The organism is Paenibacillus sp. FSL R10-2199 (assembly GCF_038000235.1).
Classification (GTDB): Bacteria; Bacillota; Bacilli; order Paenibacillales; family Paenibacillaceae; genus Paenibacillus_AQ; species Paenibacillus_AQ phytohabitans.
This window is the reverse complement of sequence record NZ_JBBOBO010000001.1, coordinates 2,996,641-3,054,311: the sequence shown is the minus strand read 5'-3', so window position 1 is coordinate 3,054,311 and position 57,671 is coordinate 2,996,641. Positions and strand designations below refer to the sequence as shown.

Here is a 57,671-nt window from a genome sequence, read left to right as displayed (position 1 = left end):
TTAAAAAAGTACATGCTCTCAGCCACCTCTCGCTTAAACAACTTCAGCGGACAGGTTGCGTCATGGAATTTATCCCCGGATATCCAGGTTCGAATGCGATTTCCGGTTTGATAAGCTGTTTTGTTGACCCATGATTCCTTGCTATCTTTCCACCTTCCGTTCACAAAATCAATTTTATCAATGAAAGGCATTAAACTGAAGATGTCCCTCGGATCTGCCTGCAGACCGGCGTCCATCAAAGCAATAAGTTCACCTTCAGAATGCTGAATTCCCGCCCATATTGCAGCAGTCATTCCATACCTTTGTTCCAAATGAATTACCTTTACTAACGAGTTACCCTGTGCAATTTCATTCAGCAACCGAGCACTTTGATCGCGACTACCGTCATCTACAAAAACTATTTCATAATCGTTGAGCTTATCCTTCATAGCTCCAATAATATTAAAGTATAAGTCTATTATATTGTCTTCTTCGTTAAAAATTGGCACAACCACAGAAAGATGAGTCATTAGATGTTACCTCCTAGTTTCAATAATTATTATTTTTATTAATCAGATCACCACTTAAATCGTTGAATGGATGTCATTAAGTCATTCGATAATTCCGATTGTCTTGCCATAGAGTCATTAGTATTATTCATGACCGTACTAATATTTGATAAACTAGAGCTAATCTCATTTGTATAATTCAATGTTTTAGATGAGATGTCAGTAACAGTAACCAAAACCTGATTGATTTCTATAATGGCTCCAGTTACCGCATTAGTAGCTGTACTAACTTCCTCTGACAGGGTATTGATGAGCATTGCATCCTCTTGGTATTGTCTCCCCGTCTGAACTAACAATTCGTAGTCTTCCCTAATATTTTTATCAATATAATTAAGGATATCTTGAGAGCTACTGGCCAAATTATTAAATACAGACTTGATTTGAACTACTAGATAATCTACATCGAGGATAGCCTCCGTCGATTTCCCTGCCAGCTTCCTTACCTCCTCTGCCACAACCTCAAATCCCTTTCCATGTACACCCGCTCTTGCAGCCTCTATAGAAGCATTTAACGCAAGTAAGTTAGTCTGTGACGAAATCTCTTTTATACTCTCAGAAATAACTATAATTTCATCTACAATTTTTCCTGCCTCAAGGGCTCTCATTAAATTATCCTGTTTTTCGATATACGTTAAGTTGGCATACTCAAGTGATTTTGTTGCTTTGTGCTCCATTTGAGCAGCTCTAGCTTTCATATCATTTGAATTTTCAAGAGATAATTCAACTTTGTTTTTCAGAAATTCACTAGTGCTATTGATTTCTTTTACAGAAACATTCGCTTTCTTTGTCGCATCAAACATTTGAGAAGCATCAACTGATAGAGTAGAGGATTTTTTGTGTATACTGTTAATGCTTCCTACAGAATTATCAGTGGCCTCTACAAGACCATCGCTGGCACAATTTAGATTTGTAGAAATATTAGAAATATTTTCAATTAGTTTCTTTATCTTTTCGGTACTTTTGTCTAGTGATTTGCCTAACCTGCTAATATCATCGTTTCCCTTAAAATTCAGCTCACTCGTTAAATCCCCTTCACCCAGTCTCTCTGAGTAGATAAGGACTTTTTTAAGTCGTTTAAAAATTAATTTTTGATACAGAAAAATAAGGATAAGTACCGAAATTAAAATGCTTAAACCAGATGAAACACGAAATCCAATATTGTCCATGTACTCCGTGTTTACTCCTACTGTTTCTATTACTTGTTTTCCTTTCTCCATAAAGAAATTTACAACTTGACCGATATTTGTACTAAGAATCTGTACAATTATTAATGGAAATATCAGTTTAAATCTTAAGGAATACACCGTATGCTTCTTTAAAACATTAATTAATTTATCCATCGTTTTCTCCCTTTGGAACTCTCCTGTTGTCTTCACAATATATTTCTGGGAAGCAACATCATTATGAATATTAAATATTGTACAGTTGTTAGTCTCCTGTTAAAGAATTATTAAGCTCAGTTGTAAGATTGGGGAGATTAACAAAAGTTAAATATAAATATGTTACGATCAAAAATATGCTTGATAAGGGGGTATAACTTTGACCAATATTCTAGTTGTTGAAGACGATTTGGAATTTAACCGTCTGGTTTGTACACATTTGAATGATAATGGTTTTATGGCAACAGGTTGCAAGAATCCTCAATTGGCTTACGATCTGATGTACACAATGTCTTTTGATCTAATCATTTCTGATATTATGATGCCTGGAATTGACGGTTTTGAATTTGCAAAGACTATAAGAGGAACTGACCAAGATATACCTATTCTCTTTATGACCTCACGTGACGACATGTCCTCTAAACAAAAGGGATTTCGACTGGGTATAGATGACTACATGGTTAAACCCATTGAGTTAGATGAAATGATTCTTCGAATTAATGCTTTGATGCGCCGCTCATCTATTGCCAATGAAAAAAAGATCGTAGTTGGCAGCCTTACTTTGAACCTGGAGGAACGTGCTGCTTATTTAAATAGTCATGAGGTATCCCTCACATATCGGGAATTTAGCATTCTTTTTAAATTATTATCCTACCCAAAGAAAACTTTTACACGTGCACAGCTTATGTCTGAATTTTGGGGGATCGATACAGAGACAGGCCCTCGTGTAGTCGATGTGCATATTACAAAACTCCGGGAGAAATTATCTGAATGTAACGACTTTGAGATTGTTACAGTACGGGGCCTCGGCTATAAAGCGGTGATTAAATGAGAGAAGCCAAAGAAAAAAATAATACAGCATCCTTTATTTCGTTTAAAAATTATGTTCAACTGTTTCTTATAATGCTAGCTGTAACGAGCAGTTACAGCTATGTTTTCTTGCAATATACTAAAAGTGGAAGAGATGATTCCTTTATCTTACCCTTAGCACTGTTTGGAAACCTTATGGTTACAAACCTTGTGGTTCTCATAGTGCTTACTTTTTCAAAAAAAATGAGTTATGGCCGTCCGATCCAAAAAATTGCAGAAGCCGCCCGACGCATAACAGAGGGTGACTTTACTGCTCGAGTTGAACACAGCGGGAAAAATAGTCCTATGGAGCCTCTTATCAATGACTTTAATAAAATGGCTCAGGAGCTAGCTGGTATAGAAACAATGAAAAGTGATTTTGTCGCCAATGTCTCCCATGAAATTAAAACACCGCTAAATACAATTCAAAGCTACGCAACAGCACTTAAAAATAGAAAACTCACATCAGAGACTCAAGAAGAATATGTAGATGTTATTATCTCTGCCTCACAAAGATTATCCTTATTGGTTACAAACATTTTGAAGTTAAACAAATTAGAAAATCAGGAAATCTTACCACTCCCTGAGACATATGACTTATGTGAACAGTTACGTTACTGTGCCTTAGCTTTTGAAGAATTGTGGGAAAAGAAAGAGATTGAATTCATCTTTGAAAGCGATTCGGAAGAAGTTATCATTTCTAGCGACCCCTCTTTACTTGAAATCGTCTGGAACAATTTATTCTCTAATGCGCTTAAATTTACGGATCATGGTGGGACAATAAAAGTGACATTAAAGCAGCTTGAAAAGAATGTCTCAATCTCTGTTGAGGACACCGGATGTGGAATGGATGAGGAAACTACCCGGCACATATTTGACAAGTTTTATCAAGGGGATACTTCACATTCTGGTGAGGGTAACGGTTTGGGGCTTGCCATGGTTAAGCGAGTGCTTGATAAAATGAATGGTAAGATATCCGTAGTTACTAAACGCAGAGCTGGCACTACTTTTACCGTGATTCTTCCGTTAGTCAGAACACATTAACGAACAGATCGGCTTATCGCCGGTCTTTTTTTATATTAATAAATCTTTAACAAAAGCCAACCAAACTTAAAACAAATTCCGGATATTATGGTTTTGCTTCAATTAAAAAGTATTAGGAGGAACCCACCATGCCTGCAAAAACGACAAACATTATTGCCCACTTTTTGTTACCTGGATTGGCTATTGCATATTTGACAGGAGATCGCCAGGAAAGCAAAGGTTACTTAATAAGAACTTTATGGTTGAATTTATTATTGATTTTCCTCAACGCCATGAAACTTCTTCCAATCCCCTCAGACAATATGGTCTTTGTCCTAAGCACATTTGCATTATCTATGTTCTGGGGATATAGCTTACTCGGTGCTATCGCCGGTTTACCCAACCCTGCTAGGATTGCAGATGGTGAACATTTAATCCGAGGGATAAATAATATTCATAGATTACATGAACAGCGTGCTATCAGAATCAATCAAAGAAGTAATACTAATCATGACTCATTTTATGAGCCTAATTTTGAACAGCAGGATGAGACTGATTATTTTGAAGGCAGTCTAACCAAGGTTATTATCTACATGATTAAATTGTTCATCTCACTATTTCTTGTCGGGATGGCATTTGCTTGCACCATTTTAGCTATTGTATCCGTGCTTGTGGTTATTCGCGGCACAGTAACTGCAGTAACTCTTAATACATGGTCAATTCCATTTGTTTCGGCTTTATTTGGAGGAATATTAACTGCTACTGCCATTGCAATCCTCTTTGTTACTCTAGCAGTCACAATAATAAGCTTCGTCCGCAATTTACTGTATAATGCAAAAAAATCGTTTAGAAGAACTATTAAGGTTAGTTTTCTCATAGGAACTTTTTGTATGATCGTAGGTTGTGCAGGTTTGATGGTTGCTCTCTTACTTAATGACTTCTCATTTAACGATCTATTCTCGATATTTTGGATAAAATGATGCTTATGAATTACATTAAAGAATTTCTATCTAAAGCTAAGCAAAATGAAAAATACTTATTCCTCTGGGATATTACTTACATTGGCATCATTGGTATGAATAGCTTTATCATTCTCTTTCATCATAATTGGAATAAAGATATGGATTTGGGATATACAGATCCTTTGACCAAAGTAATTGGTGCAGCCACCCTAAGTTATCTGCTCACATTTATTTTTCAAGTCATGATACTAAGGAAAAAAAACATCTATGCTGCCCGCAGAACGATGCTGTATACAACCCGAAAAGTATTTCGTCTTATTTATATGACCGTTTGTCTGGTGATTATTATGATTAAGCAAATTAACATGGGTATATTTGACTCAGTGCCTGTGCCGCAATCAGCTGTATTCCAGAGCGCAACGATGTTCATGGGAACACTAATTATTGGAACTAGCTGCTTATGGTCAGGAAAGCTTTGGAGACTAATAAAATATTCTTCCGTTCTGCTAAGTCAACTTTATCAAAAAATTGAAGGCTTTCGAATTGAATATAAAACAAAACAAAAATAAACAAGGGCTCCAACTCAAAAGTTGGAACCCTTAGTGTATTTAATTATAAATTAGCCTTTCTTTTTTAGGCATAATTTAACAGCAAGCCATTCCACCATCAACTGCAAGGACAGCCCCATTTATTTGCTTAGCATCATCACTACAGAGGAACAGACAAGCCTTTGCAATGTCCTCTGGTTGTCCATAACTATTCACAGGGAAGCTTGCCACAATTTTGGATAATGCTTGTCCAGCAGGATGATATGCTCCTCCCGAATTCTTATGGATATTGGTGTTGGTTCCCCCAGGATTAATGATATTGCAGCGAATGCCTTCTTTTCCATACCCGACTGCTATACTTTTGGTCAATCCAGTGAGTCCGGCCTTTGCCGCTGTATAGCTAGGGCCATGGTTCCCTCTTTCGGAAGCGTAGGAGCCAATATTAACAATACTGCCCCCACCTGATTTAATCATAACAGGCACAGCTTTTCGGCAAATACGAAACGGTGCTTTTAGATCAATATCCATGACTCTGTCCCAACGTTCGTCATCCGTAGCATCCAGAGGATAGCTAAGATCATTGATGCCTGCAATATTACATACACAATCGAGTCTACCAAATTGTTGTTCGGCCTCACCAACCATTCGGTCTATATCTTCCAATTCTGTAACATCCCCAACTAGAGCAATTACATTCTCTGTGTTATCCCACTGTTTAATTGCTTCTTCGGAATAATCCACAGCCACAACCTTAGCCCCTTCTTCTACGAATAACTTAGTCGTGGCATACCCCATCCCGCTGCCGGCTCCTGTAATTAATACTACTTTTCCATTTAATTTACCCTGTACTGTTGACATCAGCTTCTCATCTCCCTGATTATTTTCGGTTTAGGCCTATACAGCATAACTTGCTAAATTAATTATCTAGCTTTACAATTACTCCATCAACCGTCAATAATCAAACATCTGTTGGAATAATGTTCAAGGAGGAAAGATGAACCGAAAAAATAATAAACGTTTTAAAGATACTGAACTATTAATTCAACAATCATTAATTGAATTACTTGAAGGCCGTGAACTCCGCCAAATTTCAGTTAAAGAACTCTGTGAAAAAGCAGGGATTAATCGCTCTACTTTCTATGCTCACTATTTAGATATTTTTGATCTTATGGAAAAAATTGATGTCAATATGAGTCAAAATCTCTTAGAGCAATTCGCAGGAATGGTGGAGCCACACAATTTCCTTTCAATTAGCAATTTAGAAGTTTTTTTTGAATTTATATATAGTAATCAAAAATTCTACCGCGATTTTGTGCACAATCAGCATACATACCCGATTCAAAAGGGGTTTGAGGCTTTGTGGCATGATGTAATGATTCCTCATTATGAATCCTTAGGAATAACCTCTGATGAAGAGATGATGTACCATTTTGTCTACTTTCAGGCAGGATTAACCACAGTCTTGAAACGCTGGCTCGATCAAGGGTGTGAGGAAAGCCCGAAGAAGCTTGCAGAGATTCTAAAACAAAATTTCCTCAAATAAGAAGCGCTGGATATCCAGCGCTTCTTATTTGAGTTATCACTATTTTTTTATAGAGCAGCGGTCCCCCCATCAATGACCAGCTCTGCTCCCGTAACAAATGAAGCCTCATCTGAAGCCAAATATACAACTCCATTAGCAATATCTTCTGGAGTTCCAAACCTAGCCAACGGTGTTTTTTGTTCAAACTCTTGTTTCATCTTGTCATGCTGGAGAATTGCCTCAGTCATAGGCGTAATAATTAGTCCCGGATATATAGAATTAACCCGAATATTATCTTTAGCATAATCAACCGCCGCGGCTCTGGAAACAGCACGGATACCTCCTTTAGCAGCAGCATATCCATTGAACCCGCCCCCTGTGATTCCAGCCAGTGAACAAATGTTGATAATTGAACCGCCGCCGTTTCCCTGCATAACAGGAATGAGATATTTCATTCCCATATAACTTCCACGCAAGTTAATCCTGGTCACCCGGTCCCACTCTTCCATTGAGTCACCTCTACTATTTATACCGGCGCTATTCACAAGTACATTAACAGTACCGAATTTGTCTACCGAATCCTCAATAACAGATAACCATTCACTTTCAGAGGCAACATTATGGCACTTATAAAACACTTCTCCATTAAATGATTGAATTTCTTCAGCAACGGCCTCCAGCTTCTCTAACTGAATGTCTGTCAGTACAACCTTAGCACCTTCTTTAGCCATTAATATGGCACATGCTCTCCCAATCCCGCTCCCAGCTCCTGTAACTAATGCAACCTTGCCTTCCATACGATTCATACTCATTTCTCTCCTTTGTAATTTAATGTGAATTCATGGTATCAATATTTTGTTCATAAATTAATTAGATCACGTTAAAGAAATATTAATTTTAAACAAAAGGGACCTTCTGCACTTATTTTTGCAGTAGGTCCCTTTTAGTACTATCTATGCGCTGCTAAATTCGTTTTATCATATGAATGCATTAGGTTAAATTGCTTAGCTAAATAAGCAGGAGAATATGGCATATCAGCTCTTAACCAAGCAATAATAATCCCGATTAGAGCAGCTGAAATATACCAGATCGCAAAACCCTTTTGAATTGTTGATTTATCAGTAAATGGACTACTTTCAAATCGTGCGCTAATTGTTTCTGTTAAAAACTCTTTTAATTTCTCCATAAACAGAGGTGTTCGCTTAGATGCAAGAATAACCTTATAAAATTTAGAATTAGCACCTATATGAGTAAACAACCCTAACACAAATGGCCAATCTCCATTCTCGTCTTCTTGCGGATGCTTCAATACATCTCGTATATCTTCAATCATTTCATCCGCAAACTTCTCAATCATATCTGGAATACTTTGATAATGTAAATAAAATGTAACGCGATTTATTGTTGCCCGTTCAGCAAGGACGTTTACTGTTATTTTATTTATCTCTCTTTCTTCTAATAGTTCAACAAACGCCTCTTTGATCAAATGACGAGTTCTTATAACTCTGGGATCAGTACGCAGATTTACAGGTTCCAATAAAATCATCCTTTCTAATAAAGTATTACCTCTACAAATGTATAGAATCTGTCTTATATTCTGCCGATTTTAAACAACAAAATTATCATCTGTAGTTTAATTTACAAAACTCAAAAATCGGTCGCTTGTAAATATTTGGTTCATAACTATAATCTAATTTATATACAGTTGATTATGCAACAAGTTGTTAATTAGATGAGATCTTAGAGAGGATGACTGAACGTGAATGATGCCCCAGACACAGTTATTAAGAAAGTCCCAATAATTTTCATTGCAATAATAGGTGCTTTCTTAGCTACTTTAAATCAAACTATAATGAGTGTCGCTGTCCCCGAATTAATCCACGATTTCAACATAACTGCAGCCACCGCTCAGTGGTTAACAACAGGTTATATGCTGGTAAACGGCGTATTGATTCCAATTACAGCATTTCTAATGAATCGCTTTTCCACTCGCCAGCTCTTTCAGGGGTCAATGATGATTTTTCTGGTGGGCACATTAATCTCGGCTCTCGCAGTTAATTTTCCGGCATTATTGATCGGGCGTTTGATTCAAGCTGCCGGTGCTGGAATACTTATGCCGTTTCTAACTAACGTTGTACTCATCCTTTTCCCTCCCGAGAAAAGAGGCTCCGCAATGGGCATTGTTGGATTAGCCGTAGTCTTTGCTCCAGCTATCGGTCCTGCATTTGCGGGGTACATGATTGAGAATTACTCTTGGCAGTCTATGTTTTATTGGATGTTGCCATTTACCGTTGTAGTTATTGTTTGTGCATTTATTTACCTTAAAAACGTATCAGAGCCTAAGGAAACTAAGCTGGATTCATTTAGTTTTATCTTATCAAGTGCTGGTTTTGGATTAGTCCTTTATGGATTCAGTCGTGCAGGAAGTATTGGCTGGTCCAGCATTGAGGTCATCATAACACTAATCTTAGGTTTTGTAGCCCTTACATTGTTTACTACTCGACAATTACATTCTAAAGATGCCTTTCTAGATCTGCGTGTTTTTAAATTCAATATGTTCACCCTCACAACGTTGATTAATGTAGCCGTTACAATGGTTATGTATGCCGATATGATGTTATTGCCATTATATCTTCAAAACGCTCGGGGGTTTACCGCTTTAGAATCCGGACTTCTTTTGCTTCCAGGTGCCTTAATTATGGGTTTACTCATGCCTGTATCTGGACGTTTATTCGATAAATTTGGAGCTAAGTGGCTCTGTATTATCGGAATGTTTATTATTATCCTTACAACCTTCGGATTTGTTAACTTAAAAGAATCTACGAGTTTTATCTACTTAATTCTATTTTCAACCGGTCGCCGGGTTGGTATAGCACTGCTTATGATGCCTGTTCAAACCGCTGGTCTCAATCAGCTTCCAAAACAGTTATACGCACATGGTACAGCTATCTCTAACACCGTCCGGCAAGTAGCTGGGGCAGTTGGCACCTCACTTCTCGTTACCGTCATGTCCAGTCGTTCAAAAAGTCACCTTAACGAATGGATGGCGTCCAGAACAGCGGTGGATGTTGATGGACAAAAACACATTCAACTAATGGCAACCATTGAAGGAATTAATGATGCATATGTTGTTATTGTAGCTATAGGCATATTAGGTCTTATACTTTCATTTTTTCTCAAAAAAGCTGCACAGCCTAAAGAAGAATCAGAAAATCGCAACCATCCTGCTGCAGTAAACTAAATTCCAATATACTCATATAAAGAATGCCACTGATTTAGTCCCTCGGCTGAATTGTGGCATTTCGAATTTTTAGTATGGTTTAAGCCTACCTAAATTTACTGAAATTGAATATGAGCACACACGTAAAAAGACGGCTTCTGTGTAGAAGCCGCAGTAATAGTAGTTGGAAAAAGGTCATCGGGGAAAACTAATTAACTGGAACAAAGACTGAAGTAACTTATCAAAAAATTCTTAACTAGCTCTGCAACGTCCTCTGCAGTGCTGAGCTGCAGTGCCTTGTCGGCCAACTCCTTCATCTCAGCAGCTGACAGTCTTGCAATTTGGTTGCGAGCAGGCAAAATTGAAGTCGCGCTCATGCTAAATTCGTCGAGTCCCAGACCTAGCAACAGTGGAATTGCTGTAGCGTCTCCGGCCATTTCGCCGCACATGCCTACCCATTTGCCTTGGGCATGAGCTGCATCGATGACGATTTTCACTAAACGCAATATTGCCGGGTTGTACGGTTGGTACAGGTACGATACCTGCTCATTCATGCGGTCTGCTGCCATCGTGTATTGGATCAGGTCGTTTGTGCCGATGCTGAAGAAATCTACATCTTTTGCGAACTGATCGGCTAGTATCGCTGTTGACGGAATCTCCACCATGATGCCGAGTTGGATATTACCACTAATTTCGTAGCCTTCCTCACGGAGTTTTGATCTCTCCTCAAACAGCAAGTCGCGTGCAACACGGAATTCTCTAAGTGTAGCGATCATCGGGAACATGATACGCAAATCTCCATGAACACTAGCTCTCAATAGAGCCCGCAACTGTGTACGGAAGATGTCCTGACGTTCCAGACAGAGCCGAATCGCCCGAAATCCGAGAAACGGATTCATTTCCTTTGGCAATTTCAAATAAGGTAGTTCCTTATCGCCGCCGATATCGAGCGTGCGCACAACGACTGGCTTTCCATTCATGTTTTCCAGTACTGTGCGATACGCATTGTACTGTATTTCTTCAGATGGTAGTTTATCACGGCCCATATACAAGAACTCTGTCCGGTACAGTCCGACTCCTTCGCCCCCGTTCTCTAGTACACCGACTACATCATTTGGTGTACCGATATTAGCGGCCAGTTCCACATGCTTGCCATCCTTCGAAATAGTCGGCTCCTCGCGAAGTTTTTTCCACTCCGCGATTTGCTCGTTATACGTTTCCTGTCTCTTCAAAAATTCAGTCACTTCAGCTTCACCAGGATTGATCAGGACTTCGCCACTTAAGCCATCTACAATCACTAAATCTCCCGATTTAACGGACGAAAGAACCGTTTTTGTGCCGACAACTGCCGGTATTTCCAGCGACCGAGCCATAATCGCCGAGTGTGAGGTGCGTCCGCCGATGTTAGTTGTAAAGCCCTTCACGTACTTGCGATTCAATTGAGCCGTATCTGAAGGCGTCAGATCCTCCGCAATGACAATGACTTCCTCATTGATTTCAGCCGGACTCACATAGTCGATGCCCAACAAGTGATTTAACACTCGCTTCGTGACATCGCGCATGTCGGCTGCGCGTTCCTGCAGATAGGCGCTCTTCATGCTCTCAAACATCGTAATGAACTGTGTGGCCACTTCTTGTAAGGCATAATCCGCATTAATGGCCTCTTCGCGAATTTTATCCTTTACGGGGTTAATCAGCTCTGGATCTTCTAAAATAAGCAGATGAGATTCGAAAATCTCTGCCTTTTTTTCACCGAGCTCAGTCAATGTTCTTTGTTTGATATGCTGGAGCTCACTCTTCGATTTTTTGAGAGCGACCTTCAGCTTAGCAATTTCAGCGTTTGCATCACTTACGGATGTTTTTGTGATCGTGTAGTCTGGATGCTCCAGGATAAATGCGCGGGCCACGGCGATGCCGGCGGAAGCCGCGATTCCTGTGAGTCTATTCATGGACTTCGCCCAGCCCTTCTTTAACCATCACTTCTTGAAGGGCGCTGAGTGCTGCCGATGCATTCCCACCTTCAGTATGCAATGTTACTTTGTCTCCGGGTTCAAGCCCAAGCGACAATACGCCGAGAATAGACTTCAGTGTTACCTTTTTATCCTTAACTTCAGCAAATACTTCTGTCTCTTTAAACTTCACAGCAGTATTAACCAAGGCAGTCGCTGGGCGCGCATGAATTCCATCTTCATCGATAATAGTAAATGTTTGTTGCATATGATTTCTCCACCTTTTACTATCTATTTTTCTACTATCTGCAGAAAAATTAGTTATTCTCCAGATCCTCGCCATTTGTAGCAATTACTTTCTTATACCAATAAAACGACTTTTTCGGAGTTCTCTGCAGTGTGCCTGTTCCATCGTTGTTCCGATCAACGTAAATAAATCCATACCGTTTTTTCATTTCACCGGAAGAGCAGCTCACTAAGTCAATACAGCCCCACGCCGTATAACCAATCAGCTCAACGCCATCCTTTATGGCTTCTTTCATAGCTTCAATGTGCTTTTGCAGATATTGAATACGGTGATCATCATTAATAACACCATCTACAACCGTATCAGATGCCCCTAGTCCATTCTCTGCAATAAATAGCGGCTTTTGATAGCGATCATAAAGTTGATTCAAATAGATTCTCAAACCAATCGGGTCAATTTGCCATCCCCATTCACTTGCCTCTAGAAACGGATTGCCTTCACCTTCCGAGAAGTTTCCTGTCAGCTTACGATCTTTAGTTTCTGTACTTATTACATTGGTCAAATAGAAACTAAATGCCATGTAATCACATGGGTATTTTTTGATCGTTTCTAAATCGCCATCTTCCATTTGAATGTGTACGTTGTTTTCTGCGAAATATCTTTGCATATACGAAGGATACTCTCCTCGCATCTGTACATCGGAAAAGAACAACAGTCTCCGGTTATTCTCCATATTTTTGAGAACATCAGCAGGGTTACATGTTTTAGCGTAAGAAGGTACCCCGCCGAGCATCATACCGATCTTTGCATCAGGAATGATTTCGTGACATGCTTTAACAGCCAAGCTGCTTGCTACAAATTGATGGTGTGCTGCTTGATAAACCTTTTGTAGAAACTCCGGATCATCGCGCTTGACTGGCATCCCTACGCCCAAATACGGGAGCATTTTCAGCACATTAATTTCGTTGAAGGTCATCCAGTATTTCACTTTATCTTTGTAGCGATTGAATACAGTCTTGGAATAGTTTTCGAAAAATTGAATTAACTTACGGTTAATCCAGCCTCCATAACTGTGCAACAAATTTAAAGGCATTTCATAGTGAGACAAGGTAATTACCGGCTGAATACCATAACTTAGCAGTTCATCAAACAAATCATCGTAAAATTGCAATCCTTTTTCGTTAGGTGTTTCGTCATCCCCATTAGGAAAAATTCTCGACCATGCGATACTCGTACGAAGTGCCTTAAAGCCCATTTCTGCAAAGAGCTTTACATCCTCTTTATACCGGTGATAGAAATCGATAGCTTCATGGCTTGGGTAGTATACGCCATCTTTGATTTCAGTTTGAATATTAAATAACCGTTCCCGGAAATCTCCACATACAAGTGTATCCGCAGTGCTTGGACCTTTTCCGTCTACGTTATACGCACCTTCGGTTTGATTTGCAGCAATAGCTCCGCCCCATAGAAAATCTTTCGGAAAACCTTGAATCATTACAACTTCCTCCTCAATTCGTATTATATTGGTAAAGCACCTGGTTCCTGAGCCACCAGTTCCTCTTGTTGTTCTTCTTTAAGTGCATCTTTATCAATTCTTCTGAAAAACGGATAGTAACAAGCGATCCATACCAAGACTAAGCAACCTTGAAACACAGCGAGCTTCCAACCCCCTTGTAGAAGTCCTCTTACTACAATTGGTGTTCCACTTGGAACCGAGGCACCCGACATTCTCGGGAGAACCCCCATTACTGTAAGCACATATCCAATTAACAATGAAATTACTGGAGTAAACACTTGAGGAATTAACATTTTAAAGTTCATTACAATTGGTGTACCGAAAATAAGTGGTTCTGTAATTTGAAAGGCACTCGGTAACACTGCCATTCTTCCCAGCGTCTTGTACCTTTTGCTTTTTGCAAATAGCATACAAATCGCAAGACCAAGGCCCCCACCGGCAAAAGTACAAAGCTGATAAAAAGCAACCCCTGTAATATTCGGTAACGGTTGGCCTGCATTTAAAGCAGCCAAATTGGCAAGGTCAGCAGCATGCCAAGTTACACCTACAATAGGAATTACTACCATTCCGCCATGCACACCAAGCATCCATAGTGATTGGGCAATGATTGTAGCGATGATGACAGCCCAAATATTTGTTCCCAATCCTTGCAGAGGAACTTGAAGAATCGAATAAATAGCTTGATGCAATGAGCCATAAGACGTATGTGTGAATATTACACCGATAATAGCAAAGAAAAGTGTGATCAGAAGCCCTGGAATGATTCCGGCAAAACTGTTGGCAACAACCGGAGGAACCGATTCAGGCAATTTAATGGTCCAGCCTCTTTTTTTGATAAACACAAACATTACTGAAGCCAAATACCCCACAATCAAAGCGCAAAACAATCCCTGACCACCTAACCATTGTGTGGGTAAAGCATACGCTGTACCACGTTCTGTAGCAGTTGCAGTAAATGGTGTAATGATCAGAAATGATGTGAATCCGATTATCCCCGCGGCCAAACTATCTTGTTCTTTTTGTTTAGCATAAGAATAAGCCATACCAAAAACAGTGTATAAAGCTACCAGGTTTGTTGTACATAATACGATTAAATTTAGAACATCCTTGATATTTGTTGATACAAGAAAATCCTGATAAGCTGTGATTTGTAAACTCATCAGAATTGAAGCTATTGATCCAATCATGATGACCGGGAAAGATGCCATCATACCGCCCATTAATGATTTCACAAAAATACTGTTTGAAATTTTCCCGATAACTGGATTAATTGTTTCTATAAATTTATCTAACTTGCTCATGCCTTATCCCCCCAACATAGTTCGCTTTATTTGTTAGCTAACAAATCTTTGGCAAACTTCAGTACTTTTTCCCCGTTCATCATTCCGTAATCAACCGTATTAATTACAGCCACCTTGATTCCGCGAGGTTCATATTCGTTCTTCAATTTACCGAGAGAATAACCGATTTGCGGACCAAGTAATAAAACTTCCGTATCATTAGCGTATTTAGAGAAATCAGTCTCAGAAACAGCCCGGATGGTAAGAGGCTCACCCGCTTTTTCAGCTGCTGCTTTAATTTTCTGTACCAGAATACTAGTCGACATTCCTGCTGCGCAAACCAAGGTAACCTTCATTTTGTAATCCCCTTTATGTTTTTTGAGTTAATAAACTACACTAAAGCTCGCCATAAAGATCAACGAATTCTCCAGCTAAATCCAGTATGGTTAGCGCATTCATTAAATGGTCTTGCGCATGAATCAGCAATACATTAATCTCAAGTTTGTTTCCAGCAGCCTCCTCCTGAATGAACATGGTTTGGATCTTGTGGGCTTTCTGAGAAGATGATTTGGCTTCAGCCAACAACTCCTTAGCCTTATCGAAATCCTTTTTTTTGGCCCATTGAATCGCTTCCATTGATTTGCTGCGCGCTTCACCAGAATTAGCGATCAGCATCATGACTTTTTCCAATTCATCCATTTCACTCTACTCCTTTAATTATCTAAATCAGATCTTCTTGCTGCGTCTTCGTTATCATTATATTAATGAGATTAACTTTTTTAAACTTATTGTTTTTCCATTTGCAAACGAAATCATTGCATCAATGAAAAAACCACCATTCTTTCTGGCGGTTTCATCGGAATTCATATATTGCTATGGATGAATTTGTAAAACTCATCATAACTTCCATAATTAATAATCTGCTGCACATAAGAAGAATCATCAGTGAATTTAACGAGTACATTGTACATAGCTGAAAGATCGCTAGTGCTTCCATCTTCTGCTATACAAAGCATAATCACACACTGAACAGGCTTCCCTTCCCAAAGCACTGGTTTCCGGAGAGTACACACCGCCCATACCGTTTGTTCTGTTTGCGGAATTAAAGGATGCGGTATCGCTATTAAATTGCCGTAAGCCGTTGAAGTGAACTTCTCTCTTTGTAGCACAAAATCGTATAGATTGCCTTTAGCTATTCCCTTTTCAATTAACTGATTACAGAGAAATCGAATTACATCTTCACGTGAGTCAAACTCCCTTGATAAAAACACCAAATCCTTGCGTAAAAATTCCAAATCCGACTTTGGAGCACCGCAAATTGCATTCTCAATCTTTTTTAATTCCTCAATCCCCAACAGCGGATTAACTATTACTACCGGCACAGGTATATCTAACTCGATAGGTACTGTACTTATAACAAAATCTATATTTGAAAAATCTGCTTTGTCTAACTTGTAATAGCCCATTGTCTCTGTGACTTCTATGCGCCCTGCAAATTGAGCACGCAGCCTATAATAAAGCAGCTGTGCGCTTCCCATTCCTGACCCGCACACCACTATGCATCTTCTTATAGGCTCTATTTGTTTTCTGCGTTCCATTGCTGCACCGATATGCAGAGCTAAATATCCGATTTCATTATCGCTAACTTCAAATCCGGTTTTTTCTTTCAATACCGTTCTCGCAATAACTCCTGCCTGAAACGGAAGTGGCAATCGTGTCTTTATAGATTCGAGCATTGGATTTCTTAGACTCATTCCATAACGAATACGATTCAATGCCGGCTTAAGATGTAGATACAACCCTTTGACCAGTTCTTCATCTTCGCCAATACCCAACATTAATTTGCTATCTACCGTTTTAATAATATCTAATGTATATTGGTAAACCTCCTGGTTTAAGTGTAACAATGAGTCGTTATCTTTAGCGGCTGATAGCATTTTGGTACCCATAAGATGGAGCATTATATAGTCTGTTTCTGATTGCGGAAAAGTCACTTTCATAATGTCACTTAATTCTTTGGTAATGCCTTGCGCTATTTGATATTCTGCACTCTGTTCATTGATTTCAATATCTCCTGGCATTGAATCAATGTGATGGTTTAGTAAAACTCTGTTGTAGGATATAGCTATATGAATAACAAGATCGTTTATTCCCACATCGGAAAGCTCTATGTTATGGCTACTCGTATGCTTTATCACTATGTTCCTAATAGTTGTAAGTTCGCTATCAGGAATGGGTACAATCCTTTTGTCCATGTATATTGAATTTTTCGAATCATGCGCAAATAAATATTCGGATATGGCAAATCGCAAATTCATTTCGCTTCCAATTACCTTCAATCCATAATAAGGTTTGGCATCAATAATAATATTGTAAGGTTCAAGCAATTTCTTCAATTCTTTAAGGTCATTCTGTAAAGTTGATTTGCTCACAAACATGTACTCCGCAAGCTCATCCGACTTTATATAATGATCCATGGTGAGAAGAAAACGAATCAGTTCCCTTACCCGTTCCTCTGAGTTCTCGTACTTTAAATGCTCCGTATGGATATGGTGATTTCTTGACAACCATGCTCGAAAATTGGATTCGTTTTCAATCTTTAATATGTAACCCACACTGTGAGCCGAATTAACAATGGCTCCGTTTGTTTTTAAAATATGGTTAATAGCATCCATATCATTTTTCACTGTTCTAGCAGTGACTGCTAGTTTGTCGGCCAGCTGCTTACCTGTGACGGATTTATCGGAAGCAAGCAGTTGTTTGATAATTTCCATTTGCCGTACCGTTAAATCCATAAAGAAGGCCTGCCTCCTCATAACATGATTAGTTTAGTTAATCATATTATACCTTACAGCCAACTTTTTTAACGATGGAAATGTAAAACAAAAAAGATGGCATATAACCTATGAACTTTTTAGAATCATAACTTCAGTAGCATTAATGTCTTTGTTACAACATAATTCAAGACATGCATCAGCAATTCTCTCAGACTGAACCGACTGGTTTTCAGTACAATGTATCACATTACAACGTATTCCATGTCGGATGTAACGATAGGCAAAATTTTTAGATAATCCGACTAGACCAGCTTTCCCAGGATTAAAGTTCAAATTTATATCACTAAGATGGTTTGTATAGAAACCAATATTAATTATTACGCCGCCACCCCCCCTGATCATTGTTGGAATTACTCGGTGGCAAATCTGAAAGGGCTCTTCTAAATCGAAACCAAATAAATCCTCATAATTATCTTCTGACCCATAATATTTTTGATTTGCTTTAATGAGATTGCATACTATATCCAACCCACCAAATGTTCCGTCCACTTAACCATTAAAGAGTCTATATCATTTGGATTGGTAATATCTATCGATAATAAATTCAGTTTGTTTTTAATGTATAAAGGATCTGCCGTTTCTTTACGACTACTATTTACTGCAATTACACTCGCACCCTCCTCCAAGAAACGGTTTATTAATACATCAACAATACTCTCTCCAATTACTAATATAATTTTCCCATCTAATTTTCCCCTTATATTATTCATTCCCTCAAATCCTTTTGTAGTTTTAAAGTTTTTTATAATATTCCATTAGAACGAGAACACCCAATAATATAATAATTAGATTACTTAACACGTTATCACTCCTGGAGTGTTTAGCTTATCACCTAACGGTGCATGCCGTTTGTGAGCACCTTTAATCAACCTCTCCTAACTCATGCATCTAATCCTCACTTATCTACATCAGATCCTTTCCATTTATCTTCACTAACAGAATTGTCGCCAGTCAATTTGGCATCATTACTCTTTTTTGAAGGTGAATAGAACCCCCATTGCAATCACAACAACAACTGCAATAACGAAAAACATCATTTAGTTACTCCCCCTCCTATGATGTAAAAAAGTGTTATGCATCACTTTTTTTGAGTTTGTTATTATGCTGAAAAAGATCATAGCTGCGAAAACTGTACCCAAGAAAATAATTATCATTCTAAAAGTCCTCCTTACAGACACTGACTAACCTGAAAAGATTGTATCCGTAGATTGTTGGATATTTGTGAAACACTCATTTAATATTTATTAACATCCTTGATGACTTGAAATAATCGTACACTACAAGCGATACATCCTTCGTAAATTCATTTTTAGAACAAAAAGAGGCTTTCACCGTCATAGGACAGCAAAAGCCTCAGTAGGTTGGAAAGAAAGCTCTATTGGGTGGTTATAAGAGGTTATCACAAGAGCTGAGATATTCAGGTTAATATTTTTTAAACAAATTACTAATAACTTCTGAACAATTCATCGATATGATGAGTCATATAATTCCATTTATCATTTCAATTAAAAAAATGGAGGTTACCCATATGAGAATTATTATATTCATAGCAAAGCGGTTATTTGGAACTATCGCATTGTCCATATTGATAATGGCTACTATAGCATTATATTTATGTTCCTATATCTGGATTAATTCTTTTTTGCAAACACTACAACAAACTCTCAATTAAGTTTATAAAGTCTATAATACATCTCTCACGTCTTCATAACATGATGATTATATAACCGGTTTTCAGATTAATCTAAGCTTTCTAAATACATTAAAAATCCCATCATTACTTATATCATCCGTTACAATATCTGCTACTTCTTTCACCAGATCATCTGCGTTTCCCATTGCTATACCTATTCCAGATTTCTGAAGTAACGTATAAAAAGAATTTTACGTCCACTTAGTTCTTCCTGATTAAAACTGTTCCGCTAGGAAGTAGCGGAGTAGATACTGTTTTTTCTGCCGGCAAAAAGGAAGCAATCTGTTCCTTGAACCAGCGCTTTATATCGTTGTCCTGTTCTCTCACAGCTCGTTGAGCGATTGCTTCAAGTAGTGTCCCGATTAGTTCTTTTCGCCCTTCAGCAATATTTATTGTGTTGTAGAAGTGTTACAAAGAGCTGCAAGACAATGTCCTCGTTATAAAAATGCTCCACTCGAGCCAGCAGCAGCGACAGCAAACTATTAAGCCTTTCCTCACTTATCAAGGATAGGTCAAATCGTTCGGCCAATGTTTTTGGAATGAGGGATAGTACTAAAAACAAGACAGAGGCACCGATAAATGATCTGGGGGTCCTGAGAATCGAATACTGGGGCAAATATCTCATCCAAATCCGAATTTTCCTCAGTTAAAATTAGCTGGGTTAGCTCACTGCTCTCCATCATTCCAAATAAAGCCTTCAAGAGGTCGTCGATAAGAACTCTTCGATCTGATACAGTTAATCCATTCGTCCGCTTAAGGACGTGTACCACTTACTACAGGGTGAAATCCTGCGAATTCATGAGCTAGAGTGAGGATACTAATCATTTCGAGGGAGTTTAATGAATCAGCGTGAGTCTACTACTTTATTTATTTTCTGAGTCTACAACTTTATGTGCCATTACTTTATTATTCAATCCAATACACTATTTTATTGGGGCGTTCACCGGTTACACGCTAACTTTAAGTTGTACACTTCGTAACAAAATATCTACTTCCTCAACTTATTATTAAAATTTCATAAACACGGATTGACAGAATTATGCTATCTGTATATTCTGTACTTATAAGTTAAGTACAGTTTATTTTCAAATGGTTGGAGGATAAGCATGGAGATTATCTTAAGCAGTGCGAGTAGTAGGCCAATTTATGAACAAATTACATCTCAAATTAAAGAAATGATTATGAAAGGAGAATTGAAACCGGAGGATATTCTTCCTTCCATGCGTAAACTGGCAAAGGATCTGCATGTGAGCGTTATAACGACCCAAAAGGCCTACGAAAATTTGCAACGTGATGGCTTCATTGAGACGATTCCTGCAAAAGGAACCTTTGTCTCCAGTCAGAACAAAGATTTTATTGTTGAGGAGAATCGGCGGAGAATTGAAGAAATGCTTGAAGAAGCAAGTGTTCTTGCTAGAGAAAATGGTATTTCCTTAGACGAAATTATTAAAGTTATAAGGGTAATGTATAAGGAGGATAAAGAATAATGAATGCCATTGAGGTAAAGAACATCTCAAAAACGTATAAGGATTTTAAACTGGGTGAACTGACGCTGGAAATTCCCCAAGGAAGTGTATTTGGCCTGATTGGCGAAAATGGTGCCGGCAAATCCACCTTTATAAAATCGATCTTAGGAATCACGAATTCAGATTATGATGAATTAAAATATTTCGGAAGAGATTTTCAATCGAATGAAAAGAGCATCAAAGAAGAAATCGCAGTTATTTTTGATCAGACACACTATGATTTGGAGTTTACACCGACGATTATAGGAAAGATCATGAGAAAAATGTATAAACGCTGGGACATGCTCAAGTTTAGTGAATATCTTCAACAATTCAATTTACCCGAGCATAAAAAACTCAAAGCTTTCTCACGAGGAATGAACATGAAATTAGAGTTTGCCATTGCGTTCAGTCACCATACAAAGTTCATCATCCTCGATGAAGCAACAAGCGGACTGGATCCGATATTCAGAGATGAAATTCTGGATATATTGCGAAAGTACAGCGAAGCGGAAGAGCATACCATTCTGATGTCAAGTCATATTACCAGTGATCTGGATAAGATAGCGGATTATATCGGTTTTATTCATCAAGGAAAGCTATTATTTGTTAAAAGCTATGAGGATATTAGGGAAAATTACGGAATTGTAAAATGTGGAAAGAATATGATGGATGCATTGCACGAAGGGGATATTGTATCTTATAGAAAAGAATCCTATGTATACAATATTCTAGTGAATAACAAGCACTCCATACGGGAAAGATTCCAGGATTTGGTGGTTGAAAATGCTTCTTTAGAAGATGTGATGTTATTTATGGTGAAAGGAGACAAAGTACAATGAAGGGGATTATTCTAAAAGATATCTACGAAATGATTCACATCAAAAAAAACAGAAACAATTTGCTTTTCCACTATTTCCTGATACTGTTAAGCTTGATTTTTTTCAAGAATGGATTCGGATTTGTGGTCAGCTCCCTTATACTTATTCTCATGTCAGTTTCGCTTATATTACAAGCCACAGTTGAACTTGATGAAAAGTATAACTTCGATAAAATACAATTGACTTTTCCAGTCACAAAAAAAGAAATTGTTTTATCAAAGTATTTTTTGGGTTTGGCTTTCTGTGCCGTAAACATGATTTTTCTTTTCTTAATCATGTTAGTCTATGCTTTACTTTATCAAACTTTCCCGCTAATACTTGGAATTCAATTCGTACTGTTAAGTATCATTATATCTCTGGCTTTGCTGGCTCTATATCATTATTCTTGTATTACTTTTGGCACCAAAGGTGGATTATTGTTATTTGCGTCTATCATGCTGTCTTTAGTTGGTGGATATGTATTAACGAAAATGAACGTAGATTGGCAAGTGGTTTTCGCCAGCGTAATGAGTCTTAATCCAACAATCGTATTATCGACGGGTATGATTTTATCAATTGTATTGCTTCTAATAAGTTATGCAGCTTCAGTTAAAAGCTATATTCGGAAACACTCGTAAAGAATCAAATAAACTCCAATTATTTGGCACCAGCCTCAGTTAAAGATAAATTCATAAAAAGTGTTTAACTCTCCGTCTTTAACGCGGTTCAATTACCAGTTCAGTCCTCCTCATTTCAATACGTGTGGACTTAAGAGTTGACTTTTTGTACTCTCTGTTTGCTCAACCGGATAATCGTATATAATTGTATTACGTTATCCTTGGAGCTGGTCGCTTATCGGCTATCTCAAAAAATGTGGAAGAGCTTGGTGATGGGCGATATAAACCGAATTGTACGAGGAGTGCGTTTATGAAAACGAAGAAAATTTTATATATTGAAGATAATCAGGACATTGCCCGATGGGTTAAGGATGAGTTGGAACAGCGAGGCTATGAGGTTCGCTGGTTGCAGTCTGGCGAAGACGTAGAACGAAAAATTCATGGGTGTGATGTGGTAATCCTTGACATCATGCTACCGGGGCTCGACGGCTTCACAATTGGCCAGCGTTTGAAAAAAATAATACCCTCAGTGCCCATTTTATTGCTGTCTGCTCGGGCGGCAGTCGATGACAAACTGCTGGGGCTTCAGTTTGCTGATGATTATGTCACCAAACCATTTCACCTCGATGAACTAGCAGCGCGAGTAGAGGTTCTGCTTCGCCGCAATGGATTGGAAATCTCAGATCAAATAAAGCTCGGACAACATGTCATTGTAGACCTGTCTCGACATACAGTGACAGATGAGCGCACCGGAGAAGAAATTATACTGACAGGAAAAGAGTATCAAATTCTAATGTATTTCCTGCGCAATCCAAACCAGCTTCTTACAAAAGAACAGATTTTTGAAGCCGTTTGGGGCCAAACATATATCGATGGAGATAAAACACTTTCGGTTCATATTCGCCACCTCCGCGTAAAACTGGAACAGGATCCTAATGCGCCCGAGATTGTCCAGACAGTACGGGGTATCGGCTACAGGGTAAAACAATGAAACAGAGAATATTCTTCAGGCAATACATGCTGGTTCATTTTTTAATCCTCGTTCTGCTTCCGCTCATGATCCTTGTCATGGTTTTCGGGGTATACCCATCCCCTGATCCAAAGAATATTGATACATTAAATCATTATCGAGATATAGTAATCCTTATCGTACTCATCATTGTCTTATTTATTTTCATTTCAGGGGTATTCTTCCAGCGTCTTCGTCAACGGCTCATCCGCCTACAAAAGGCCATGTCTCTCTCCACAGAAGGTGTTAATCTCCCACATCCAGTTCCTACCCGAACCGCAGGGATGGATGAAATAGCTCAGTTGGAGGCTTCATTCAATCAAATGGTTAGGCAGCTTGAAGAGAGCCGTTTGCGCGAAAAGGAAGAAGGGGTACTCAGACAACAATTGATTGCGGATTTATCACATGACCTGCGGACACCCTTAACTGCCCTGCGTGGACACGCCTCAAAACTGCGCAAAGAAGCCCTTGGCCGGGAAGGTTTAGATTCACTGGAAGCAATTGACCATACTATCACACATGTTGGTAAATTAATGGACGATCTTTTAGCGTACACACTGCTTACATCAGGTAAATATCCGTACCACCCTGCCCGCACGAATATGGTCCGATTTGTAAGGTCATCTATTGCGTCCTGGTATCCAGCATTCGAGGATGCCGGTTTCCATATTCACGTAGACATGCCTAAAGAAGCAACCTTTTCGTGGGAGATAGACCCGCAATGGATGACCCGTGTGTTGGACAATTTATTTCAAAATGTCCTTCGTCATGCTGGAGATGGACGATATATCGCTATTGCCGTGGATGCCACACTGGATAGGTTAATGATTAAAGACCATGGCCCCGGGATGGATCAATCCTCCGCAAACCGCGGTGCCGGTATCGGACTGGGAATTTCAATGTATATGCTAAGCGAAATGAAGCTGCAGGCACGCTTTGTATCAGATACGGACGGAACAAGCGTGTGGATAGAAAAATTAGACCAAACTTAGACAAAGCCATCCCAGATTTTAGACTGAACCAGATATGATGAGAAGCATAACAAAACAAGAAAGGGTGTTATGCTTGCTCACTATCAATCAATTAACAAAAAGCCGTGGTTCTCTCAACATCCTGAATAGCATCAGTTTTCAAGCCAAATCTGGTCGAGTGACCGGGTTTTTGGGACCAAACGGTGCGGGAAAAAGCTCTACCCTTCGCATCCTGCTTGGACTTGATCGAGCTACATCAGGAACTGCGTTAATCAACGGAGTGCCTTATGCTAAGCTTCCCGATCCTCTCGCAACTGTTGGGGCTGTATTCGAAGGTTCAGGCGCTCATCGGTCGCGAACAGGACGGGCTCACCTGAACTGGGTGGCTCAATCTGCAGGACTCTCTCGCTTCAGGGTGGACGAGGTATTAGAAATTGTAGACCTTACAAGCGCCGCTTCAAAACGGGTGGGGTCCTATTCTCTCGGTATGGGGCGCCGACTTGCGCTTGCAGCCGCACTGCTTGGAGATCCGGAGATTCTAATTCTGGACGAACCTACCAATGGCCTTGATCCAGAAGGGATCCGTTGGCTCAGGAAATTTCTTCGTGAACGTGCGGCGTCAGGCCGAACTGTGCTGCTTTCGAGCCATCTTATGGGAGAGACTGCCGAGACAGTAGATGACGTTATCATTATCAATAAAGGGCAGATTGTCGCCGACGGCACCCTTACCGAGGTCGTTGGCTCTCACAGAACATTGGAAGATTCGTTTTTCAATCTCACTACCGGAAATGGAAGGGACATGTGATGAAGACATTTTCCGCAGAACTTTCCAAACTCATCTCCCTGCCTACCATCTGGGTCGCTTTGGTAGTCGGCATACTTGTCTCACCCGTAGTTGCCGCGATTAATTCCTTTTCAGCGCTCTCCTCAATTTCGCGAGGAATTGAGACTGCGGTCGAGGCTGACATTGGCTATCAGGAGTTGGCGTTTGGCGTCATAGGTGCGATTATTCTTGGCGTGGTCGCGATCAGCAGCGAGTATTTCACTGAGAGTGAAGAATCCGCCGGAGGACGCCAAATCACTACCAGCTTAACTGCAGTACCAAGTCGCCTTCGTTTTCTGTTGTCGAAAGCGACCGTCGTTGCAAGTGCTAGCGCCCTTCTCGCCATAGTTACTACCGCTGCCACCATGACTGTGATTCAAATAATTCTTGGCGAGCATGCACCTGCACTGGGAATTCTTGCTATTCCGCGACTGATCGGCGTTGTATGCTATTGGATACTCACCGCACTATTGGCATTTGGAGTCACCGTCCTAACACGAAACGGTGTCATCCCGCTCGCGATTTTGATTATGAATACCTCCGTTGTTACCGTGACCTACCTACTGACAAAAATCACACCTTTAGCGAACTATCTGCCGGATATGGCCGGAATTCGCATGTTTGTTAAAATCAAAGATACAGGTGTTGGGATCGACCCTCTTTGGGCTGGTATGATTATGACTGCTTGGGTAGCAGCATTTCTCACTGCTGCGGTCATTGCGTTTTGCCGGAGGGACGTATGAGTGCGCCGAGTATCCGGCCACGTAGCCGGGAATTCACCCGAGTATTATCTGCTGAACTATCGAAACTATGGTCATTGCCGTTCACATGGCTTACCCTTGTTGGTACATTCATTGTCAATATCATTTTGTCTATCACCTTCACCAGAGCAGGACTGCTGGACTTGACGGGCACACAAAGCATACTTGATATCGGGTTGACCTCTGTTAGCTACGCCCAGAGCGGGTTTATGATTTTCGGTATACTGGCTGCTTGTTCTGAATACACCGGTGGGCAGATCCGCACGACCCTGACAGCAATGCCTCGTCGAGGTATCCAGCTTGTCGCGGTGCTTTTCGCTTTAACAATCGTGCTTATTCCCACCGCGATAATTGTTTCATCTGCTGGGCTTCTGCTGACCGCAAGCCTTATTGGTAGTACCGCCGCACCTGTCGCTCTGGGTAATCTTGTGACGGTCATGATCGGAGTGTCCACCTACCTCACCCTGACTGCACTGATCAGTGCAGCAGTCGGAATCATTCTGCGCCGTTCGCTGCCTTCTGTTGCTGCCGTACTCGGTTATTACTTCATCGCTGGCCCGCTCCTGCGAGATCAGACTGTTTTGGCGAAGTATCTTCCCGACACCGCAGGACTTGTTATGTGGTTTCCCCAGCCCGATGACATGAGTGTGCTCACGCCTATACAAGGCGCTATCTTTTTATCCGCTTGGCTCTTTGCTGCAATTATAATCGCTGCGACTGTATACCGTAAACGAGATATGTGATTTAGGACTATTCCGTTGTTGAAGAATAAGAATAATCCCGAAGCTGTCGAAAAATCTTGTAAGGGATTAGCAGGTAACTGGACATCATCTGCAGAGTGTAATTCACTACCTGGAGTTCCGCAATGATTTGGTCACTAACGACGTAGTATCTTGTGGTGTTCACGCTTCCGTTGCTTCACCAACAAGCCGTCACCGTTGTAGTTGTAGCGGACCGTAATATTCCCCAGACAATGAGTCCCAAAGTTCCAATGGCCGACCGGCCATACCAATTGCCTTTGCGGCTCATACTGGCTTTCATGTGGTACTTTTTTAAACGTTTACGGTAATCTTTGGAGGCATATTGTGAGCCACAATCTGAATGGTGGATAAGGCCTTTCTTCGGTCGTTTCGCCTTATGAGCGTCGTCCAGGGCGCCTAATACGAGGTCGGTGGTCATCCGATCGCCGAGCCGACAGCCTACGATTTCCCGGGTGCATAGGTCAAGAACGCTGGCCAGGTACATTCGTCCCTCCCGGCAGGGAATATAGGTGATGTCTGTAACCCAAGTCTGATTTGGTTTTTCTGTCTTAAATTGCTGGTTTAGCAGTTCGGTGCAATGGGCAAATCGTGATTGGAGTCGGTCGTTTTCACACGAAACTTCTTGGCGACACAGGAGCACAGGCCCAGTTCTCTCATGTATTTTCCAACCGTGCGTTCGCTGACCTTATGTCCTTCACGCTGTAGGAGAATCGTGATTTTGGGCTGCCGTAGCGGTATGGGAATCGTAAAAATGATAAGTAATCCGCTGGCATAGCAACGTTTTCCGAGTTGCCTGCGGGCCCGGCTTGGCCGTTCTCCACTTGTAATAGCCGCTCCGTGACACTTAAAGAACGCCGCACATCTTCTACACACAGAAAAGGGAGCGATGATCCTCGATGAACTGGAATCTCAGTTCTTTGGGTTGCTGAAGATGTGAACTGCTTTTTTTAAGATTCCCATCTCTTCCGCCATTTTAGCGAGGGCTTGATCCTTTTCCTCCAGTTGCCTTTTGAGCTCACTCATTTGTTCTGGGCTGGACACTGGCTCGTTCTGGAACTGCCGGTACTTCCCCAACCATTGATGTATGGTTTTCGCAGGGATATCCAGCTTCTGAGCTAATTCCGCCACCGTCTTAGTCTGCTCTTGGATATACTTTACGGTTTGTCGTTTAAACTCGTCGTTGTAGCTTCTTCGTGTTCCACTCATTATTTGAGAGCATCGAATCACCTTCACATGACATTTTATAGGTTCCTGGATAGTCAATGTGTATCCAATAAAATATCGTTTCCTACCGGCATGGAGCCATCGCTAATGATTACGATCAGGAAGTAAAACCAGTGTGCCCTTCCTTCACCTCCCATTGTATTGCCTCTTCACTCAGATATAATGCAACTTGGACGACGCACAACCAATCAAAAATACCGATATTCTTCCGCTTCGGGTGTTGTTCTCCTACAGCATAACGGGTCTTTCCAATCGTCATGTAATAAGGACGAAGCAAAGTAGCTTTAGTTAGCCATGAATTTTGATGCCTTCACAGGAACCTTTTTGCTTACCACTACATCCGTTGTTTCAACCATTACAGATATCAACAGGAGCGAAAAAAAGATGACTCCTGTGCAATACAGGAATCACCCCAGTCGGTTGCTTTATGATAGTGTCGTGAGCTTACTAATTATCTTGTTGCAACCCGTTAACCCTTTACAAACATTCCGAAATACAGGCTACTAGCTCGTTCAATTATGTGCAGCTCTTCATGTCTCGTCCATGGCTGCAGTTATCTACAGCCTTTTTCAAGCATTTATATCATCAAAGCCATCTTAAAATAATTTAATGGACCAGCTTAAAGGTTGCATCCGCCTTCTCGAGCGTTGTAGAAATAGGCTGAATGGATAGAACATTATTGGAATGTCTGATATACCTGTCAGGATAATTGTAGGATTGGAATGATGACCATGTGCTGTCTGCCAACCCCGCTACTACCCTGAACGTTGCATCCTGTGCAAAACTACCTGTTCCATCATTTTGACTCAATGCTATATTGTAGGTGGAGTGTCTTAAATAATAGCCAGGTTTATTGACAGATTCAAAAGAAATACTTGATGGGTCGGCAAGTCCGGGAACAATCTTCCATTGCGAATCAGCAACCGGAGATACATTTGCATCGACCCGACCCACATAGTTTTGATGCCTCATGTATCTGGTCTGGAAGTTGAACGACTGAACCCGGTTATAGGCCTCTCCTACGGGTACAAAGTTGATATTGCCGGTATAATTGCCGACAGCAAAATTTCCTGCACTTGCACTGGTTATAACATTGCCGTTGACTTTCAGATTCTCAAAGATTACATTTTGAGTTATGCGGGTGGCACTATTGCCGTAAATCTGGTTAGTACCCGTAAGGGTTCCGTTATATGAGAAGTTCCTGATCGTCACACCATTGATTCCTCGCCCCGGAGCCTTACTGTATCCTGCATTTTTGTAAGTAATGATATCGATAAACTTTTGCACGAGCACATCTTCCCAACGAATATCCGTAAATAACACATTGGTCAGCATATTCTCATCACTGGCAGTCACAGAGATGAACCCTACTGCATATAAGGGATTGTGTGTCAGGATATCAATATTTGAAAAGGTAAGCTTATCAATACGATCCGGGTTATCATAGTTTCCATGTGTGCCTATATTAATCGGATGAGCCAGGCCATTCATAAGAACAGAGTTGGTAACGCTGATATTGCTGGTGCTGCCAAAAACATTAAAATCGGGACGTGATGAATAAACAGCAATGGCATCATCACCGGTACGTATATATACATCATTAATGCTAACATCGTTTGATGACATCATATCAATACCATCTGACCACTTTTTATAAGCGAGTAGTTTTACATTATTAATGTTAACATTGCTTGAATTCTGTAGGTCAATACCGTAACCGCCACTATTTAAATTAGCAAAGCCATTAACGATAACACCATCGATGGTAACTCCGCTTGATCGGTCAACAGAAATACCTTCTCCGCCAGGCTGGAGTAAAATACCACGGCCTCTTATTGAGATATTGGTAGTATCATCCGCATTGATTCCACCTCTGACCACAGCTCCACCAGCAAGGTACAGTGTCTTGCCGCTTGGAACTGTAATGTCCCCGCTATAATTACCAGGACCATAATAAATGACATTCGGGTCTGATGCATTAGGAATATTCGTTTCTAGTGAATTGGCAAAAATCATCAAATCGTTGTCTACATTATCATTAACATCCAAAACAAGCTTCATAGGACCGGGAACGGTAAATGTCGCCGTATTCCCACTGATACTAGGCGTAATACCCTTAGCTGAAGGACGGATTTTTACCGACGATATGGTTCCGGCGTTATAAGTTACCGACATTTCTACCGGGCCGTTACTATCGAAAGTTACAAAGGAGGCAAACGAAGCTCTGCTTGGTCCCCCGATTCTAGTTTGATATTCATCCAAATCTATCCATGCTCCTCCAGGAACACGTACCTTTACACTAAAGGTTGTATCCTGTGGAACCCCTGAAGGCGCTGCATAGGTATTTAAAGTAGTTGCAGCATGAGTTTCTGATGGATAAGATACCGACAATGTAACTAACAACATCACACATGCAATAAGAATGGATAAAAACTTTAAATTCTTTCTGCTTCTCATAGTTAACATTTTTCACTTCATCTCCTATAATTACCTTTTTCAATAAATTTTTGTTATCGTTCTACTCAAGTCCTTACTTTCGACATTTTCCAAATTCCAGCAGAAGACACTATCCGTATAGAACCAATGTATCACCCCCTTAAATTAAGCGCTTTCAATAAGTTCAGAATACAAGCGAATCTATTAGATACTCGCTTGAGAAAGCTATGATAAGCGATTTCCTGTTCCAGAAAAGAACAGGATTAATCGCTCATTGCTAATGGGATCATGGTGTCATGATACAATGAGTTCAAATATCCGAAAAAGTAATGCTAACGACAACACACTTTTCTCAAAACATTCGTTAATAACTAGGCTTGAATTTTAGGCAGAATGTTCGGTCTAATTTACAAAATGTGCCTTTATCTAACGTCATTCTTGACTACAACGTTTAAGGTTACTTTCTTTAAATGCGGATTCAGTTCTTCTTCCGGCGTCATGCTGAACACGATGTCGCCATCTGCCTTAAAGTGCACCCGCTTGATATGGGCATGTCTTCCAGGATCACCTAATCCGCCATTTCCCGATCCCTCTTTCTCACCAGGAGTTCTTGCGTGATATACAATCACCGGATTACCAAGTTCGTCTACGGTAAAAGAGTTGTGGCCAGGCCCTAACTGAATTGCCAAATCGTCTGTCGCCAGCACGGGATACCCGTTTTTAATCCAATTCTGTGGATCCAGAAGATTCGAACCCTCGCTTGCAGTCATAATTCCTATGCAGTAAGACCAATTAACTGAGGAAGCCGAAAATGCCAAGTAGACTGTCCCGTCGTGCTTAATAACCGCCGGTCCCTCGTCAATCATCGTATTTCCGTCTGTCGTCTTTTCCCAAGCATATTCCGGTGAGGACAGGATTACAGATTTACTGGTGAGCTCCCATGGTCGATTTGGATCAATTTTTGCAATTAACAGACAGGAGTGGTTAACATACTGAGCCCATGCAACATAATGTTCTCCGCCGCTTTCAAAATAGGTCATATCCAGCGAGAAGTTGCTAAAAGCTATCATATCCTCTTCCATTGGCTCACAATATTTCGCTTCCATATCCCAGTTCTCTGGTTTAAAAGGATCCCCATCGCCTCCGCAGGAAATAACTGACGGTCGAATCGCCCATATATCAGATTGACTCCGGCTTGAGGTAAGGAACACGTACCATTTATCTTGTATTTGATGAATCTCCGGCGCCCAGACAAAGCGGTGATTGGTATTGGAGTTCTTCTCATCCCAAATCACAATCTCATGCACTTCCTCCCTGGCGCTGCCATCCAGGTTAACGGTTCCGCCAAGTCCCTCAAGCGATTTCGAGCGTCGCAAAACAATCCGGTCATAACCCTCAGAGTCCTCGTCACCGTTAATGGGGTAACTTGCAGTAAAGTAATAATAGCCGTCCTTTCCCTTCGTAACATAAGGATCTGCGCGATACTTGATAAAAGGGGCGGCATAAACTTCTTGCTTGACTGTTCCGTTAAAGGTGTAGACCCCAGGAGTAAGAAATTCGATATGGGTTGTGTCCCATTCAACCCCCATATGCTTCGAAGACCCGTCACTGTACCAACACTTCACTTTATCCGGGAGCGCTGCGGTCTCTCCAAATCGGACGGTCGCGGTCTGAGGTTCTACTGCTGTATGGACAATTCTGGAGTATTTCCGAACAACTCGCTCATACTCCACTTTCGATAATTTCAGTTCCGAAACAGGCCCCGATACAACCGGGAAGGGGCTATGCACGACTGGCCGGTCGCTATTCTCAATTTCCGTAACTGACAATATTTCTATGAGGTTGGTTAGCGTCTCATAAAATCGGCCATTTCCTCCTGTCCAGCGGATACGGTAAGCCTGAATTTCATCATCGAATATAGCCCAGGGGTCCTTAACATCAATGCCTGTGGTGTTCAACAGCAGCAGGCGTTCATTTCGGTAGGCGATTAAATCGTCGGTATCCCAAAGATAAATCTGGCTTCCGGCGTTGTTATTTCCCGCAATCAATCCAAACGTTCCATCCGGTTTGCGAAACAGATGGGGCGACCTCATTAATCCCGAACCAATTGGATTAGCGGCATAGCTACTAACCGGGTACAGGATGGGTTTTCCACTATTGAGTAAGGTGTAGTCACTTTCACAAGTCCGCCGAACAGCGGCATACATTGCGGATTCACGCTCGCCAGAAACATGATTATCATCTTCGCCCGCACCCTTGACATAAGTAAGCAGGCTGCTGTAATCGGCAAGGTCCTCTGTGCGACTGGTCATATCCTCGCTTTCACTCACAACTCGGATACAGAGAGTTACCGCTCTGAACTCCGGCTTCAATTCCCGTTCCGGCGTCATATACAGAATTGGAGAACCGTCAAAGGCCCAATGCACAGTGCGCATCCCAGTGCAGCGTTCTTCTCCGTTTAGCCTGGCATGGAACACCAAGACATCATTTCCGTTCTCATCTTTAATAAATGCGTTATGCCCCGGGCCGAGTTGACCGGACACATGGTTGGACGCAAGCACCGGATAACCCGTTACCTTCCAGCTTCCCGGCCGCAGCAAATCAGCAGTCGCTTTGGCGGATAGAAGACCTACCGCATAGGTGTTGTCGGTGTTGCTGCCAGAGAATGTTACGTACACATCGTCATGGTGCCTGATCATATAAGGACCTTCATTTACTTCTCCCTGTCGGTCCCAGCCAAACTGCGGTTTGGCGAGGCAAACAGGGACGCTGGCAATAGAGGCCGGATTCTCGGGATTCATTGCCGCAATCATCAAATTGGCCGAATCCATTCCCTCCGCCAGGTCTCGCTGTGACCACATATAGTAATGAGTACCATTCACCTCGAAATAGGTCATATCCAAGGTGATACCAGTGCCGTTATATAACGGGACATTGGATTCCTTCTGCATAACGCGCTGTGATTGTCCCCAATCCGAGGCACTTAGCGGATCACTGCCGACAAGCTGCATTACTCGGCACTGGACGTTTTTCCACCAATTTTCGGGCGAACTTTCTGTTGAGGCGGCAAACAGTATGGACAGCTTGTTGCCTATAAGATGAAGTTCCGGCGCCCAGAAGAGTCCTGACATATCGCCGGATGGATTTCGATTCAGAATAAGGTGATCCGGTGCGTCGGCTATCCCCTCCAGCCTATCGGAAACACGAATGTATAAATGCTCCTGCAGGTCGTCATCTGTAGCAATAAAGTAATACTTGTTCTTATACAAGACCACATGCGGATCTGCACGCTGGGTGATCATGGGCCAGGCATATTCCCGTATGTCGGCCTTTCCTGTAATCATATAGGTTCCCGGCTGATGAAAAGGAATCGAATCAAATGCTGCTTGATCCCATTCCACCTTCTTCTCGGCAGTGGACGAATCGTTATACAGTGCGGTGAGTTTGGGCAAATGTTTAAAATCAGGCTTTGCTCCTACTCTTACCGAGAGGTCAGGGACCGGATTGACTCCGGTATTCTCCAACGGACCCAGCTTCCGGGTCAGATAATCTTTCTCCAAATCAGTAAGTTCAAAAACACACGACGCATCACCGTTATCCATAGTTACGCTTATCTCGTCACGAGGGACCGGAGAGTCATAAAGGGCGTAGAATGAAACAAAATTCGTGGTGCTGCTGACTTTCACCTCCCCGTAATCTCCCTCCCAGGAAATATAATAAGTGTCTGCCTTCCGGGTAACTTGAGGCCTAGAAATCGTCTCGTCCTCCGTGATCGTCAAGAAGCCTTTGCTTTCGTACGACACCAAATCCGTCGTCGTCCAGAACAGCAACTTACCCGGTGAAGCAGCAACGCTTACCTCTACCTGGTTATAACCACTGCTTTCTGTGCTCTGTGCTACAACGCCGATCGTTCCATCCGACATGCGGAAAATCCAGGGATTTACCAGTCCTCCTGTTGCCCCAGCCTTAGAATCAGATATATTTTCATAATGCGCCGGGGCAAATAGTACTCCGTATCCAAAGTTCAACAGAATCAGCCTATCGCTTCCATAAAGAGCCAAATGCATACTCTGGCCAAGTTTCCACTCTTGCGAGGTGTCAGTGTATGCGATAACCTTTTTGCCTAACATCTTATTCATCCCTCCAATAACGGAATGTCATCTGAAGAGTTATCATCTGACATGTGTTCTTCCATTGGTTCCCCTAGAGCTAAGCTTCTATTAGCGCTTGACAGGTCATCGGTGATCAATAGCATATAGCCCTTTTGAGCTGCGAATTGATCATCCAACAAGCACCATTCGTTCCGATCATTTCAAATATTTCCAGTGCAAATCATCCCTGCTTATAGAAAAAACACCTGTTCCTCGCCTGAGTCCTCAACCGTGAAATAAACAAATAAATACGCTTCGAACGGCTGATTGTAGATTAGCTTACTTTGCATCTGTATCGCCTTGTATTGATAATTCGATTTCGAAATCGTCATCGCGATTACATACGAGTAGGCCATTTATGACATCAAGTCGTGCCGCCTGGATGGACGAACGGCGAGTCTCCCGGCTTTCCTTCTGACCTTCTTTGTCCGGCGTCCTGCCTGGATGGGTAAAATAGAAGATATAGGCCTTCTCTCCCTGAACTACAACATCGGCATGCATTCCGATCATGCCGTCATCCTCGCGTGTTCCCGGCTGGTCCAGGATAAGCCCATTGCGCTCCCAGGTAATCAGGTCGTCCGAACGGAACACTCCCTGACCTCTCCACTCGTCGATAATCATCCAGTAATACCCTTTTAGTTGGAACACATTCGGTCCCTCATGCTGCCGATGTGTAAGAACGGGACCGACAATTTCCCAATGGTAAAGATCCTTACTGTCGGCGGCATACGTATGCGAGCCATGTTCCTCATCCTTGTACCACATGCGGAAGCCGCCCCCTGGAAGTTCATGGATACAGGCATCGATGACGCTGTCTGAACTCAGTTCAAGCTTGGATTGGAATGTCCAGTCGAGCAGGTTCTTACTAGTATAATGAACCAAGTCGCGCCGATGACCCGCCCACATGATTGGCACGCCTTGGATGTAACTGACGTACATGTGGTAAACCCCGTCATGCCAATAAATTTCCGGCGCCCAGAACGTATTCCGTCCCCACTCCAGATCGAGCCCCGTTAGCGTTCCCCGGTACAGCCAGCTTTTTCCGCCATCCCGTGACGACGCCACGCCGAGATCCGTTCCATGTACCCAAGCAACCCCCTCTGCCTCTATTGTCGCCCTGCGGTTGGTATAGATCATCCACCATTCCTGTACTTCACGGTTCCACACGATGACCGGATCCGCCGCGCCGTCATGAATCGGATCGCGAAACAAGGGTGCTTTCATATCTCTTCCTCTTTTCATTATTTTTATTAAAGAAAAAAAGGTGATGCGCTAAAGGTTCCCCTCTGCATCACCCTCCTTGTTTGCCGTTATTGGATTCCCTTTTCGGCGGCAACTTTGGTCGTTTCCTCGATAGCAGCCTGCAAGCCTTTGGCATCCAGAGCTTTAATTTCTTTTTTCCACATCTCAACAGGATCGTCCTTGCCCATGACCACTTTAAACAGGCTGTTCAGAGCATCAGTGCGCAAAGTGGCGACTTTGTCTTTGGCAGGTGTAGACATGGTCATGATTTCAAAATTGATAGGCACAGGTTTCGCCGTTGTTTTAAGTTCATTATACTTGTCAATGGACATTTGGTCGTATGCCGCAAGATTCGGATCCGAGCTTACAACTTTTTGGCCTGAATAGAGAAATCCGCCGTACCAAGATGCAAGAGAACCTAAGGCATCTGTAAAAGGATATTTATCAGCCAGCGTTTGGCCTTCCGGTAGCAGCGAAACAGCTTTTCCGTTCTCCACTTTATAATCCGTACCTTCAATACCGTTTTTTAGTTTTGCTGTATATTCATCGCCAATCATGTAATCAACGAGCCGTAACGCCCGATCAAACTTGGCATCATTCATTTGATTGCTGAAATAAAGTTCCGACCAGAACGGTGTCTCCGCGAACGTATACCGTTGACCGTCCGATGCCGGATACCAGTCCAAAAATCCGTAGGCATCCTTAAATTCAACATCGGGATTTGCCTTAATAAACGGTTCAATATTGGTGGCGGTAAGCTGACCGAAGAGCATGAAGGATTGCCCGTTCACAAACTTCATGGTGCCGTCGCTATCCTTTTGAATCGCGATATCCTTGTCCAACAGTCCTTCCTGATACAGAGTACGCAATTGTTTCACTCCTTCGTACATCCGTGGGGATGCAAAAGCAGGAATCCATTTTCCGTCCTCTTTGACCCAGGATTTTTCGTTTGATTCTTCCGGGAAGCTGCCGAGGAAGGCGGTGAGCAGATACGGCTTGTTCGCCAAAGAAATTCCGGTTACTCCAGGATGTTGTGCTTGAACAGCCTTGATCATGGCGACCAAATCATCAAATGATTTTGGCGACGAGGTATACCCTGCTTGTTCGGCCCAATCCTTGCGGTAAGAAATTGGTCTGTCCATCGACCAATCACTTGAACTAGGATAGGTCATCCGCGGAATCATATAATATTTACCGTCAATCTTAAAGGATTGAATGGACGGTTCCTTCATAAGTGCTTGAATGTTGGGATACGGGCTCAAATCTTCGGGCAACGGTTTAATGATCCCTTGCTTGGCCCAGGTAGTGTAAAGAGCCAGGTTACCTGCAAGATCATTTGGAAAGAGATCAGGAAGTTGGGAAGAAGCCGCCCAGACTTTCAATTTTTCGAGCCAATCATTCCAGGTAATTTGCACCGGCTCGATGGTTACATTAAACTTTTGTTGAAGATCGTTGAAGACAGTGTCACTCGTATTTCCAGCAGCATTAAATGTGTCCTGAATTCCCCACAGAGCCACTTTTAGTTTTTCATTTTCAGTTACAGTATCCGTTGATGTCGATGGCGACGATGCTGTCGATTTCAAATTTTCGTTCGAAGCCCCTTCGTTCGCCCCACCACATGCCGACAAGACAGTCGTCAACAACAGTGCTGCTGCAACCGTACCCATCATTCGATTCTTTCTCATAACAATATTGAGCCTCCCTTTAACTATATTTATCTATAACAACAATCCATGATTGTTATTATCAACCTTTGACGGAACCCAGCATAATACCCTGATTAAAGAATCGCTGTATGAACGGATAGATGATCAAAATCGGAAGGGCGGAAATCATAATGATGGCGGCCTTCACAGACTCCCCGTAAAATCTGGACGTGCCTTGTGCCATTTGTGTAGCCGTCGCACTGTTCAGCAGAGCGCTTAGATTAGTGATCGCATTTCGTAGCACCAGTTGCAGCGGGTAATATTTAGGATCATTGATAAAGAGCATTGCGAGCCACCATTCATTCCAACGATCGACCGCATAGAACAGTGTGATTGTTGCAATAATCGGAAGCGATACTGGAACCACGACACGAATCAATACTGTAATATCGTTTGCCCCATCCAGTTTGGCCGACTCCTCCAAAGCCGGAGGAACGGTACCAAAGAAGTTTTTCATCAAAATCAGATTGAAAGCGTTAACGGCAACCGGCAGAATCATGACAAACAAATTGTTCTGCAAGTGAAGATTTTGCAAAGTAAGAAAATAAGGAATCAATCCGCCGGAGAAAAACATCGTAAAAATGATGCCGTTCAAAATCGCATTACGGCCAGGCATGGTTTTTTTTGAAATAGCATAAGCTCCTGCTGTTGTTACGATCATGCTGACAACCGTGCCCACGACTGTCACAAAAATGGATACGAGCATCCCTCTTGTCACTAACCCCTCGGCAAATAGATATTGGTATGCCGAAAAGTCAATGGAACGCGGCCAAAGAAAAATATGACCGCTGCCCCTGTCATTTAAGGTTGAGAACGAAACAATCAAAGTTTGATAGAAGGGGAATATCGCAAGTATCGCAAGTATGCCGAGCGCAAGCGCTAGAAGTACATTTGTTAGGTTTATTCTCTGTCTCATTTATAGGCCTCCCCCATCCGACATCTTATTCACAATGGCATTTGTACTGAATAAAAAGACAAAACTGATGACTGATTTCAGCAATCCTACCGTGGTGGAATAGCCAAATCCCGTCGCATCGATAAATGCGGTCTTGTATACATATGTGTCCAGAATTTCCGAATAATCAGCCACGATCGGATTGTACAAGTTGAAGATTTGATCAAACCCGCCGTTCAACAGATTGCCCACTGCCAACACCAGAAGAATGAGAGCTGCTGCTTTTACCGCTGGCCACGTGACAGCTTTTACTTTCTGGAACCGGTTAGCTCCATCCACCGTAACCGCTTCGTATAATTCCATATTGACCCCGGCGATAGCAGCCAGGTAGATGATCGCAGACCATCCGGCTTCTTTCCAAATATTCGATATAAATATAAGGGCCGTAAACAAGCCGCTATTTGACAATATTGTGTTTTTCTCAAAACCCAACAACGACAATAGTTGATTAATTACTCCTTGATCACCCAATAATCCGATTAAGATGCCACTCAGAACGATCCAACTGATAAAATGAGGAAACGTAAGGGCAGTCTGATAAAACTTTTTCAATCGTTTGAAGGGTAATTCACTCAACAGAATAGCGACAATAATCGGAACAGGGAACTCAATGAGTAACCGGCCTAATCCGATCAGGATGGTGTTTCGAAAGGCTTGATGAAAATTTTGATCAGACAATACAATGCGGAAATTTTCAAAATGGTTCCATGGACTTCCCAAAATACCCTTCGAATAGTCAAATTCCTTAAAGGCAAGGAGAATTCCATACATGGGGATGTAAGAAAAGACAATAAAATAAATAATCATTGGCGCCACAAGCAAGTACAAGTACTTGTGTTTTTTCATTTCCGTCCAAAGATGCCTTTGCTGATTCAGGCCCCCGTTCGTGGAAGTCAATTGGTATGCAGATGAATCCCTCAAAAACCCTCACCTCTTTTTTGTTATGATTTAATTGTAAGCGCTTTTTATCCCGTTCTACATTAATTATCATTAGCATTATTTGCACAGGAATTATTGTTTTTTCGTAAACACATTTTGCTCCGACTAACAATTGTGCATATTTCTAAGTATGGTACATAATCATATCTGGAATTAATCCGCACAAAAAAGCCTTCAAGAATTAACTCCATATCTTACGATATGGTTGCCTCTTCTTGAAGGTCTGCTTTTTTAATAACGTTACACTTTATGAATCTCTCCGGTAAGCGCTTGGGGACATACCTTTGATACGTTTGAAAAGACGGCTAAAATAAAAATAGTCACTGTAACCGGACTTCTCTGCGATCTCGCTGATCGTCAAATCAGAATTCATTAAGAGTTCGCAAGCGTATCCAATCCTTAGATTCGTTAAGTATTCCGTAAATGTACGGCCTGTTTCTCTTTTAAATAACTGGCTTACATAATTTCCGTTAACGCTAAACATATTCGCAAGCAGCGGGATCGTAAGCTCTTCACGATAATGTTCATCAATATAGGAGCGGATAGCCATCAGCGTACGATTGCCTGCAAGCTTCTGTCCACCTTTGCCTGCCTGCCTATTCTTCACTTCAAGTAGTCCGTGCAGGTACTCAAGCATGTCCATAACGGAATGAAACGAGCTGGTTAGCTGGTCGAAAGAGTACATAAAATCTTCAAACGGCTCCTCATTCTCCTTATAAATTAACATAGTGATCATATTATATGTGTGCAGCGCATCCGGAATTTGCAGCTTGCCCCCGCTAAATTTTGCGGCCAGTTGCTCAAGATTGAAGCTCACAGCGGCGATATCATTCTCTGCAACGGCCTTCTCCAGGCCCTTCAAAGCATTCTCCTTAACAACTGCCGGCCTGAACTCAGAGATGGTGTTGGTCACAAAATATTGATATGCATGAATCTCAGCTTCTCGGATGGCTTTCTGAAGGGCAGCAAGGTCATAGAAGCGGTCGCTCCAACCAAAGCCCTTAAGGGCATCTGTATAAGGCTGATCCGTCAGTAAATTTTCGGGGATTATGTGGCCGGCGATCAACCAGGCATACTTCTCCAGCCCTATGCGGAAGGCAACTCCCCTATTCCGGGGGCCGAGTTTGCGGGTAAGCTTCCCAAGGAATACTACTATTCTCATTCCCTCCGCTGCTTGCGGATCTACACCTGCCAGACGGATTGCTTCCAGCTGATTTCTCTTATTCTCAGGCGGCTCTGCTTCAAGGAATGCCAGGAAATCCAGCTCTTGTTGTTGATGGCGTTCCAATAGTACATTCTTGGCCTTCTTAAGAAAAGGGACAATCTCCGCTTCATCAAAGGGCTTCAGGCAGTACCCGAACGCACCATAATGGATCGCCTTTTGGGCAAGGGCAAATTCAGCATAGCCGCTTATAATAATCATTAGGGCAGGACAGGAAGCCTCGTTCAACTGCTTGATTAGCTCAAGACCACTGATTCCCGGCATTCGGATATCTGTAAAAATAAGATCCGGCTTGACTTCATCCAGCACATTCAATGCTTCAGCTCCGCTTAGCGCATACCCGGCCACCTGGAAACCGTAGGCAACCCAATCTATGCTGGCAATCAAGCTTTTAATTACCAGCTCTTCATCATCCACAATAAAAACGTTATACACTGAAGTCCTCCTTGTACGGCAACCGGATGACGACTTCCGTTCCCGTTCCCCATTCGCTCTTTATGATAATACCGTAGTTTTCCCCATAACGCATTTTAATCCGATTGTTGACATTCACTAAGCCAATAGCCCGGGCCTGCTTAGCCTCTTGCCGAGCTGTTAAGCCTGTCTGAAGCTCCATGAGCTTATCCCTCCCGATTCCGACACCATTATCACGGATAGCAAGGATTAACTGGCCTTCCGATGCCATTCCCGTGATTATCAAGTGACCTTTGCCCATTTTGGGCTCAATTCCATGGAAGATGGCATTTTCAACAAGAGGCTGAAGAATCATTTTGGGAACCTGGCAGGTTAGGATCGAATCCTCGATCTGATAAGTAACTGTCAACCGGTTAACGAATCGGATCTGCTGGATGTAAATATGGCTTTGGACCAGCGTAATTTCTTCCTGCAGGGGGATGATGTCTGCAGCTTTGATGCTGTACCGGAAAACATAAGCCAGGGACTTGACCATATGAAAAATTTGCTCAGAGCCTTGCTCTACAGCCATTCCCTTGATGGATTCCAGTGTATTATACAGAAAGTGAGGGTTGATCTGGCTCTGGAGAAAAGATAATTCGGCCTGCTTCTTGACCAACTCGGCTGTGTAGAGCTTAGTATTGCTCTCCAACAGTGAATTTGTCAGCTCGTCAATTTCATCAAGCATCCGGTTAAACTGGTTTGCCATGATACTGATTTCAGCATATCCCTGCAGATGGATTCTCTTAGATAAATTATGGAGCAGGCCCAGTTTGAAATTGCTCATAAAGTTCATCAGCTTTTTCAATGGCCGTAATATATTGTTGACGACCAAATAGAACGGAAGGATCAGTAACAATATGGAAAGAATCAGGATTAAGAAAGACCGTCCCAAAATTTCTTCGATGCCGCTTAATAATTCCTTCTTGGGCAGTATAAATATCAACTTGCCTTCAAGGTCTTGAATCATTCCCTCCTGCATGAAAGAGTCCTCTTCTTCATCCTTCATCACGGCCTGGGAATAAGGGGAACCGGGCTTTACCGTTTCAACGTTGGAAGAGAACAACTGCCCTGTTCGGTCCAGGGCGTAAAGCCGTGCTCCTTCAATTTCGGCCAGCTTATGAGGAGATCCCAGTAGGGCATTGGCTTCAACCACTATCATCAGGGTTCCAATCCGGTCCTTTCGCTCAAAATTGGTTATTGAATAAATCGGACAGCCGATAATAAAGGTGCTGCGGTTTAACCCGCCAATCACAATGTTCTGAACACCGGAATAATAGTACAGCCGCTTTTCGGGAACTTCGCTTATAAAGGGAGCCAAATTATTGATATCGCCGTTCAGATTGATTTGTGTCCCATCCGTTCCGAATAGGGCAATATCCAAAATGCCTTCCTTCATACTCATCATATCGGACATGTAATCGGTCAATTCGGAATAACGTTCGTACTTCACTAACGGATCGGTTTCATTAAGGTAAGCCTGTACGATGGTACGGTTGTAGGCAGTCTTCTCCAGTATTCTTTTCAGTTGATTGCTGTTAGAGGAGATGGTCTGGTTGATCTGGCTAATCATTTGTGCTAAAAAATTGCTATTCTTCTTACCTACCACTTCCGCTGCTTTGGTATAGTTCATGATTAAATTCAGAAACACAACGATCACAACCACAGCTACCAGCATCGATAGCTGAATTCCAATCCGCAGTCTTTTTAATTTCTTCACAGTGTCACAACCTTATCCTGAGACTAATTCCATTATAATCACCCTCTCCTTGTTTTAATATATTCATTATAATTATTAGCTATTTGATGAAGATTGTGCATTGAGCATTTTTTTAATACGACATATTCTTTAGGATTCCCTAAGAGAGTGTGTTATTTACCGTAATCATAATAAAAGAAGCCCGTCAGCCAGAATGGATGACAAGCTTATTATTATTCATAATCGTTATTCTCAGAAGTGCTATTCTGTTTATTTCACAAGTACGTTGGTAGCTTTCCAAAAGCGCTCTTTATATTCATCGCGATACTTCTCGGGTTCAAAATTTTCCGTTAACTGTTCAATAAGACTTTTAGCCATATCCAGTTCCCTGCGGTCTGCTTCTCCTTATCAGGCAAGTTTGAAATTAAGGATCTGTGACAAAACTCCTCCGCATAGAACATCTTTACTAGAGAAAGCACTCCGTCCGTCTATCCCCCTACTGCGGCCAAGCTGCTTTTCTGGCAAATCGTTATCTGGGCGATGCCGATTTTTGTGTGTTGACTCGAGCGCACTCACAAGCAGCTTATACGCATGCTGACCGGTCTCTTCAGGAGACAGGTAATAGGATTTTGATAATAGATAGGATCAATCTCAGACAATTTCAACTGAGCTCTCCGAAGCCCCTCGACTCTCTCGGACACCTGTCGGGAACTCATTTTGAATTTCATGGCTTCACCCTATGTGGTGCTTGAGTAGCTAAGTACATTTAAACAATAGGCAGTTTTTTGCGGAAATCTCTAGGTTTACAGCCTGTGAATTTTTCAAACATTCGCGCAAAATGCTGTGCATCGAAATAACCGACCTTCTGGCAAATTTCGTATACTTTCAAATCTGTATTTTCCAGCAGTTCCTTTGCTTTATCGATTCGCAGCTGGGTCAAGTAATTCAAGTAGTTGTCGCCCGTTTTCCGTTTAAACAATTGGCTCAAATAATAGGGACTGATAAAGAAACGGGCGGCCAAGTCAGCAAGACTGACCTGTTCATTGTAATGCTGAGACACGTAGAGCTTAATTTCCGAGATAATATCCTTTCTATGGGATAAATGATGCTCCACCTTGAAACCGATGATTCCCCGAATGACTTGGATCATCCACTCCTCCAAATACTCAAGCGTCCTAAACCGCGAGAAGCCATCTAAAGACAGAATATGTCTGCCTACCAGCTCGTTCTGCTGCAGCTGCTGGAATGACAGCTTCCGGATACTTGACAGAAGAATGTTTAAACACCACAGCTGGAGATCTGCCGGGGACATTCCTGGCTCAGCTGTCATTCCCCGGAAAATCTCGTGGATTATAGTCACACACTCTTCCTCATCCATGTTATCAAGTGCAGCTTCCAGCTTGGATATAACTTCTTCAGGCACCGGATAACTGCGGTCTGTTATTTTTATAATCTCATTAAAGGAGATTACAGGATCTCCTCCCTTAATAACCTTGTAGCTTAATGCATTTCGCGCTTCTTCAAAGGACTTACATATCCCGGTTGCTTGCTTATACACACTACCCATTCCTATGCTGATCTGCAGATTCAGATCCCGGTAGGCCGCCTTTTTCAGCTCCTGAATCACATGAAGCAACCGGTTGTGCATAATATTGCTGTTGTGTGCAATCACAATGGCGATTTGCGGGCCGAAGTACCGGAAGCGGTATACTTGATGGTAACTTTTCAAAGTCCGGTCTATCAGATGCAGCAATGGCTGAAAACCAATCTCCTTCAGCGCATCAGTGCTCCCCTCAATTTCAATCAGTATAGAATTGAACCATATACCTGCTGTTGGAATTAGTGCACCGTGAAGCAGTTCGTCTACCAAACGGGTCTGATCATTTCCGATATCAAGAATATCCCGTAAGGTTTCTTCCTGAATTCGGCTATTCATTGCATGCTTTAATTCGTTTAATCCCTGTAGCTCGATCTTCTCTGCACGAATACGATCCGAGACCTGATTCACACTGTCGCGCAGCTCTTTTTCCTCAACTGGCTTGTTAATGTAGAACTGTACTCCAAGCTTCATCCCTCTTCGGGCATACTCAAAATCTGCATACCCACTTAACAGAATATATTTCGTCTGAACGTTTGTTTCTTCCAGCATTTTGATCATATCGAGACCATCTGCTTTGGGCATACGGATATCCGTTATTGCAATATCGGGACGAAGCTTTTGTATCATTTCGAATCCGTCCAGCCCGTTATAAGCTTCGCCGACCACCTTACATTCTGGAAGATAGCGGCCTATGATCTTTTTGAGCCCTTCCACAATACCTTTCTCATCATCTATAATTACTACTTTCATACCAATCTCCTCCTGCTGTCTTTTCTTTGCTACTGTCTTTTCAAATCCTCGGTATCAGAATTTCAATCATTGTCCCCTCCGCAACACTGGGTAAGATGGTTAAATAGTAGTGGTCACCGTAATGAAGCTTAATACGTTCCGCAATATTTAACAGTCCCAAGCCTTTTCCAGTTTGTTCAACGTTGAACTCCAGCTTATATTTATGCACATCCGCTCCGTTCAAAAGCGAGTTCAGCTCTGATTGCTTGTCCATACTCATGCCAGCTCCGTTATCCATAATCCGGAACAACATTTCTCCCTGTTCCGTCCAGCTGCCCTCGATCCTAATGTCCAGCATACGGCTATAGTCTTCAAAACCGTGATTTATGCTGTTTTCAACGATCGGCTGAAAGACCAAGGGGATGATGCTGCACTCCAGCATTTCATCAGGTATTTCAAGCTCAAGCTGGAACATCTGATCGAAACGGATATTCTGAAGCTGCAAATAGTTTGCGGTGTATTCCAGCTCATGCTTAACGGAATGCTGCTTGCCTTCCTTGGCTAAGACCAGCCGGAACATGCGTGCCAGAATTTTAATCATCTCAGCAGTCTCATCATCATCCTTCATCAAGGCTTTCATACGTATAGACTCTAAGGTATTATAGAGCATATGAGGATTGATCTGATTCTGGAGAGCCATGAACTTTGCCTGCCGCTGTTTGATTTCCCCGATATACACATCCTCGATTAACGTACGGATTGTTGTGATCATTTTATTATAGCTGTGTACCAGACTTCCAATTTCATCATTTGCCTGCTCCTTGTCTATAGCCAGATATTGGCCAACTTCCGCTTGTTTCATACTTCTTCGAAGCGCTTTTATAGGCTTTGTAATGGTATAACTTAAGCCAAACGAGAACAGCGTGATAACCAGACAGCTCATCAGAATGACAACGACCGTCATCACTTTAATTTGATTAATCTTTTGTAAAAGCCTTGAGCGGGGGATGTCAGTTTTAATTAAAAGCTCACCTTGGGAGGTCCTTCCCAATAACACAATATGATCCTTGATTTCGTTACTCTTGATGTAGCTGGCGCTTGAGTCCAGAACCTCCTTCCAGGATAACTTTCCGCTGGCAGCATCAGAATGATAGACTATTTGTTGATTAAGATTAGTAATAACCACACTTATACCGTACTTGTCCCGAGCCAGAATGAACTCATGATCAAGCTGTAGCAGGGTAAAGGGATCCAAATCGATTAGCAGCATGCCTGCATAAGCTCCACTCGAGTTGAACAGCACTCTTCCCGCTGTCACCACAGCTCCATCCCCTTTATCCTCATAGTAGGAACGGTCATGCAATCCGGTAATGAAGAAGGTTTCATTCGAATCCCGCAGCCCTTTATACCATTCCTGGGCCAGTAGCATGTTCTCATTCACTTTGTTCGTTGAACTGCTGAACTGATACACACTGTCCTCTCTGCTGACCAGCATCACCGTGCTCATCTCGGATTTGAGCAATGCGACCCGCATCAGTAAACGCTGAACAGCAAGTCTTTGATTAACCAATTCATCAAAAGGCAGGTTCTTCGTATCGCCGAGGCTGTAAATGATATCGTTATCTACAAGTACTGACTTTGTTACTTCCTCGTATTCTTTTAGAAACTCATTCAAAGTGCTCCTTATTTGCGAGGTATACAGAGAAGCAAATTCCTGAGAAGAATCCTCTAGCCCCTTTGCGGATTGCTGAAATATGAATGCGCTTACAGATAATAGCGGGATAACGCAGACCAACACATATCCGAGCATTAATTTGTTTTGCAGCTTCATATTTCTTATTCGTGAAATAAACTTCTTTGCAACCCGTTCCACTCTATATCCAATCCTTCCATAGTTTAAGTCACTTCAACATTATCATACATGAAAACACACTATAAGGAGTTAATGACTTTTGGAATTCAACAATAAAGGAGTCGATCTGTATCAAAATATATTAACCACATTCACTTTCCATACACAAGAAAGTGAACGTGGTTAAGTATTTGTCTATTTTAAATAATTCAACGTGCCGGAGCGATGCAGGTCAGACTTCTATCCACCCGTTAGATATCACTTTTTTATACCAGTAAAAGCTGTCTTTAGGGGTACGTATTAACGAAAGGAAATCCACATGAATCAGACCGAAACGCCTGTTATAACCATCCGCCCATTCAAAATTATCCATTAAGGACCAGGCCATATATCCTTTAACTGGGACGCCCGCCTCGATAGCCCGGCTTAACTGGGTCAGATGCTTGCTCAGGTATGCAATCCGCTTGGCATCCTCAACTTTCCCCTGGATCGGATCGCCATCATAACAGGCTCCATTCTCTGTGATATAGATGGGTATGGCTCCATAGCGGTCTTTAATATGGACCAGTACTTTAAATAAACCTGTGGGATAAATCGGCCAGTTAAAGTCCGTCCGGTCATATCCCTCATCAATATCCTCAAGCTCAAATAATCCGTTATCTTTCTTGTAACGCCCCAAAGAGCCTGTATAATAGTTGATTCCAAGAAAGTCGATTGGTTGCTTAATCTCTTCCATATCCCCTTGACGGATATTCACCTTCGCTCCCACAGCCTCAAAAGCCTCAGTCATAAATTCTGGATATTCGCCTTTAAAAAGTGGGTCCATAAACCATTCGACCATCCAGCCTATTCTCCGGCGGCATGCATCCATATCCTCTTGCTTAGAGCTAAAAGGTTCTCGCCAGCTTACATTCGGAGCATAGCCGATTTGCCCGGGAATCTCCAGCTTGCGGAACAGCTTTACTGTTCTGCCGTGAGCGACCATGAGATGATGGGCAACATCAAGCGCACTTTGCAGATTTTTTTCTCCGGGAGCCAGGTCTCCAATGTAGTGGGCTTTGAAGGAGATACACCAAGGCTCATTGAAGGTAGTCCAGTATTTAATTTTGTGCTGAAACTGCCTAAACATCTCTTCGGCATACCGGGTAAAAGCAATAATAGTCTCCCGGTTCTTCCAGCCCCCTGTATCCTGCAGCGCTTGAGGAAGATCCCAATGATAGAGGGTGCAAAAAGGTACAATTCCGTTCTCGAGCAACTTGTCCACCAGACGGTGATAGTATTCCAGCCCCTCCTTGTTCAGTTCCCCCGTTCCATCAGGAATAACTCTGGACCAGGAGATAGAGAACCGGTAAGTACGCAGCCCGAGTTCTTTCATATAAGCAATATCTTCCTCATACCGATGGTAGCTGTCACAAGCGACATCCCCGTTGTCACCGTTACGGATATTTCCGGGGGTATGCGCATAGGTATCCCAGATGGATGGGCCGCGGCCCCCCTCATTCCAAGCTCCTTCTACCTGATAAGCTGCTGTTGCGGCCCCCCAATAGAAATCTTCAGGAAACTGTATTAATGACAATCTGCTCACTCGCTTTCCTTATAGATAAAATAATCAAAATCTGCCTGGTACCGGGTGCCGCTTAAGTCCTGTACACACATGCCTACTAATGTACCAGTAAAGCGCAGAGGCTCCGCAGCTTCATCCGAAAGATGCAAAATATTGATCTCCCCGCCAATGGCACACCAACAGCCCGCTTCAATTGCATAATAGAACTGTAGGCAGTCACGATTGACAATGGCCTTTAAGTAGACCGGACGGGAATCCGGCAGCTGCAAATCAGCTTCGAGCAGCTCATCGTATACCCCATGCTTGGATTGGATAATCCCAATTACTCTGCCTTGCTGCTCAAGATGGGTAATCCTTAAATACACATAATCCTCTGTGTTGTAATACAGAATCAGGCCGGCCATTTGCTGAAAGCTCACAGGTTCAAATTCGATGACCGTCTCGGCTTCCATGCACAAGGACTGCTGACGACGAGCAACCAGGCTTTGTCTGTGACAGGAGCTTAAGGACTCCATTCCCTTTAATCGCAGAAAGCCTTGCCGCTCAACGAGTGAGAGCCAGCCCGAATTGGGCGGAATCCGCAGGGTGTTCCACTGGTTAGCCAATTCAGGTGTGTCGAAGTCATCTATCTCCGGTTCCTGCTCAAACAGATGAAGTGGCAAGACTGGGGCCTGTACCGTAGTATAAGGAGAATTGTCTCCCCCCTCCAAACGGAGCCACTCTTCCTCATCCCAGTAACATTTTTGCAGTGCTGTCTCCCTGCCCAACATACAATGATGACCGTCCACCGGTCTTGCGCAAAGATGAGCCATATACCATTCACCATTTTGAGTTTCAACTAAGGATGCGTGCCCTGCCTTTTGCAGTGCCAGACCGGGTTTGCCACTGCTGGTCAGCACCGGATTCAGCGGATCGACTTCGTAAGGGCCATGAAGACAAGCGGATCGCGCGACAGTAACCGCATGCTGATACCGGGTTCCGCCTTCTGCAGTAATCAGGTAGTAGTAGCCACCCCGCTTATACACATGTGGGCCTTCTGTAAATCCTAATTCTGTTCCTTTAAAGATGGTTATAACCGGACCCACTAGTCTTTGCTCCGCCTGCGAATATTCCTGAATGACAATGCCTCCGAACTTGTTCTTTCCCTTGCGGAAATCCCATAGCATGTTGAGCAGCCATTTCCGGCCGTCATCATCATGAAATAACGAAGGGTCAAAGCCACTGCTGTTCAGATATACCGGTTCCGACCACGGACCTTCTATGTTTGCTGCTGTTACCAGGTAGTTGTGCGTGTCCTTAAAGGCGCCTTTGTGGGATTTAACATCTGTATATATCAGATAGAAGAGACCGTTATCAAAAGTCAGGCAAGGTGCCCAGACACCGTCGGAATCTCCATTCCCGGACATTGATAATTGTGAAATCCGATCCAATGGCCGTTTCAGCAATCTCCAGTGAATGAGATCCCTGGAATGGTGGATTTGAACTCCCGGAAACCACTCGAAAGTAGAAGTGGCTATATAGTAATCGTCTCCTACACGTAAAATAGACGGATCAGGGTTGAATCCCCGCAGTACGGGATTGATAATGCTGTTCATTGGCTTCCTCCAATCATAGGGTTCGCTTAAACCGCTTGTTTCACAACGCCTTCGGTAATCCCCGATTCATTGAACGCATCCACTCGGACATATACCGGCTGGCCTTGGATCAAGGCCTTGATGGTAACCTGATGACTGCCGAGTACCATGTAACTATGATACAGTTTATCTGGCGCAAATCCCCACAACACATTGTATCCAACCGCATAATCCCGATCCCAGGATACGGAAAGATCAAGCTTACTCAAAAGTTCGGTACGGACACCGCTCACCTCACCAGGAAGTTCGCCCGCGCTGATTCCGAAAATACGGAGACCGGAAATACAAGCCTGCTGGTTATAAGGAAGCTTTCGCACCGTACAGCGTATATATCTGGCTTTCACTTCGCCTTCCAGTATAATGAAGTCATGCGGCAAATCGGAATCCGCTTCCGATTTGTCGGTAAGCATGAAATACGTTTCACCGTCCAAAGAGCCTTCCAGCACCCATCTTGTGCATTGACGGGTTTCATCGATAAATCTACCTTTATGCATCACCGAACCTGCAGGAAGCGGAAACTCCAACTGATCGTCAGCAAAATTGATTTGGATGGCGGCGATGCCACAGGGCTGCTGCAGATCGACTTCCAGCCATTGTCCGGGAGTGGAAGATGCCGCCTTCCACCATGTCTGTACATTCTCATTGGTTGCCAGTGAAGCCTCATATCCTGCTGCGCAGGAGGAGGCGTTGGCGGGCTTCCCGTAGGAGAGCAGCATCCACTCCGGGGCTTTCCAAGGGTCCATCGCCGTTTGTTCGATGCTATAAGGCCAATCTCCGTAACGTTGGTTGCAGAACAGTTCTCCGTCCGCATCGAAGCCTGCCGGCCACAGTCCCACCCGCCGTTCAAAAATATGATTCACACTAATTCTCATCGTTGAAGCATGCCATAGATTTCCGTACTTGTCTTTCATGGTCGATCCGTGTCCTGCCCCGGGAATAAATCCTCCCGGCTTGTACGAGAACGGGTTATTTGCCGCTAACGTAAATGGCCCCAAGGGTTGGTCCGAAATGTAGACGCCGTCGGAATAAATATTGTTCTCCGTGGCCGGGGAGGCATACTGCAGATAATACTTGCCATCATGCTTATCCATCCAAGCTCCTTCAATATAAGGAGCGTTGCCGAACTTAATTCTAAGAGCATTCATTTGTTCTTCCTTCAGGTCGGGAATCATACTTCCATAGCTTACAACCAATTCTTCAATTTGTTCGGGTGTCTTAGCCATGTGATTCTCGCCAACTCTTTCATAGCCATGGACAACGGGTTGGCCAAAAATAAGCTCCTGCGGCTCACTCTTCAGCTTCATGTTCTCAGGATTAAGCTCCACTCCATAAATCGGCGTCAGATTAGAGCATCCCCAATAGAAGTAAATCCTTCCGTCATCATCCATGAACAGGTTAGGATCCCAGAAAGGAAATGTTCCTTTAATTTCTTCAAAACCTTCGTGAATCGGATCTTTCGTTCTGTAAAAAGAACAAACTCTTGACTTGTTGGACGCGGAGAAATAAAGATATTCACCGATCACCCGTACATCCGGAGCATAGTCATAAATCGGCACATGCTCTAACGAATGAAAGGACCAGCCGGTCAAATTGTCGCTTACCAGAAAGCCCGCCGTCATAGAAGGAAACAGATAGTATTTTCCGTGAAAGAGCACCAGGGAAGGGTCCGCCCCTTCCCTGTGGGCTATTATTTTGCCGCTTTCATCGGTGAGCTGATATTTGTATTCCATGTTAAGCGGATTGCATACGTACATGTTTATAAATCTCACTTCCCTTCGTTACGCTGAATTGCCGCCTCCCCTATTTCATAGTGGCTGCACTTTTTTTTGCAATCGCTCTGATCTTTACAGGACCAAGCAGTCCGCTTGGATCTTGTTGGGAAAAGGAGGACAGGAAGTCACGCTGGTCTTTGGCCAAGGTATTGGTAACCTCAATAACCAACTTGTTGGTTCCCTTACGGATGAGTCCCACGATCTCCATGTGGTAGGGTGGACAGAGGTTTAGACCCGCATGCTCACCGTTCATCCATACTTCCGCAGTCTCATATACCTCCCCTAATTCAAGCAAAACTTCGTTACTTGACCCATCCCACTCGAATTCCGTTTCATAGCGGAGGGTTCCTGAGAATTCTGGCAAATCATCAGGTCCACCCATATTCTTCAAAGCAGCTATGGTCCCCCACTCCTTGAACAACGGATAATGATCCGCATCCGACAGGGAGAGAATCCATTCTCCGTTCAATTCCAGACTTGTCTCCGCCGCAATCCTCATTGGCTCGGCAAGCAGACCGTTCAAGGCAGGACCGTGGAGCAGGACGATTGATTCGTAGGGATGAAGCACAATCTCAACTGTTGCTGTACCGCTCTGTCCCACGATATCCATGCAGCTCAGCTTATTAAGAAAAGCATTATAGGCATAGACATCGCCTTGGACCGGCAGAGCAACCGTTGTAGAGAGGATCTGATTCGGGCTCTCGTTAAAAAACATAAAAACTTCCAGATCATCATGGACATAGTGATAATTCCGCAAATAAGGCTCGTATTGCTGAACTCTGACATCGTAATAGCCTTCTGCAATTTGGTCATGTGCCAGCTCATCCAAATCAACCGTCTTCACCTTCGGATGCGCCAGAAGCATCATGAGTTCAGCAGATACATCGCCCCCCTCACTTGAGCGTTCAGGCAGTCCGCCGACAAAACGGATAGGTAGGCCTTGCTCAGCCAACCGGACCAACCGTTGTATCACCGCTGCCGGGAGTGCTTCCGCATAAGGTACGATCAGGCAGCTGTAATTCTCACGATGGACATGCAGCTTCTGATCCTGGACATGCGATGCCTCCAGAAGAACATCTACAGGAATAACCTCGCAATCAATTTGATGCTGCATCAAGACTTTGACCGGCTGATGAAAGTACATAGAGTTGCCTGACCATTCAGCTTCGGCATGATAGACTACGGCTGCGGTAGCCACATGAGTTCCACCGGAGATTAAATGACTGATCCGGTTAATATACTGATTCAAATAACCATAGTAACGGTACTGGGGGTTTTTCCCGCCAGCATACATATGCGGTGGACAATCCGGCTCCGGAAATGCTTTTTGGGTAAACGCATGCGGGACAAAATGATTGACGCCGCGCACAAGCATATGGTCAGTCAACCATTTCATCAGCTTCAGCCCTTCTGTCCAGCCATACGCTCCATAGACTTCACACATCGTCCGGCCTTGTTTCTTCGGATCGATGTGCCCGAGCGACACCCCTAGCTTGGCGAGGCCATAGTGGTAGAATTCACTGTCCGTCTCTCCCCCAGTTGGCTGGCGGAAAGATAATTGATCGAAACCGGGAACAATTTGCCATAGCACTACATCAAGGCCGGACATGTCTTGTCCCCAGAGGGAGCGGAAGAAATGTCCGGTACCTGGACCAAGCCTCGCATGCACATTGTTGTCTTCAAGCACATGACCGATATATTCGACCCCACGGGCTCTGCACCACTCTCCGATTTGATTGCAGAAATTGTCCGCATACAACCTGCTGATGATATTCATATACGTGTAGCGGACAATGTCCGATTGTTCCCCGGCATCATGCCAGAGAAGATGCAGCTGCGCAAGGTAGCCCTCACCTAGCGCCTGCTCCAACAAGTCTGGCATTTCACTGCTCCAGGGAAGCGGCACTCCTTGTTTACCGGGCCTTGAATTGAAATCGAAGGTCGTCTTGTCATTATAAAATCCGGGTTCATCTGAGAAGAAGCCGGCAAAGGTCTTGCCAAAATCCGCTTTATAACGTTCAAATACAGGCTCATACACCGTATCGAGCAGGATGCGAACCGAATTCCGCACCAGCGGATTCAAATAATCCTCCTGCTGTATACTGCCGCCTTCCCTATTCTCTGAAACAATAAACACCCGCCAGTATCCTTCAGGAATATCCCAGTACAGGGTACCTTCCCGCACCAATTCAGTAAGGTCTACAGTTTCGCTGAGCAATCTTCCGTTGGCTGGGTCACGGCGGACAGCCACCACAGAAATCAGCTTGTTGATCCCTCCGGCGTAAGGCCGCAAGGAGAAGGTCGGTCGCAGTCCTGTCATTAGCAGAGTATCAATCAGCAGAGAGCTGCCCTTCGCGGGACCCAGAGTATCAATAAAGCGTTCTCCCAGGAACTTGCGCTGAAGCTCCTCTGAAGCCTCCTTCACCTTGCCTGCCGCATGTCCGGTAGGAAAATGATCGTCATCCAGCAGCCATACCTTCATGTTCCGCTTACGTGCCTCATCCATAATAATATCCATATCCTCCCACCACTTCGGACCAAGAAAGTCGGGATGGGGGCGTGCCTCCACACACAACGCTCCGATTCCGGATTCATGAACCCGGGTGATCTCCTCCCGAATGACAGCTTCTTCCTCGCCGTGCTGCCAGAGAAAAGGAAGAATATAATTGTGCTGCTTACCCTGCAGCACTTCCGTTAAACGACTGCTCATGTCTACCTCCTGCATAATCTAGTTCTGTCTTCCTTTCTTTTGCCTGTATCCTAGATACGTCCTGATACACTTATTTTAATAAATCAGCCCTTGACGGAACCCAGCATTGCTCCTTTGACGAAATACTTTTGCAGGAAAGGATATACAATAATAATTGGAATAATTGCAAAGATAACTGTTGCTGCCCTTAAAGTCCGCTCATTGTAATTAAGTCCCATCGTGGATGTAGCCCCCGCCATAATAACACTGTCATCGGTGATGAATTGGCGGATCTTGATTTGCAGCGGAAACCAATTAGTATCCTGCAGGAAAAGCAGCGGATGCTGGAACTGATTCCATAGTACTACACCATAGAATAAAGCAAGGGTTGCCAGCACAGCCTTGGACAGCGGAAGCACAAATTGGAACAGCATTCGGAAATATCCGCTTCCCTCCAGAAAGGCCGCTTCCTCAAGTTCCTTAGGGAATTGCTTGAAGAAGGTTCGCATGATGATTAGATTGAACGGATTTAAAATATGCGGTACGATCAGAACCAACGGGTTGTCATACAGACCAATACCGCGTACGGTCAAAAAGTACGGTATGAGGGGCGCCTTGAAAATCATCGCGACTACAACAGCCATCATAATGACCGAACCCCACCGGAATTCCGGTTTTGATAATGGATAAGCAAACAAAGCGGTCATCAAGAGGGCCAATACGGTACCAATCAGAGTCGTGCTAAGTGTCAAAAAGAATGATTTCCATAAATCAGGTCGATCAACAATATATTTCCAAGAATCTAAAGTGAATTGCTTCGGCCATAGGGTGACCAGGTTCATATCTACGGCACTTCTGGAGCTCAAGGAAGTGGAGATTACAGACACAAGCGGTATTAGCGCCATGACAGAGAGCAGAATGAGCAAGCCAGTAATGACTCCTACAAACACTTTCTCTTTTCTTGCTTCAAGCATAGTTACCAGAGCCCCCCATCTGAAATCTTATTGGACAACTTGTTAAATGTGTAGACCATAATAAATCCAATGACAGATTGGAATAAGCCTACTGCAGTTGCAAAACTATATTGCCCCTGCTGAATACCCGTCCGGAACACATACGTATCCAGGATATCCCCCACGTTATAGGTCATAGGAGTTAACAAATTATATACCTGGTCAAATCCAAGATCTAAGAAATTCCCGATATCGAGCAGGAAAAGCACAAGCACGGTAGGAAGCAGAATCGGGAATGTAATATGCCTGATTTGTCTGAGTCTGGAGGCGCCGTCAATCATTGCTGATTCATAGAGCTGAGGATCAATGGCACTGATTGCGGCCATGTAGACTACCGTTCCCCATCCCGCATCCTTCCATATGGAAGCCAGGACATAAATAGGTCTGAAGTATGCGCTTTCCTGCATCGCCAGAACAGGCTCAGCCCCAAACCATCCAAGGACAATGTTGAACATCCCGCTTAATGAAAAGAAATCGAACAGAATACCTCCCACGATTACCCACGACAAAAAGTGTGGAATGTAGAGTGCAGTCTGAACTCCTTTCTTCAGTGCTGATTTCCGGATTTCATTGATCATTAGTGCCAGCAGCACGGGAACCGGAAACACAATCGTAAGCTTAAATAGTCCCAGCAATAGAGTGTTGCTGAATACATTGAGAAAATCAGGATGCTGCAGCAGCGTTTCAAAATGCTTAAACCCTACCCAGGGACTATCAATAAATCCCCTGAAAACGGAATAGTCTTTGAAGGCGATTACAGCACCGGCCAGCGGAATGAATTTAAACACGATGAGAAATATCATGCCCGGAATTGCCATCACATAAAGCGGCCAATATACCTTCATCTGATGAGATGCAATAGATTTCAATGTTTCCCCTCCCAAATTCTCGTTGTTGAATTCGTTTACAGTGTAACTATATAATTAACAGATTCATGGCTCAATAAGGCGTTTTTAAGTTCCTACCAGGTCATTTAAAGGAACATTTTCTACTTACTTCATCTGAAATGCGCCTGATCTTCATCAACACTATATGCATCCACATCCCTTTACTGTGGTAGCAGTCTAAATCTAAAAGTATTACAAAAAAAGGCAGCCCGACTGTAACGTGTCGAGCAGCCTTGTAGCGATAACCCGTTTATTTCTTCACTTTTGTGTACCATTCTCTGGCTCGCTTAGTTACCTCTTCGCCACCAGACTTATTCCATTTCTCTACAAATTCGTCAAACTTGCTAAGCGGGTATTGCCCAATAATGATTTTTGAAGCGTATTCCACGTAAAGTGTACGATTGTTTATGTCCGGGTAGCCTTCGTATACACTGGCCGGCATGCCATCACCGGCAATAACCTTCGCATACTTCTGGGCCTCCTGCATATTCCGGTTAACCTGATCCATCTCCCACATTGTATCTTCTGAAGCTGTCGACTTGTTCAGATCGGTCATGAAATCAAGCGTGGATATTTTGGCATAGGGATCGAGAATCCGGTTCTCCTGCGTAGATTTATCGTCCGGAAGTTTGACGGCTTTACCGTCTTTCATCGTATAATGCATGCCTTCTACGCCAAGATACAAATCCTTCCATACTTTCTTGTCATACATATTGTTCAGTAGCTTCAGGGTAGCCATCAGCTTTTTCTCATCCTTGTTATTTTTCACTACCCAGGCAGGAGGCGTGAAGCGTTTCCATGTATAAAAGCCCTCATAACCATCAACTTTTGGAACTGGCAGTACAGTGAAATTAGCTTTCACGCCGGTATTTTTAAACAAGTTTTCAAGCGGCAGATAGCCAGACTCCACCCAGTGGAAGTAATTCCCGGCTTTATCTGACTGAATCTTGCCGTCCCATTTGTCTTTGCTGTTCAGCAAAGATTCTTTGTCGATCAGGCCTTCCTGATACAACTTGGACAAGAA

The 57,671-nt window shown here is 42.9% G+C and carries 48 protein-coding genes and 1 pseudogene (2 of these 49 only partly in view); 14 read left to right on the top strand and 35 right to left on the bottom strand.

Going from position 1 to position 57,671, the window contains the following annotated elements; translation table 11 throughout:
* A protein-coding gene (locus tag NYE33_RS13310) for a glycosyltransferase family 2 protein (protein WP_042139236.1) crosses the window boundary here: on the bottom strand, positions 1–509 show its 5' portion. The gene continues 211 nt to the left of window position 1, outside the view; 509 of the gene's 720 nt are visible here — the first part of the coding sequence; the start codon lies at positions 507–509; its stop codon lies beyond the left edge, outside the window.
* Positions 510–556: 47 nt separating this feature from the next.
* A complete protein-coding gene (locus NYE33_RS13305) occupies positions 557–1,888 on the bottom strand; it encodes a methyl-accepting chemotaxis protein (protein WP_042139237.1) in 1,332 nt (443 codons plus the stop codon).
* Between the two features lie 199 nt (positions 1,889–2,087).
* Here NYE33_RS13305 and NYE33_RS13300 point away from each other — a divergent pair, with 199 nt between their 5' ends.
* From NYE33_RS13300 to NYE33_RS13285, 4 genes are all read left to right on the top strand, one after another.
* Positions 2,088–2,759 (top strand): response regulator transcription factor, encoded by a 672-nt coding sequence (locus NYE33_RS13300; protein ID WP_042139239.1) that lies wholly within the window; start codon positions 2,088–2,090, stop codon positions 2,757–2,759.
* Positions 2,756–3,820: a sensor histidine kinase gene (locus tag NYE33_RS13295; protein ID WP_042139240.1), complete on the top strand. Its 1,065-nt coding sequence runs from the start codon at positions 2,756–2,758 to the stop codon at positions 3,818–3,820. The genes NYE33_RS13300 and NYE33_RS13295 overlap by 4 nt, the downstream gene beginning before the upstream one ends.
* Before the next feature lie 128 nt (positions 3,821–3,948).
* Positions 3,949–4,779 carry a hypothetical protein gene (locus NYE33_RS13290; protein WP_042139241.1) on the top strand — a complete coding sequence of 277 codons (831 nt, stop codon included), beginning with the start codon at positions 3,949–3,951 and terminating at the stop codon, positions 4,777–4,779.
* A 5-nt stretch (positions 4,780–4,784) separates the two neighbouring features.
* Positions 4,785–5,330 (top strand): hypothetical protein, encoded by a 546-nt coding sequence (locus NYE33_RS13285; RefSeq protein WP_156118704.1) that lies wholly within the window; start codon positions 4,785–4,787, stop codon positions 5,328–5,330.
* A gap of 75 nt (positions 5,331–5,405) precedes the next feature.
* Here the strand turns inward: NYE33_RS13285 and NYE33_RS13280 are convergent, their stop codons facing one another.
* Positions 5,406–6,167: an SDR family NAD(P)-dependent oxidoreductase gene (locus NYE33_RS13280; RefSeq protein ID WP_341066049.1), complete on the bottom strand. Its 762-nt coding sequence runs from the start codon at positions 6,165–6,167 to the stop codon at positions 5,406–5,408.
* Between the two features lie 136 nt (positions 6,168–6,303).
* Between NYE33_RS13280 and NYE33_RS13275 the strand changes: the two genes are divergently transcribed.
* Positions 6,304–6,852 (top strand): TetR/AcrR family transcriptional regulator, encoded by a 549-nt coding sequence (locus tag NYE33_RS13275; RefSeq protein ID WP_042139214.1) that lies wholly within the window; start codon positions 6,304–6,306, stop codon positions 6,850–6,852.
* A gap of 47 nt (positions 6,853–6,899) precedes the next feature.
* Here NYE33_RS13275 and NYE33_RS13270 read toward each other — a convergent pair whose 3' ends face one another.
* Positions 6,900–7,637: an SDR family NAD(P)-dependent oxidoreductase gene (locus tag NYE33_RS13270; protein WP_042139244.1), complete on the bottom strand. Its 738-nt coding sequence runs from the start codon at positions 7,635–7,637 to the stop codon at positions 6,900–6,902.
* A gap of 143 nt (positions 7,638–7,780) precedes the next feature.
* Positions 7,781–8,377, bottom strand: a complete 597-nt coding sequence (locus NYE33_RS13265; RefSeq protein ID WP_042139245.1) for a TetR/AcrR family transcriptional regulator — start codon at positions 8,375–8,377, stop codon at positions 7,781–7,783.
* A 213-nt stretch (positions 8,378–8,590) separates the two neighbouring features.
* Between NYE33_RS13265 and NYE33_RS13260 the strand changes: the two genes are divergently transcribed.
* Complete coding sequence (locus tag NYE33_RS13260; RefSeq protein WP_341066045.1) at positions 8,591–10,072, top strand: DHA2 family efflux MFS transporter permease subunit; 1,482 nt, start codon at positions 8,591–8,593, stop codon at positions 10,070–10,072.
* Between the two features lie 191 nt (positions 10,073–10,263).
* Here NYE33_RS13260 and ptsP read toward each other — a convergent pair whose 3' ends face one another.
* The 10 genes and pseudogenes from ptsP to NYE33_RS13210 form a co-directional block, all read right to left on the bottom strand.
* On the bottom strand, positions 10,264–12,000 hold the full coding sequence (ptsP, locus tag NYE33_RS13255; RefSeq protein WP_042139246.1) for a phosphoenolpyruvate--protein phosphotransferase: 1,737 nt from the start codon (positions 11,998–12,000) through the stop codon (positions 10,264–10,266).
* Complete coding sequence (locus NYE33_RS13250; protein ID WP_042139247.1) at positions 11,993–12,268, bottom strand: HPr family phosphocarrier protein; 276 nt, start codon at positions 12,266–12,268, stop codon at positions 11,993–11,995. Before NYE33_RS13250 ends, ptsP begins: the two co-directional genes overlap by 8 nt.
* A 49-nt stretch (positions 12,269–12,317) precedes the next feature.
* Positions 12,318–13,742 carry a glycoside hydrolase family 1 protein gene (locus NYE33_RS13245; protein WP_042139248.1) on the bottom strand — a complete coding sequence of 475 codons (1,425 nt, stop codon included), beginning with the start codon at positions 13,740–13,742 and terminating at the stop codon, positions 12,318–12,320.
* Between the two features lie 23 nt (positions 13,743–13,765).
* Positions 13,766–15,064, bottom strand: a complete 1,299-nt coding sequence (locus NYE33_RS13240) for a PTS sugar transporter subunit IIC (RefSeq protein ID WP_042139249.1) — start codon at positions 15,062–15,064, stop codon at positions 13,766–13,768.
* A gap of 26 nt (positions 15,065–15,090) precedes the next feature.
* The gene (locus NYE33_RS13235; protein ID WP_042139250.1) at positions 15,091–15,399 is read right to left on the bottom strand and encodes a PTS sugar transporter subunit IIB; all 309 of its coding nucleotides are present in this window, start codon (positions 15,397–15,399) and stop codon (positions 15,091–15,093) included.
* Between the two features lie 40 nt (positions 15,400–15,439).
* Positions 15,440–15,742 carry a PTS lactose/cellobiose transporter subunit IIA gene (locus NYE33_RS13230; protein WP_042139251.1) on the bottom strand — a complete coding sequence of 101 codons (303 nt, stop codon included), beginning with the start codon at positions 15,740–15,742 and terminating at the stop codon, positions 15,440–15,442.
* Between the two features lie 164 nt (positions 15,743–15,906).
* A complete protein-coding gene (locus NYE33_RS13225) occupies positions 15,907–17,838 on the bottom strand; it encodes a BglG family transcription antiterminator (protein ID WP_052422032.1) in 1,932 nt (643 codons plus the stop codon).
* A 108-nt stretch (positions 17,839–17,946) separates the two neighbouring features.
* Positions 17,947–18,369 carry an SDR family oxidoreductase gene (locus NYE33_RS13220; RefSeq protein ID WP_081970149.1) on the bottom strand — a complete coding sequence of 141 codons (423 nt, stop codon included), beginning with the start codon at positions 18,367–18,369 and terminating at the stop codon, positions 17,947–17,949.
* On the bottom strand, positions 18,339–18,590 hold the full coding sequence (locus tag NYE33_RS13215) for a hypothetical protein (RefSeq protein ID WP_341066035.1): 252 nt from the start codon (positions 18,588–18,590) through the stop codon (positions 18,339–18,341). Before NYE33_RS13215 ends, NYE33_RS13220 begins: the two co-directional genes overlap by 31 nt.
* 1,024 nt (positions 18,591–19,614) lie before the next feature.
* Positions 19,615–19,740, bottom strand: a pseudogene (locus NYE33_RS13210) (HAD hydrolase family protein); the annotation flags it as partial.
* Between the two features lie 939 nt (positions 19,741–20,679).
* Between NYE33_RS13210 and NYE33_RS13205 the strand changes: the two are divergent.
* The 8 genes from NYE33_RS13205 to NYE33_RS13170 all read left to right on the top strand — a co-directional run bounded on the left by NYE33_RS13205 (position 20,680) and on the right by NYE33_RS13170 (position 26,862).
* The gene (locus tag NYE33_RS13205) at positions 20,680–21,060 is read left to right on the top strand and encodes a GntR family transcriptional regulator (RefSeq protein ID WP_042139254.1); all 381 of its coding nucleotides are present in this window, start codon (positions 20,680–20,682) and stop codon (positions 21,058–21,060) included.
* A complete protein-coding gene (locus tag NYE33_RS13200; protein ID WP_042139256.1) occupies positions 21,060–21,920 on the top strand; it encodes an ABC transporter ATP-binding protein in 861 nt (286 codons plus the stop codon). The genes NYE33_RS13205 and NYE33_RS13200 overlap by 1 nt, the downstream gene beginning before the upstream one ends.
* The gene (locus NYE33_RS13195) at positions 21,917–22,576 is read left to right on the top strand and encodes an ABC-2 transporter permease (RefSeq protein ID WP_042139258.1); all 660 of its coding nucleotides are present in this window, start codon (positions 21,917–21,919) and stop codon (positions 22,574–22,576) included. The genes NYE33_RS13200 and NYE33_RS13195 overlap by 4 nt, the downstream gene beginning before the upstream one ends.
* A 289-nt stretch (positions 22,577–22,865) precedes the next feature.
* Entirely contained in the window at positions 22,866–23,546 is a 681-nt protein-coding gene (locus tag NYE33_RS13190) for a response regulator transcription factor (protein ID WP_341066031.1), read from the top strand.
* On the top strand, positions 23,543–24,556 hold the full coding sequence (locus tag NYE33_RS13185) for a HAMP domain-containing sensor histidine kinase (RefSeq protein ID WP_042139259.1): 1,014 nt from the start codon (positions 23,543–23,545) through the stop codon (positions 24,554–24,556). The genes NYE33_RS13190 and NYE33_RS13185 overlap by 4 nt, the downstream gene beginning before the upstream one ends.
* 73 nt (positions 24,557–24,629) lie before the next feature.
* A complete protein-coding gene (locus tag NYE33_RS13180) occupies positions 24,630–25,340 on the top strand; it encodes an ABC transporter ATP-binding protein (RefSeq protein WP_042139260.1) in 711 nt (236 codons plus the stop codon).
* Positions 25,340–26,101 carry an ABC transporter permease gene (locus NYE33_RS13175; protein ID WP_042139262.1) on the top strand — a complete coding sequence of 254 codons (762 nt, stop codon included), beginning with the start codon at positions 25,340–25,342 and terminating at the stop codon, positions 26,099–26,101. Before NYE33_RS13180 ends, NYE33_RS13175 begins: the two co-directional genes overlap by 1 nt.
* Complete coding sequence (locus NYE33_RS13170; RefSeq protein ID WP_042139264.1) at positions 26,098–26,862, top strand: ABC transporter permease; 765 nt, start codon at positions 26,098–26,100, stop codon at positions 26,860–26,862. The genes NYE33_RS13175 and NYE33_RS13170 overlap by 4 nt, the downstream gene beginning before the upstream one ends.
* 175 nt (positions 26,863–27,037) lie before the next feature.
* Here the strand turns inward: NYE33_RS13170 and NYE33_RS36470 are convergent, their stop codons facing one another.
* The 20 genes from NYE33_RS36470 to NYE33_RS13080 form a co-directional block, all read right to left on the bottom strand.
* Positions 27,038–27,520 (bottom strand): DDE-type integrase/transposase/recombinase, encoded by a 483-nt coding sequence (locus NYE33_RS36470; protein WP_197074289.1) that lies wholly within the window; start codon positions 27,518–27,520, stop codon positions 27,038–27,040.
* The gene (locus NYE33_RS36465; protein ID WP_197074290.1) at positions 27,442–27,753 is read right to left on the bottom strand and encodes an IS3 family transposase; all 312 of its coding nucleotides are present in this window, start codon (positions 27,751–27,753) and stop codon (positions 27,442–27,444) included. The genes NYE33_RS36470 and NYE33_RS36465 overlap by 79 nt, the downstream gene beginning before the upstream one ends.
* Positions 27,754–27,789: 36 nt before the next feature.
* The gene (locus NYE33_RS13165; RefSeq protein ID WP_042139265.1) at positions 27,790–28,086 is read right to left on the bottom strand and encodes a transposase; all 297 of its coding nucleotides are present in this window, start codon (positions 28,084–28,086) and stop codon (positions 27,790–27,792) included.
* Between the two features lie 624 nt (positions 28,087–28,710).
* Entirely contained in the window at positions 28,711–30,561 is a 1,851-nt protein-coding gene (locus NYE33_RS13160; RefSeq protein WP_341066025.1) for an AbfB domain-containing protein, read from the bottom strand.
* A gap of 401 nt (positions 30,562–30,962) precedes the next feature.
* Entirely contained in the window at positions 30,963–34,670 is a 3,708-nt protein-coding gene (locus tag NYE33_RS13155; RefSeq protein ID WP_042139266.1) for a family 43 glycosylhydrolase, read from the bottom strand.
* A gap of 300 nt (positions 34,671–34,970) precedes the next feature.
* Positions 34,971–35,915 carry a glycosyl hydrolase gene (locus NYE33_RS13150; protein WP_042139267.1) on the bottom strand — a complete coding sequence of 315 codons (945 nt, stop codon included), beginning with the start codon at positions 35,913–35,915 and terminating at the stop codon, positions 34,971–34,973.
* 86 nt (positions 35,916–36,001) lie between these two features.
* Complete coding sequence (locus NYE33_RS13145) at positions 36,002–37,618, bottom strand: extracellular solute-binding protein (RefSeq protein ID WP_042139268.1); 1,617 nt, start codon at positions 37,616–37,618, stop codon at positions 36,002–36,004.
* Between the two features lie 61 nt (positions 37,619–37,679).
* Positions 37,680–38,555, bottom strand: coding sequence for a carbohydrate ABC transporter permease (locus NYE33_RS13140; RefSeq protein ID WP_039298828.1), 876 nt, complete (start codon positions 38,553–38,555; stop codon positions 37,680–37,682).
* Positions 38,556–39,401 (bottom strand): ABC transporter permease, encoded by an 846-nt coding sequence (locus NYE33_RS13135; protein ID WP_341068653.1) that lies wholly within the window; start codon positions 39,399–39,401, stop codon positions 38,556–38,558.
* 379 nt (positions 39,402–39,780) lie between these two features.
* A complete protein-coding gene (locus NYE33_RS13130; RefSeq protein WP_042139269.1) occupies positions 39,781–41,190 on the bottom strand; it encodes a response regulator transcription factor in 1,410 nt (469 codons plus the stop codon).
* On the bottom strand, positions 41,183–42,928 hold the full coding sequence (locus NYE33_RS13125) for a sensor histidine kinase (protein WP_042139270.1): 1,746 nt from the start codon (positions 42,926–42,928) through the stop codon (positions 41,183–41,185). The genes NYE33_RS13130 and NYE33_RS13125 overlap by 8 nt, the downstream gene beginning before the upstream one ends.
* 745 nt (positions 42,929–43,673) lie before the next feature.
* Entirely contained in the window at positions 43,674–45,257 is a 1,584-nt protein-coding gene (locus tag NYE33_RS13120) for a response regulator (RefSeq protein ID WP_042139271.1), read from the bottom strand.
* Positions 45,258–45,297: 40 nt separating this feature from the next.
* The gene (locus NYE33_RS13115) at positions 45,298–46,911 is read right to left on the bottom strand and encodes a sensor histidine kinase (RefSeq protein WP_331281685.1); all 1,614 of its coding nucleotides are present in this window, start codon (positions 46,909–46,911) and stop codon (positions 45,298–45,300) included.
* 409 nt (positions 46,912–47,320) lie between these two features.
* On the bottom strand, positions 47,321–48,664 hold the full coding sequence (locus NYE33_RS13110; protein WP_042141510.1) for a GH1 family beta-glucosidase: 1,344 nt from the start codon (positions 48,662–48,664) through the stop codon (positions 47,321–47,323).
* Between the two features lie 5 nt (positions 48,665–48,669).
* The gene (locus NYE33_RS13105) at positions 48,670–50,247 is read right to left on the bottom strand and encodes a glycoside hydrolase family 43 protein (RefSeq protein WP_042139273.1); all 1,578 of its coding nucleotides are present in this window, start codon (positions 50,245–50,247) and stop codon (positions 48,670–48,672) included.
* A 26-nt stretch (positions 50,248–50,273) separates the two neighbouring features.
* Positions 50,274–52,016: a family 43 glycosylhydrolase gene (locus tag NYE33_RS13100; protein WP_341066017.1), complete on the bottom strand. Its 1,743-nt coding sequence runs from the start codon at positions 52,014–52,016 to the stop codon at positions 50,274–50,276.
* A 70-nt stretch (positions 52,017–52,086) separates the two neighbouring features.
* Positions 52,087–54,768: a glycosyl hydrolase gene (locus tag NYE33_RS13095; protein WP_042139275.1), complete on the bottom strand. Its 2,682-nt coding sequence runs from the start codon at positions 54,766–54,768 to the stop codon at positions 52,087–52,089.
* Positions 54,769–54,851: 83 nt separating this feature from the next.
* Positions 54,852–55,721 carry a carbohydrate ABC transporter permease gene (locus NYE33_RS13090; protein WP_039298806.1) on the bottom strand — a complete coding sequence of 290 codons (870 nt, stop codon included), beginning with the start codon at positions 55,719–55,721 and terminating at the stop codon, positions 54,852–54,854.
* Positions 55,722–55,723: 2 nt separating this feature from the next.
* Positions 55,724–56,629, bottom strand: a complete 906-nt coding sequence (locus NYE33_RS13085; RefSeq protein WP_039298803.1) for an ABC transporter permease — start codon at positions 56,627–56,629, stop codon at positions 55,724–55,726.
* 268 nt (positions 56,630–56,897) lie between these two features.
* Positions 56,898–57,671 carry the final stretch of an ABC transporter substrate-binding protein gene (locus NYE33_RS13080; protein WP_042139276.1) on the bottom strand. Its footprint extends 813 nt past the window's final position, so only the last 774 of its 1,587 coding nucleotides appear in the window; its start codon lies off the right edge, out of view — the gene reads right to left on this strand; its stop codon occupies positions 56,898–56,900.

Excerpts from the sequence above, each read along its gene's own strand:
- NYE33_RS13095 (WP_042139275.1), bottom strand. The coding sequence starts at position 54,768 with ATGAGCAGTCGTTTAACGGAAGTGCTGCAGGGTAAGCAGCACAATTAT.
- NYE33_RS13215 (WP_341066035.1), bottom strand. The coding sequence starts at position 18,590 with ATGAATAATATAAGGGGAAAATTAGATGGGAAAATTATATTAGTAATT.
- NYE33_RS13185 (WP_042139259.1), top strand. The coding sequence starts at position 23,543 with ATGAAACAGAGAATATTCTTCAGGCAATACATGCTGGTTCATTTTTTA.
- NYE33_RS13145 (WP_042139268.1), bottom strand. The coding sequence starts at position 37,618 with ATGAGAAAGAATCGAATGATGGGTACGGTTGCAGCAGCACTGTTGTTG.
- ptsP (WP_042139246.1), bottom strand. The coding sequence starts at position 12,000 with ATGAATAGACTCACAGGAATCGCGGCTTCCGCCGGCATCGCCGTGGCC.
- NYE33_RS13275 (WP_042139214.1), top strand. The coding sequence starts at position 6,304 with ATGAACCGAAAAAATAATAAACGTTTTAAAGATACTGAACTATTAATT.
- NYE33_RS13290 (WP_042139241.1), top strand. The coding sequence starts at position 3,949 with ATGCCTGCAAAAACGACAAACATTATTGCCCACTTTTTGTTACCTGGA.
- NYE33_RS13205 (WP_042139254.1), top strand. The coding sequence starts at position 20,680 with ATGGAGATTATCTTAAGCAGTGCGAGTAGTAGGCCAATTTATGAACAA.
- NYE33_RS13280 (WP_341066049.1), bottom strand. The coding sequence starts at position 6,167 with ATGTCAACAGTACAGGGTAAATTAAATGGAAAAGTAGTATTAATTACA.
- NYE33_RS13270 (WP_042139244.1), bottom strand. The coding sequence starts at position 7,637 with ATGAATCGTATGGAAGGCAAGGTTGCATTAGTTACAGGAGCTGGGAGC.
- NYE33_RS13240 (WP_042139249.1), bottom strand. The coding sequence starts at position 15,064 with ATGAGCAAGTTAGATAAATTTATAGAAACAATTAATCCAGTTATCGGG.
- NYE33_RS13305 (WP_042139237.1), bottom strand. The coding sequence starts at position 1,888 with ATGGATAAATTAATTAATGTTTTAAAGAAGCATACGGTGTATTCCTTA.
- NYE33_RS13230 (WP_042139251.1), bottom strand. The coding sequence starts at position 15,742 with ATGGATGAATTGGAAAAAGTCATGATGCTGATCGCTAATTCTGGTGAA.
- NYE33_RS13225 (WP_052422032.1), bottom strand. The coding sequence starts at position 17,838 with ATGGATTTAACGGTACGGCAAATGGAAATTATCAAACAACTGCTTGCT.
- NYE33_RS13235 (WP_042139250.1), bottom strand. The coding sequence starts at position 15,399 with ATGAAGGTTACCTTGGTTTGCGCAGCAGGAATGTCGACTAGTATTCTG.
- NYE33_RS13120 (WP_042139271.1), bottom strand. The coding sequence starts at position 45,257 with ATGAAAGTAGTAATTATAGATGATGAGAAAGGTATTGTGGAAGGGCTC.
- NYE33_RS13190 (WP_341066031.1), top strand. The coding sequence starts at position 22,866 with ATGAAAACGAAGAAAATTTTATATATTGAAGATAATCAGGACATTGCC.
- NYE33_RS13150 (WP_042139267.1), bottom strand. The coding sequence starts at position 35,915 with ATGAAAGCACCCTTGTTTCGCGATCCGATTCATGACGGCGCGGCGGAT.
- NYE33_RS13285 (WP_156118704.1), top strand. The coding sequence starts at position 4,785 with ATGAATTACATTAAAGAATTTCTATCTAAAGCTAAGCAAAATGAAAAA.
- NYE33_RS13175 (WP_042139262.1), top strand. The coding sequence starts at position 25,340 with ATGAAGACATTTTCCGCAGAACTTTCCAAACTCATCTCCCTGCCTACC.
- NYE33_RS13295 (WP_042139240.1), top strand. The coding sequence starts at position 2,756 with ATGAGAGAAGCCAAAGAAAAAAATAATACAGCATCCTTTATTTCGTTT.
- NYE33_RS13160 (WP_341066025.1), bottom strand. The coding sequence starts at position 30,561 with ATGAGAAGCAGAAAGAATTTAAAGTTTTTATCCATTCTTATTGCATGT.
- NYE33_RS13165 (WP_042139265.1), bottom strand. The coding sequence starts at position 28,086 with ATGAGTGGAACACGAAGAAGCTACAACGACGAGTTTAAACGACAAACC.
- NYE33_RS13140 (WP_039298828.1), bottom strand. The coding sequence starts at position 38,555 with ATGAGACAGAGAATAAACCTAACAAATGTACTTCTAGCGCTTGCGCTC.
- NYE33_RS13200 (WP_042139256.1), top strand. The coding sequence starts at position 21,060 with ATGAATGCCATTGAGGTAAAGAACATCTCAAAAACGTATAAGGATTTT.
- NYE33_RS13155 (WP_042139266.1), bottom strand. The coding sequence starts at position 34,670 with ATGTTAGGCAAAAAGGTTATCGCATACACTGACACCTCGCAAGAGTGG.
- NYE33_RS13195 (WP_042139258.1), top strand. The coding sequence starts at position 21,917 with ATGAAGGGGATTATTCTAAAAGATATCTACGAAATGATTCACATCAAA.
- NYE33_RS13100 (WP_341066017.1), bottom strand. The coding sequence starts at position 52,016 with ATGGAATACAAATATCAGCTCACCGATGAAAGCGGCAAAATAATAGCC.
- NYE33_RS13245 (WP_042139248.1), bottom strand. The coding sequence starts at position 13,742 with ATGATTCAAGGTTTTCCGAAAGATTTTCTATGGGGCGGAGCTATTGCT.
- NYE33_RS13170 (WP_042139264.1), top strand. The coding sequence starts at position 26,098 with ATGAGTGCGCCGAGTATCCGGCCACGTAGCCGGGAATTCACCCGAGTA.
- NYE33_RS13135 (WP_341068653.1), bottom strand. The coding sequence starts at position 39,401 with ATGATTATTTATTTTATTGTCTTTTCTTACATCCCCATGTATGGAATT.
- NYE33_RS13265 (WP_042139245.1), bottom strand. The coding sequence starts at position 8,377 with ATGATTTTATTGGAACCTGTAAATCTGCGTACTGATCCCAGAGTTATA.
- NYE33_RS13250 (WP_042139247.1), bottom strand. The coding sequence starts at position 12,268 with ATGCAACAAACATTTACTATTATCGATGAAGATGGAATTCATGCGCGC.
- NYE33_RS13090 (WP_039298806.1), bottom strand. The coding sequence starts at position 55,721 with ATGCTTGAAGCAAGAAAAGAGAAAGTGTTTGTAGGAGTCATTACTGGC.
- NYE33_RS13105 (WP_042139273.1), bottom strand. The coding sequence starts at position 50,247 with ATGAACAGCATTATCAATCCCGTACTGCGGGGATTCAACCCTGATCCG.